General features: G+C 37.3%; 47 protein-coding genes (1 of these 47 running past the window's edge). 14 read left to right on the top strand and 33 right to left on the bottom strand.

Features of this window, described 5'->3' with window-relative positions; genetic code table 11:
• The 7 genes from ACGHIN_RS08715 to ACGHIN_RS08745 all read right to left on the bottom strand — a co-directional run.
• A partial coding sequence (locus tag ACGHIN_RS08715) for a primosomal protein N' family DNA-binding protein (protein WP_390452610.1) occupies positions 1–1,406 on the bottom strand: 1,406 nt, incomplete at its 3' end.
• A 203-nt stretch (positions 1,407–1,609) separates the two neighbouring features.
• A complete protein-coding gene (locus tag ACGHIN_RS08720; RefSeq protein WP_390452611.1) occupies positions 1,610–2,518 on the bottom strand; it encodes an AEC family transporter in 909 nt (302 codons plus the stop codon).
• A gap of 109 nt (positions 2,519–2,627) precedes the next feature.
• The gene (locus ACGHIN_RS08725) at positions 2,628–5,105 is read right to left on the bottom strand and encodes a beta-mannosidase (RefSeq protein ID WP_390452613.1); all 2,478 of its coding nucleotides are present in this window, start codon (positions 5,103–5,105) and stop codon (positions 2,628–2,630) included.
• Positions 5,098–5,487, bottom strand: coding sequence for a GxxExxY protein (locus tag ACGHIN_RS08730; RefSeq protein WP_390452614.1), 390 nt, complete (start codon positions 5,485–5,487; stop codon positions 5,098–5,100). The genes ACGHIN_RS08725 and ACGHIN_RS08730 overlap by 8 nt, the downstream gene beginning before the upstream one ends.
• Positions 5,488–5,663: 176 nt before the next feature.
• Positions 5,664–6,326, bottom strand: coding sequence for a copper homeostasis protein CutC (locus ACGHIN_RS08735; RefSeq protein ID WP_390452616.1), 663 nt, complete (start codon positions 6,324–6,326; stop codon positions 5,664–5,666).
• Between the two features lie 17 nt (positions 6,327–6,343).
• Positions 6,344–6,631: a hypothetical protein gene (locus ACGHIN_RS08740; RefSeq protein WP_390452617.1), complete on the bottom strand. Its 288-nt coding sequence runs from the start codon at positions 6,629–6,631 to the stop codon at positions 6,344–6,346.
• 23 nt (positions 6,632–6,654) lie between these two features.
• Complete coding sequence (locus ACGHIN_RS08745) at positions 6,655–7,650, bottom strand: isoaspartyl peptidase/L-asparaginase family protein (protein ID WP_390452619.1); 996 nt, start codon at positions 7,648–7,650, stop codon at positions 6,655–6,657.
• A gap of 113 nt (positions 7,651–7,763) precedes the next feature.
• Here ACGHIN_RS08745 and ACGHIN_RS08750 point away from each other — a divergent pair, with 113 nt between their 5' ends.
• The 4 genes from ACGHIN_RS08750 (at position 7,764) to ACGHIN_RS08765 (ending at position 11,513) form a co-directional block, all read left to right on the top strand.
• Entirely contained in the window at positions 7,764–8,363 is a 600-nt protein-coding gene (locus tag ACGHIN_RS08750) for a Crp/Fnr family transcriptional regulator (RefSeq protein ID WP_390452621.1), read from the top strand.
• A 216-nt stretch (positions 8,364–8,579) separates the two neighbouring features.
• A complete protein-coding gene (locus ACGHIN_RS08755) occupies positions 8,580–8,954 on the top strand; it encodes a DUF3302 domain-containing protein (RefSeq protein WP_390452622.1) in 375 nt (124 codons plus the stop codon).
• 2 nt (positions 8,955–8,956) lie between these two features.
• On the top strand, positions 8,957–10,111 hold the full coding sequence (locus ACGHIN_RS08760; RefSeq protein WP_390452623.1) for an HlyD family secretion protein: 1,155 nt from the start codon (positions 8,957–8,959) through the stop codon (positions 10,109–10,111).
• Between the two features lies 1 nt (position 10,112).
• Positions 10,113–11,513, top strand: a complete 1,401-nt coding sequence (locus ACGHIN_RS08765) for a TolC family protein (protein WP_390452624.1) — start codon at positions 10,113–10,115, stop codon at positions 11,511–11,513.
• A gap of 51 nt (positions 11,514–11,564) precedes the next feature.
• Here ACGHIN_RS08765 and ACGHIN_RS08770 read toward each other — a convergent pair whose 3' ends face one another.
• Entirely contained in the window at positions 11,565–13,823 is a 2,259-nt protein-coding gene (locus tag ACGHIN_RS08770; RefSeq protein ID WP_390452626.1) for a glycoside hydrolase family 20 protein, read from the bottom strand.
• A gap of 106 nt (positions 13,824–13,929) precedes the next feature.
• Between ACGHIN_RS08770 and ACGHIN_RS08775 the strand changes: the two genes are divergently transcribed.
• Positions 13,930–14,730, top strand: a complete 801-nt coding sequence (locus tag ACGHIN_RS08775) for a DUF4197 domain-containing protein (RefSeq protein WP_390452627.1) — start codon at positions 13,930–13,932, stop codon at positions 14,728–14,730.
• Between the two features lie 233 nt (positions 14,731–14,963).
• Here ACGHIN_RS08775 and ACGHIN_RS08780 read toward each other — a convergent pair whose 3' ends face one another.
• Positions 14,964–15,617, bottom strand: a complete 654-nt coding sequence (locus ACGHIN_RS08780) for a CoA transferase subunit B (RefSeq protein ID WP_390452629.1) — start codon at positions 15,615–15,617, stop codon at positions 14,964–14,966.
• A 123-nt stretch (positions 15,618–15,740) separates the two neighbouring features.
• Between ACGHIN_RS08780 and ACGHIN_RS08785 the strand changes: the two genes are divergently transcribed.
• Positions 15,741–17,549, top strand: coding sequence for an ABC transporter ATP-binding protein (locus ACGHIN_RS08785; RefSeq protein WP_390452630.1), 1,809 nt, complete (start codon positions 15,741–15,743; stop codon positions 17,547–17,549).
• A gap of 271 nt (positions 17,550–17,820) precedes the next feature.
• Here ACGHIN_RS08785 and ACGHIN_RS08790 read toward each other — a convergent pair whose 3' ends face one another.
• Both ACGHIN_RS08790 and ACGHIN_RS08795 read right to left on the bottom strand, forming a co-directional pair.
• The gene (locus tag ACGHIN_RS08790; protein WP_390452631.1) at positions 17,821–18,522 is read right to left on the bottom strand and encodes a CoA transferase subunit A; all 702 of its coding nucleotides are present in this window, start codon (positions 18,520–18,522) and stop codon (positions 17,821–17,823) included.
• 132 nt (positions 18,523–18,654) lie between these two features.
• Positions 18,655–21,402: a fibronectin type III domain-containing protein gene (locus ACGHIN_RS08795; RefSeq protein ID WP_390452633.1), complete on the bottom strand. Its 2,748-nt coding sequence runs from the start codon at positions 21,400–21,402 to the stop codon at positions 18,655–18,657.
• A gap of 273 nt (positions 21,403–21,675) precedes the next feature.
• Here ACGHIN_RS08795 and rplS point away from each other — a divergent pair, with 273 nt between their 5' ends.
• The gene (gene rplS / locus ACGHIN_RS08800; protein ID WP_089792393.1) at positions 21,676–22,029 is read left to right on the top strand and encodes a 50S ribosomal protein L19; all 354 of its coding nucleotides are present in this window, start codon (positions 21,676–21,678) and stop codon (positions 22,027–22,029) included.
• A gap of 64 nt (positions 22,030–22,093) precedes the next feature.
• Here the strand turns inward: rplS and ACGHIN_RS08805 are convergent, their stop codons facing one another.
• From ACGHIN_RS08805 to rpsA, 3 genes are all read right to left on the bottom strand, one after another.
• Positions 22,094–23,086: an alpha/beta fold hydrolase gene (locus ACGHIN_RS08805; protein WP_390452636.1), complete on the bottom strand. Its 993-nt coding sequence runs from the start codon at positions 23,084–23,086 to the stop codon at positions 22,094–22,096.
• A gap of 82 nt (positions 23,087–23,168) precedes the next feature.
• The gene (locus ACGHIN_RS08810) at positions 23,169–24,155 is read right to left on the bottom strand and encodes an EamA family transporter (RefSeq protein ID WP_390452637.1); all 987 of its coding nucleotides are present in this window, start codon (positions 24,153–24,155) and stop codon (positions 23,169–23,171) included.
• A gap of 164 nt (positions 24,156–24,319) precedes the next feature.
• Entirely contained in the window at positions 24,320–26,104 is a 1,785-nt protein-coding gene (gene rpsA, locus ACGHIN_RS08815) for a 30S ribosomal protein S1 (protein WP_390452639.1), read from the bottom strand.
• A 374-nt stretch (positions 26,105–26,478) separates the two neighbouring features.
• On the opposite strand from rpsA, the gene ACGHIN_RS08820 reads away from it, so the two are divergent.
• Together ACGHIN_RS08820 and ACGHIN_RS08825 are read left to right on the top strand one after the other, a co-directional pair.
• Positions 26,479–26,652, top strand: a complete 174-nt coding sequence (locus ACGHIN_RS08820; RefSeq protein ID WP_390452640.1) for a hypothetical protein — start codon at positions 26,479–26,481, stop codon at positions 26,650–26,652.
• A 55-nt stretch (positions 26,653–26,707) separates the two neighbouring features.
• Positions 26,708–28,015: a DEAD/DEAH box helicase gene (locus tag ACGHIN_RS08825; RefSeq protein WP_390452642.1), complete on the top strand. Its 1,308-nt coding sequence runs from the start codon at positions 26,708–26,710 to the stop codon at positions 28,013–28,015.
• A gap of 14 nt (positions 28,016–28,029) precedes the next feature.
• Here the strand turns inward: ACGHIN_RS08825 and ACGHIN_RS08830 are convergent, their stop codons facing one another.
• Together ACGHIN_RS08830 and ACGHIN_RS08835 are read right to left on the bottom strand one after the other, a co-directional pair.
• A complete protein-coding gene (locus ACGHIN_RS08830; protein WP_390452643.1) occupies positions 28,030–28,914 on the bottom strand; it encodes an SMP-30/gluconolactonase/LRE family protein in 885 nt (294 codons plus the stop codon).
• A gap of 93 nt (positions 28,915–29,007) precedes the next feature.
• Positions 29,008–31,674, bottom strand: coding sequence for a reprolysin-like metallopeptidase (locus ACGHIN_RS08835; protein WP_390452644.1), 2,667 nt, complete (start codon positions 31,672–31,674; stop codon positions 29,008–29,010).
• A 217-nt stretch (positions 31,675–31,891) separates the two neighbouring features.
• Between ACGHIN_RS08835 and ACGHIN_RS08840 the strand changes: the two genes are divergently transcribed.
• Both ACGHIN_RS08840 and ACGHIN_RS08845 read left to right on the top strand, forming a co-directional pair.
• A complete protein-coding gene (locus tag ACGHIN_RS08840; RefSeq protein ID WP_123263255.1) occupies positions 31,892–32,236 on the top strand; it encodes a MerR family transcriptional regulator in 345 nt (114 codons plus the stop codon).
• A gap of 252 nt (positions 32,237–32,488) precedes the next feature.
• Positions 32,489–33,742 (top strand): ComEA family DNA-binding protein, encoded by a 1,254-nt coding sequence (locus ACGHIN_RS08845; protein WP_390452645.1) that lies wholly within the window; start codon positions 32,489–32,491, stop codon positions 33,740–33,742.
• A gap of 33 nt (positions 33,743–33,775) precedes the next feature.
• Here the strand turns inward: ACGHIN_RS08845 and rluF are convergent, their stop codons facing one another.
• The 5 genes from rluF to ACGHIN_RS08870 all read right to left on the bottom strand — a co-directional run bounded on the left by rluF (position 33,776) and on the right by ACGHIN_RS08870 (position 37,433).
• Positions 33,776–34,501: a 23S rRNA pseudouridine(2604) synthase RluF gene (gene rluF / locus ACGHIN_RS08850; RefSeq protein WP_390452646.1), complete on the bottom strand. Its 726-nt coding sequence runs from the start codon at positions 34,499–34,501 to the stop codon at positions 33,776–33,778.
• Entirely contained in the window at positions 34,479–35,210 is a 732-nt protein-coding gene (truB, locus tag ACGHIN_RS08855; RefSeq protein WP_390452648.1) for a tRNA pseudouridine(55) synthase TruB, read from the bottom strand. The genes rluF and truB overlap by 23 nt, the downstream gene beginning before the upstream one ends.
• Positions 35,211–35,247: 37 nt before the next feature.
• Positions 35,248–36,066 (bottom strand): undecaprenyl-diphosphate phosphatase, encoded by an 819-nt coding sequence (locus ACGHIN_RS08860; RefSeq protein ID WP_390452650.1) that lies wholly within the window; start codon positions 36,064–36,066, stop codon positions 35,248–35,250.
• A gap of 167 nt (positions 36,067–36,233) precedes the next feature.
• Positions 36,234–36,530, bottom strand: a complete 297-nt coding sequence (locus tag ACGHIN_RS08865; protein WP_390452652.1) for a DUF3098 domain-containing protein — start codon at positions 36,528–36,530, stop codon at positions 36,234–36,236.
• A 3-nt stretch (positions 36,531–36,533) separates the two neighbouring features.
• On the bottom strand, positions 36,534–37,433 hold the full coding sequence (locus tag ACGHIN_RS08870; protein WP_390452653.1) for a cell division protein FtsX: 900 nt from the start codon (positions 37,431–37,433) through the stop codon (positions 36,534–36,536).
• A 91-nt stretch (positions 37,434–37,524) separates the two neighbouring features.
• On the opposite strand from ACGHIN_RS08870, the gene rsmA reads away from it, so the two are divergent.
• The gene (rsmA, locus tag ACGHIN_RS08875; RefSeq protein WP_390452654.1) at positions 37,525–38,295 is read left to right on the top strand and encodes a 16S rRNA (adenine(1518)-N(6)/adenine(1519)-N(6))-dimethyltransferase RsmA; all 771 of its coding nucleotides are present in this window, start codon (positions 37,525–37,527) and stop codon (positions 38,293–38,295) included.
• Positions 38,296–38,353: 58 nt separating this feature from the next.
• On the opposite strand, the gene ACGHIN_RS08880 is transcribed toward rsmA, so the two are convergent.
• From ACGHIN_RS08880 to ACGHIN_RS08920, 9 genes are all read right to left on the bottom strand, one after another.
• Positions 38,354–40,717: a choice-of-anchor L domain-containing protein gene (locus ACGHIN_RS08880; protein ID WP_390452656.1), complete on the bottom strand. Its 2,364-nt coding sequence runs from the start codon at positions 40,715–40,717 to the stop codon at positions 38,354–38,356.
• 112 nt (positions 40,718–40,829) lie between these two features.
• A complete protein-coding gene (locus tag ACGHIN_RS08885; RefSeq protein WP_390452657.1) occupies positions 40,830–44,417 on the bottom strand; it encodes a choice-of-anchor L domain-containing protein in 3,588 nt (1,195 codons plus the stop codon).
• A gap of 170 nt (positions 44,418–44,587) precedes the next feature.
• The gene (locus tag ACGHIN_RS08890) at positions 44,588–46,840 is read right to left on the bottom strand and encodes a choice-of-anchor L domain-containing protein (protein WP_390452659.1); all 2,253 of its coding nucleotides are present in this window, start codon (positions 46,838–46,840) and stop codon (positions 44,588–44,590) included.
• A gap of 342 nt (positions 46,841–47,182) precedes the next feature.
• A complete protein-coding gene (locus ACGHIN_RS08895; RefSeq protein WP_390452661.1) occupies positions 47,183–47,737 on the bottom strand; it encodes a DUF1003 domain-containing protein in 555 nt (184 codons plus the stop codon).
• A 9-nt stretch (positions 47,738–47,746) separates the two neighbouring features.
• Positions 47,747–48,517 (bottom strand): TIGR02757 family protein, encoded by a 771-nt coding sequence (locus tag ACGHIN_RS08900; RefSeq protein ID WP_390452684.1) that lies wholly within the window; start codon positions 48,515–48,517, stop codon positions 47,747–47,749.
• A 7-nt stretch (positions 48,518–48,524) separates the two neighbouring features.
• Positions 48,525–49,439, bottom strand: coding sequence for a ribonuclease Z (locus tag ACGHIN_RS08905; protein ID WP_390452663.1), 915 nt, complete (start codon positions 49,437–49,439; stop codon positions 48,525–48,527).
• A 55-nt stretch (positions 49,440–49,494) separates the two neighbouring features.
• Positions 49,495–50,082 (bottom strand): RdgB/HAM1 family non-canonical purine NTP pyrophosphatase, encoded by a 588-nt coding sequence (gene rdgB, locus ACGHIN_RS08910; RefSeq protein WP_390452665.1) that lies wholly within the window; start codon positions 50,080–50,082, stop codon positions 49,495–49,497.
• 13 nt (positions 50,083–50,095) lie between these two features.
• A complete protein-coding gene (locus ACGHIN_RS08915; protein ID WP_390452666.1) occupies positions 50,096–50,926 on the bottom strand; it encodes a CPBP family intramembrane glutamic endopeptidase in 831 nt (276 codons plus the stop codon).
• A gap of 46 nt (positions 50,927–50,972) precedes the next feature.
• Positions 50,973–51,566, bottom strand: a complete 594-nt coding sequence (locus ACGHIN_RS08920; protein WP_390452668.1) for a P-loop nucleotide/nucleoside kinase family protein — start codon at positions 51,564–51,566, stop codon at positions 50,973–50,975.
• 142 nt (positions 51,567–51,708) lie between these two features.
• On the opposite strand from ACGHIN_RS08920, the gene ACGHIN_RS08925 reads away from it, so the two are divergent.
• The gene (locus ACGHIN_RS08925) at positions 51,709–53,304 is read left to right on the top strand and encodes a peptide chain release factor 3 (protein ID WP_390452670.1); all 1,596 of its coding nucleotides are present in this window, start codon (positions 51,709–51,711) and stop codon (positions 53,302–53,304) included.
• A 71-nt stretch (positions 53,305–53,375) separates the two neighbouring features.
• Here ACGHIN_RS08925 and ACGHIN_RS08930 read toward each other — a convergent pair whose 3' ends face one another.
• Positions 53,376–55,694, bottom strand: coding sequence for a reprolysin-like metallopeptidase (locus tag ACGHIN_RS08930; RefSeq protein WP_390452672.1), 2,319 nt, complete (start codon positions 55,692–55,694; stop codon positions 53,376–53,378).
• Between the two features lie 13 nt (positions 55,695–55,707).
• Positions 55,708–56,202, bottom strand: coding sequence for a hypothetical protein (locus tag ACGHIN_RS08935; protein ID WP_390452674.1), 495 nt, complete (start codon positions 56,200–56,202; stop codon positions 55,708–55,710).
• A gap of 217 nt (positions 56,203–56,419) precedes the next feature.
• Between ACGHIN_RS08935 and ACGHIN_RS08940 the strand changes: the two genes are divergently transcribed.
• Entirely contained in the window at positions 56,420–57,367 is a 948-nt protein-coding gene (locus ACGHIN_RS08940) for a DUF4349 domain-containing protein (RefSeq protein WP_390452676.1), read from the top strand.
• 35 nt (positions 57,368–57,402) lie between these two features.
• On the opposite strand, the gene ACGHIN_RS08945 is transcribed toward ACGHIN_RS08940, so the two are convergent.
• A protein-coding gene (locus ACGHIN_RS08945) for a hypothetical protein (RefSeq protein WP_390452678.1) crosses the window boundary here: on the bottom strand, positions 57,403–57,671 show its 3' portion. 94 nt of this gene lie beyond the right edge of the window; only the last 269 of its 363 coding nucleotides appear in the window; the start codon falls outside the window, past its right edge — the gene reads right to left on this strand; the stop codon is at positions 57,403–57,405.

The raw sequence follows: 57,671 nt of genomic DNA on the forward strand, positions 1-57,671 counted from the left end.
GGTAATTTCACCTCCCCGAATCTTTCATTAAGGAAAACATACTGCAATTTATTTTTCTGAGCCAGGTAATAGCTTTCAACAGAAGGTGTTGCAGAACCTAAGATGACTTTTCCATCATAAAATCCGGCCAAAACCAATGCCGCATCTTTGGCATTGAAATAAGGGGAAACTTCTCTTGGCTTATAGGCGGAATCGTGTTCTTCATCCACGACAATCAACCCTAAATTCTGAAACGGAAGGAATAAAGAATTTCTTGTTCCTATTAAAATCTGAATATCGTTGTTCTTAATTCTTCTCCAGACTTCCACACGTTCAAAATCAGTGAGCTTTTGATGATAAAAGCCCAGCTTTTTCCCGTATTTTTTTTCCAGTCTTTGCGTGATTTGTTTGGTTAATGAAATTTCAGGCAGTAAGAAGAGAACATTGTTTCCCTGATTTACACATTCTTCAATTTTTTCAAGGTAAATATGGGTTTTCCCTGAGGATGTAACGCCGTGAAGCAATACATTTTTATTGTTGCTAAAAGCTTCGTCAATATTTTTATTGGCTTGTTTTTGAGACTCAGAAAGGCCTTCAATGCCTTCAATTTCCCCTTCATAACTTTCCAACCGGTCCTTTTGAAGATAATATTCTTCCACCAGATTTTTATCCGCCAACGCTTTGAAATGGGAATTTCCGAAATATCCATCCTCAAATAAGGCGGATTTTTTGATGAATCCTTCCGGATTTTCCGTCTGCTGATCTAAAATATGGAGGAAAAGGTCTTTTTGTTTAGGTGCTTTATTAAGTTTGGAAAGTATTTCCGTAAGTTCCTGATTATTTAAAAGCGCTTCGTTGATCTTTACATATGCAATTTCTTTCGCTTTATACTTTTCAGAGATCTTCTCATCAATTTCAATGTATTGAAGATCAATCAGTGAATTGATGGTTTTAATGATCTCTTTTTTAGGAATAAATGCTTCAATATCCGTTAAGTTGATAAGCTGTCTTATTTCTAGTGCCTGAATGAGATACATTTCGTTCACATCCAGGTTCTCGAAATCAACGGTTACATTGGGCTTTAATTTCAGGTAGGTTTCACTTTCCAGCTTCAAAGAGGATGGAAAAGCAAAACGATAAATTTCTCCCAAATTGCATAAATAATATGTTGAAAGCCAGTTCCAGAAGTTGATCTGTGCTTCAGGTAAAATCGGAAACTCATCCAGAATACTGATGATTTCACGGGGTACAAAATTTTCGGGGGCAACATCATGAATTTCAACCACAATTCCCGTATAAATCTTCTTTCCACGGAAAGGAACAAGAACTCTCATTCCCATCTGAATTGCAGGCATTAATTCTTCGGGAACTTTATAAGTAAAAGATCCTTTCAAATTCAGCGGTAAAACAATCTGGGCGTATTGCAAGAGAAATAATTAAAGGGTAAAGTTAGATTTTTCTTTAGAAAACTGCAATATTTTGTTGAGGATAAGATGAAGGTAAAGGTTGAGGATAAAATTAACACAATCCTTGTCATTCTGAATGGAACAAAATGGAATGAAGAATCCCTACCTTGTTTTTTGAGATTCTTCCTTCGTCAGAATGACAAAAGAAAATGATTTATAAGGTTTCAAAATATAAAATCAAGCACTTTATACCAAATTGCTGAAGTTAGAAAACCGACAATAATACTGAACCCAATGATTAAATTGGTCAGTTTGGTGTTCAGCCGGAATTGTTCTGCAATAATGCTTGACGTTACTACTGTAGGCATTGCCGCTTCAAAAATGGTGATTTTGGCAATATTGCCTTTTATTCCGAAGAGTAAAGCGGCTCCCAAAACAATAGCCGGAGCTACAATTAATTTGTATAACATGGAAGCAGACATCTGCGGGATCAGTTTTTTCCACCCATTGAACTTTAATTGTAATCCGACTGAAAATAATGCTAATGGACTTACAGTGGCAGCAAGCTTATCAAAAAAAGGTTCTGCAGTCGTAAAATCAATGAATTGAGATAATATTAATGCAGCAATACATCCTAAAAGCGGCGGAAATGTGATCAGTCTTTTCAGAATAAACGCGGCACTTACTTTTCCGGATTTGCTCCCTCCTTTCACTGCTGCAATAATTCCTAATGTGGAAAGGGCCAAAAACATGGTCTGATCACAAATGATGGCAATACTCAATAAGCTTTCCCCATAAAATGCACTGATCAAAGGAAATCCTATGAAAGAAGTATTACTGTATCCGCTTGTGAGCTCCAGGGTGCTTCTCGATCTTCTTGAGTAGCCTTTGCTTTTACTATAGAACATCATAAAAAAAAAGCAGAAAACTGCCACCAGAAAAGTAGCAGCAATAGGAAAAAGCATTTCCATATTCCAGTGAACTTTTGGAAGATATTTAAAGGAAACTGCCGGTAAAGCCAGATAAAGAATCCAGGTATTGATGCCTTTATGAGCATCGGGATGGATAGATTTTGTTGCCTTGAAAATCATTCCCGCCAGAATACATACTGCAATCAGAACAAAATTGACCATAATTTGAAAAAAATATGCTGCAAATTTACTGCTGAATTTTGAGTTATGGTCTTTTTTACAAGGTATATTGCATGAAAATTTAGATTCTTCGCTCCGCTCTGAATGACAATTACTTCTGAATGGTATCCCAAAGGCTCATTACTTCTATTTTTTCCAAAGGTTTTGAAAGCTGAATCCTTTTTGAGGATTTAGGAAGCAGATCAAAGAAGTTATCACTGAAATGAACATCTCCGATCAGGTAAACATCTTTTGCCAGAACATCTGTGGAAATTTCAATTTCAATCGGAGAGATCTTTTTGATTTGGATATTCGGCTTGGATAGTTTTAAATCTTTAGGTTTGGAAAAGTAATGGATGCTTTCATAGTTTGTTCCATCATCCCCTTTGAATCTTAACAACAGTGCATGTTTTTCGGGTTCAAAAGACGAATAAACTGTTTTATCAAACGTAAAGACAACTTTATTGGAATTAGGCTCCATGGTCACTACTCCGTAATTATTATGAACAGATCTGCCTCTGAAATCAATCAGGTCAATACTTTCATAACCTGATATTAGTTTCGGTCCATCATTAATAAAATGAATTTTATAATGCTCAGGGGTCTCATTTACCGCGATCAGTACATTTTCAAAGCTTCTTTTTACCTGATAATGGAGTGCTTTCCAATTTCCAAGATAATCTATTGAAGACCAAGAAACTACCGGCCAACAATCATTCAGCTGCCAATACAAAGTTCCCATATTATAGGGTTTTGCCCGGCGATGAGCTTCAATGGCAATCTGCATTCCTCTTGCCTGTACCAGTTGAGAAACGTAATTGTATTTTACAAAATCTGCAGGAAGATGATAATCTCTCTTGATATATTCATCGATAATCTGCCATCCTCTTGAATGCTTTTCGTGAGCTTTAATGGTCGGATTTTGGAGATTCAGATCCGGAATTCCTGAAAACATAGCTTTGGTAGTTTCTAGTGTTGGCATTCCCTGGAAACCATATTCAGACATGAATCGGCCTACTTTTTCATTGAAGATCTCAAAAGGTTGCTCTCCCCACCAAACGCCCCAATAATGAGAATCTCCTTCGGTCAGACTTTCCTTATGTCCCCACCCGATGGAAGGTGAGCTTGGCCAATAGATATTTTTTTCTGAGGTTACATTCTCTTTTAGAGTAGTTGGAATCAGTTCATGAAAAACTTTTTTATAATCTTTCCAAACCTGTAAAGAATCTTCTTTTGTGTATTTGAATTGCTTCTGATAGCCCCAGTTGACGATCGCTTCATCTACTTCATTATTTCCACACCATAACGCAATTGATGGATGGTTTTGTAAACGGTTAACCTGATCTTTTACTTCTTCCTTTACATTATTTAAAAAAGCTTCATCTGTAGGATAAAAGCTCCCGGCAAACATAAAATCCTGCCAAACCAGAATGCCGTTTTCGTCACAGGCTTTATAGAATTCATCGTCTTCGTAAATTCCGCCACCCCAGACTCTGATCATGTTCATATTGGCATCTTTAGCCTGCCTGATCAGATATTGATACTTTTCTTTGGTCATTCTGGGTGAAAAGCTGTCTCCCGGAATCCAGTTGGTTCCTTTGATGTATAAAGGGTTTCCATTGACTTTAAAATAGAATGATTTTCCCTTTTCATCTTTTTCCTGTATCAATTCTACTGTTCTCAAGCCAATTTTCAAATCTTTATCGGCAAGATGAATTGAGCTTTTTTGCAAAGAAATTTTGATGGGGTACAATTCCTGTTTTCCCCAACCATTCGGCTGCCATAACTTTGGATTGTTTATAGCAAAAGGTATCTGAATGATATTCTGTCCTTTTTTCAGTTGAAAATGAAAGGGTTTATTATTAATTAATACGGTGTACTTTCCTTCTTTTTCAGTAATAATTTCGGTATGAATACTAAGATCAGCTTTTTCTTTCGTCAGTTTTTTTTGTTCAACTTTTACATTTTCCAATCTGGCTGTATTCCAAAAACTCAACTTCACGTCTTTCCAGATTCCTGCTGTAACTAATCTCGGTCCCCAATCCCACCCGAACTGATACTGTGCTTTTCTCACAAAACTTCTCGGAGATTCCGGCATGGTAAACGGAACTTTTTCAGCTAACTCTTTTCCCGCATTGACAGCAGATTTGAATTTAACCTGTAATACATTATTCCCTGATTTCAGGTGTCTTTTAACGGGAATCACCCATTTCCTGAACATATTATCTGTCTTCGTCAATAATTTTCCATTGAGATAAATCTCTGAAAATGTATCCAATCCGTTAAAAACCAAATCGATATTTTGGGCTGCCGTCAGCTGCTTTGAAGAAACTGTAAAGCTGGTCTGATACTCCCAGTCTTCATTTTCCACCCATTGTACTTTCTTTTCATTTTCATCTTTAAAAGGATCCGGTATTATTTTATTATTTATCAGATCCAGATGAACGGTTCCCGGAACTTTTGCCGGAAGCCAATTATTGTCTTTAGCATTTTTAAACTGCCATTTTTCTACAGATAAATCATATTCTGTGAGCTGCGCAGAAACTATATTTTGAATGAAAAGGAAAGCAAGAAGGATTGTTTTATTCATCGATCAATTTATTTACAATTCTGTGAATACCATTTTTAAGAAGAGGGTTATTAAAATTAATAAGAAGTCCAAGTTGTATGTTCGTTAGTTTTAGATAAGTTAATACCTGAGAATAAAAAACAGGATTTATTTCCAAAACAGATTTTATTTCAATAATAACTTTATCTTCAACCATTAAGTCAATTTTATAGGCATTATCAATATTCACTTCCTTATATTTTAAAGGCAGATACACTTGTTGTTTTATATTAAAGCCGAGTTTATTTAATTCATATACAAGAGCCTGTTCATAAGCATTTTCCAATAATCCGACACCCAGGTTTTTGTGAACTTCTAAAGCAGCACCTATAATTTTATAGGATAGATCATTTTCGGTCATCATTTGTGTGTTTATATTTTTTAACGCAAAGAGTAAAAAAGCTATATTTTATAGTTAAGTTAGCAAAGATATAATCAATTAAAATTGATTGATTAAGCTGGCTTCTTAAGCGACTTTGTCGCTATTCTTTGCTTTCTTAAATAAACAAGAATCTCAAAAAACTTTGCGTTAAAATTATTTTATTTATTTTTCAAAGCAATGACTTCGTCAGGATTGGCAAAAGCACCACCATCTGTAATCGCAGAGGAATGGAAATATCCTGCTTTAGTAAAATCCCTGATCTCTTCAATATTGGTTGAACGAAGCCCGCCTCCAACTAAAATTTCAATTCTGCCGTTGGAAAGCTCTACCAGCTTTTTCAGATTTTCTTTACCCTCGGAAACATTGGGCTTTTGTCCGGAAGTTAGGATGGTTTTGAAACCACATTCAATCACTTTTTCCAAAGAGTTCTCCAAATCTTTTGCTCTGTCGAAAGCACGGTGAAATGTACACGGAAGTGGGTTTGCCAATTCAACTAAAATCTTGTTTTGCTCTACATTTACCCCATCATTTTCATCTAAAATTCCAAAAACAAAACCATCAACGTTTAATGTTTTTAGCTGAGACAATTCTTCTTTCATTTGATCAAATTCTGTATCTGAATACGTAAAATTACCACCACGGGGGCGGATCATCACAAAAATGGGGATATTGATTTTTTCACGGAGTGCTCTGGCTATTTCAAAATCGGGAGTTGTTCCTCCTTCACTGAGTCCGTCGCATAATTCTATTCTGTCTGCTCCATTTTCAAATGCAATCATTGCAGATTCCGGATTGAAGCATGCTATTTCTATTTTTGACATTTTTTCTTCTTTTACAATTAATTAGATACAGATACCTCCTGGAAGATATCTTCAATACGAAAAGAGCTCTGATTTTTTATAACGCTTACTGTAATTGGGTATCTTGCATCATACTTTTTGTCTGTAAGAATCATATCAAACAGAAAAGTATCATCGGATTCCGCAATTAAATCGCATTTTGATTCATTGGGCATATTGGCTGAAATTTCATCTACAGATGGAGGATGTATTTGAGGTATGGGTCCTTTCTTATCTTCCATACAGGAAAGAATGCAAAATAAAGAAACAATAATTGTTTTCTTCACAGAAGTCTTTTTAGCTACCGATATTATTTTAAAGCAAATTCAGGTTTTTCCAATCTGTTTCCTTTCTGATCATGAACGGCAAAGTTGAATCCGTCCTGGATACAGTAAGAACCGTATTCCCCTTTTTTATTTAGGGCAATAAATCCTACCTGAATATCTTTTAAATTTTTATTTCTTCTCCGGGCGATTTTCACGATTCTTTCCACCGCTTCTTTACAGGCTTGTTGTGGATTTCTTCCCTGTCTCATCAATTCTACTACAAGATGAGTTCCCACCGTTCGGATCACTTCTTCTCCATGACCGGTTGCTGTTGCAGCCCCAACTTCGTTATCAACGAATAATCCGGCTCCGATGATTGGAGAATCTCCTACTCTTCCATGCATTTTGAAAGCCATTCCGCTGGTGGTGCAGGCTCCGGAAAGATTTCCCTGTGCATCCAATGCGATCATTCCGATGGTATCATGATTTTCAATATTAACAACAGGTTTATACTGACTGGTTTTTAACCAATCTTTCCACTCTTTTTCGGACTCAGGGGTTAATAGATTTTCTTTTTTAAAGCCTTGAGAAATAGCAAACTGGAATGCTCCGTCTCCCACCAACATCACATGTGGTGTTTTTTCCATAACGGCTCTTGCTACTGAAATCGGATTTTTGATATTTTCCAGACAGGCTACGGAACCAATATTATAATTTTCATCCATAATGCAGGCGTCCAGTGTCACTCTACCGTCTCTATCCGGACGTCCACCGTATCCAACACTTCTTTCATTCGGATCCAATTCAACCAGTCGTACCCCTTTTTCAACAGCATCTAATGCTCTACCGTTTTTGCCCAGAATCGTCCATGCTTCCTCATTGGCTTTTAATCCGAAGTTCCATGTGGAAAGTACGATAGGTTTATTAATCACTTTATCAGATTCAGGCAAACTCATGCCCATTACGTCCAGCGGATTTACAGCAAGTGCTGTTGTTACAATTCCCAGTTTTTTGATAAAATTTCTCCGGTTATTATTCATTGTATCTCAAATTATATACTGCATGACAAATATCTAAAATTTTCGGTAAAATCTCCGGAATGATTTACTAAAGTTCACAGATTATTTTATCTATCTTTACTATCGTAATGGACATGTTTAAAATTTTCAAAAATATACCCTGCTTTCAGGAGTTAACTGATGAAGAAATCAATATTCTGATCAGCATCAGTACTCCCAAACTTCTTCATAAGAAAGAAAGGCTGATAAAACCGGGGCAATCTTTTGATCATTTGTTTATACTTTCGAATGGCTTATTGAGATTTTTCTTTGATGATGAAGACGGGACTGAGTATAATCTTTTTTTACCTTCAGAAAAAGAATCTGCTATTATGGAAAGCCCAGAATCCTATACAGCCGAAAATGAAAAAAAATATACTGTTGAAGCTGTTATCGAAACCAGCATTTTTCTTTTTAGCAGAGCTGAATTTGAAGAATCGGCATTTCAGTACAGGGGTATTTATAATATGTATGTGAAATCTTTAAAACAAATAATCGGCATACTAAAAGAACGTACGGAACAATTCTGTTCCACCTCTCCACATACGCGTTATGAAACTTTCCTGAAAAACCGCCCTTTCACCACTCAAAATGCCAGCAGAAAATATATTGCTAATTTCCTGGGGATTACGCCCAATTCACTTTCACGTATAACTGCACGGATCCATAAAAAAAGGAACGGCAGAAAAAAATAACTTAAGAATATTTTTTATCATTTTATTCATTTTATTTTTGCTTGCTCAAATAAACAAAAACAAAATGGAAAAATATGATTTTCAATATATTACATATTTACAAGAATACCTTTTAGTTTCATAAGATAGGAGCTAAATCTCCGGATATTCATTATTTCCCCGGTGTGATACCGTTTTATTCACACTTACAGTTTCATTATTATTTTATTAATTTTTATGCAAAGAATAACCTTATTTCTCTGTCTGCTATTATCCTGCAATTTTGTTCAGGCATCCTCGGGCAGTACTGAAGACAGCATAGCTGATGCCGCTTCATGGCTGATTTTATTCGTTTTACCGGTTGCCGGAATTTATCTTTTCTGGAAAGTCCACATTTATCCGGAAAAGGTAGCTGAAAAAAATAATCATCCTCAGTTGAAAGCGATCAAAAGTATGTGCCTGCTTTCTTTAATCTTTGGAGGGCTTTTATGGCCTGTAGCACTGATATGGGCTAACTATAATTACGATGATCCCAAAGAGAAAGAAGAAGAAGAAAAAGAAGATATAAACACAAATATTACGGAAGAAGAAATTAAAACAGAAAATCAATAAATATGCTGGAATTACTTGTTGCAATATATGCCGGGATATGCTGGCTGCTCATCAAAAAATTAAAACTTATTCCCTGGACATTTACCACACAGGTAATTGTCTACTCTCTGCCTATTTTCGGATCTATCGCATTAATATTAAGCCTTAATTATTATTGTCCTATTACCTCCGATGTTAAAGTAGGAAACAGAAGTGTGGATATAACCACTCAGGTTCTGGGAAAAGTAAAAAAGGTATATGTACGCACCAACCAGGAGGTGAAAAAAGGGGATACATTATTTGTGCTGGACAGGGAGTCTTATGTACAGGAAATTAAATCTTTGGAGGCTAAGTTAAGCAATATGAGAGCTACAGTAAGATCCTACAATTCTGACATTTATGCTTCCAGAAAAAATATTACAGGGCTACAGTCTCAACTGAACCTGGCTAATAAAAGAGTGGTTCAGTATCAGGAATTGGTGACTGCAGGGGCAGCCAACAAGTTTGACCTGGAACAGGCTATAGCTACTGCACAGGATCTGCAGTCACGTATTGGTGCGGCACAATCACAGCAGCAGTCGCTGGAAACAAAATATAATGCGACCTATAACGGGGAGAACTCATCTGTTTCCGAGATCCAGGCAAAATTGGATCAGGCAAAATGGGACCTTTCTCAAACTGTTGTTTTAGCGCCTACGGATGGTATTATTCCCAATGTACAGCTCAATGAAGGTGCTATTATGGCTCCTTTTAAGTCTGCGTTTGTATTGATTCAAAAACAGCAATCAGTGGTAGGCTTTTTTGCCCAGAACGAGCTTGAAGCAGTAAACAAGGGAGATGAAGTTGAGCTAGCCCTTAAAACAGAGCCTGGAAAGGTAGTTAAGGCCAGACTCGAATATGTTATTGACGCTACCAGTCAGGGTATCATGAACAACGCAGGAGGTATGCTGGGAGGAGCTTCCACCGCCGGTCTTCCGGATACCGCCAGAATGCTGCCAGAGACAGACGGGAAACTTATTGCCAAATTTGTATTAGAAGATAATCAAAAGCAACTTACTGTTGGAGCAAGAGGAACATCAGTAATCTATTCCGATCATATCAAGCCATTACATCTCATCCGAAAAGTAATGGTGCGTATAAACAGTAAAATCAACTTCCTGATTCCTAAACTTCATTAGAATGTATAAAAAAATAATTATACTGGGAACCCTTTCGATAGGACTGAGCTCTTGTATAGGGTACAAAGAAGCCACTAAGGAAAATATAAGCTCCTTAAAGGAAAAAAGTGAAATCGCTGCAGGTGTCGAAATTCCTGATGACTGGATCTTTGACAGAAATGTGAAATCCGGTTCATTTTCCTATGAGTGGATCAATGATCTTAAAGACCCGCAGTTACAAACACTGATCAATGAAGGTATGCTTCATAATGCGGATATCATTATTGCCAAAGAAAAGCTCAACCAGGTTGAATTGGCCATGGAAATGGCAGGAAGCAACCTTTACCCAAGTGTGAATGCCGTTGCCAATACATCCAATAATCTGGTTAGCGGAAGCCAGATCAGAAGCCTGGGGTTGAAAGCCAATTGGGAACTGGATATATGGGGTAAAAATAAGGCTTCACAAATGGCCGGTACAAGTGATTATTTTTCTGCCAGACATCAAAATATCCTGCTGCATAAATCCATCGCTGCCATGATTGCCAAAACGTATTTTCTGAATATTGCAGGAAATATCCAGGAAGATAAAATTGAAAGCTATATCCGGAAATCAAAAGACCTGGAAAAATTATACCTTATACAGAAAAAAGTAGGGACAGCCAACGCATTGGACCTGTCTAATATCTCCGCAGAAATCATATCCCTGGAAGGATACCTGGAAAAGGTTAAAAACGCAAATGCCCAGTCCAGAAGGACCCTTGAACTATTAACCGGAAAATATCCGGAGGGAAAATTGGCCACACAAACGTTTTTTAACTCCATAAAAAATGATATTCCTGAATCTTTCCCCTTGCAGCTTTTGGAAAACAGATCAGATATACAGGCCGATCATTTCAGAATAGAAAAAGCTTTTTACGAGGTACAAGAAGCCCATGCGGCAAGGCTTCCTTCTCTCAGCATTAGTACTTCTTTCGGAACAGCGGGCAGCAATGTGGCACCTATCAACTCTTTATTTTCCAATCCGCTGTTAAAAGTGGGTACCGGATTGGTCTCCCCATTATTCAATGGCGGGAAGCTTAAAAAAAATGTAGAGATAAAGAATTCTCAGCAGAAACAGGTGGTTGAAGAATATTCAAAAACAGTCCTGAATGCATTGAATGAAGTAGAGTCATCTTTAGCCAACCTGCATTCCGTGAAAAAGCAACTTATGTATAACCGTAGCGCCATAGATGAATTGAAGAATAATATTGAGCTGACCAGGAAACAGATACAGGTAGGAACCAGTAACAGCTTTATCCTGATCCGGAAGCAGCGGGATCTTCTTCGAAATGAAATGAACCTGATCAATCTGGAATTACAGGACAGGATAGAGCGTATTAATCTTTATATGGCTTTAGGGGCAGAAAACTTTATGTCGTTATGATTATTGTAAAAAAGACTGTAGAAATCTACAGTCTTTTAACTTATTGTCTTATCAATTTACTCCAATTTCATCTACAAAGAGCCATGCCTTGGAATCAGCTCCGGGATTTCCAGCCGGGATAATTCCGGCATTTTCTATTCTGATCTTGATATATTTTGTATTCTGATTTCCAACGCTCAACCTGATTTTTCCTTTTGTCTTCTGAATGTCTTCTTTTCCGATTTCTTTGATCATTTTGAAATTCTTATTATCATCGGAAACAAAAATCTGTGCAGATTTTGCCAGATGAATCCAGCTTCCTTTATTTTCCAGGGTGTTAAAATATACTTCGGTAAAGGTTGTTTTTTGTCCAAAATCAATGGTAGCCACTACATCTTTCCCTTGGAAACCTAACCAGGTTTTTCCTAACTGTTTTTGATTTCCGATAATTCCGTCAACCAGAGTAAAAGCGCCTCCAAAAGAATAGTTTTCGCTTGGCTGTTGTTCTAAAGTGATATTTTTCCCTGTAGCTTTTGAGATGGAAAATTCCTGTGAAGAAACAGCGCTTTTCAATTGCCCGTCTTCAAAATAAGCTGATTTGATCATTAATGATTTTGAAACCGAAACTGGATTTTGGTACACTGAGGAATTGGCTGTCGGTTCTGTTCCATCCAGCGTATATCGTATTCCTTTTGGATCCTGTGAGGTGGAAAGTTCATAGGCAATTCCATTATTACCTGGAATTACTTTTCCGGAAACATTATAAATGCTTTTGGCATAATTAACTTTCATTTTATCCAGCATTTTGAACTGGTTGATCACCCTGTTCTCGAACTCTTTATAATTTTTTGGATCCGAAGTTCCCCATGCGACTTCAGAAAGAGCCATCAATCTTGGGAAAATCATATATTGTACCTGCTTAAAGTCTGTAATATACTCTGTCCATAAATTCGCCTGAACCCCCAAAATATATTTTGCCTGTTCTGCATTGAGTTCCTCCGGAATCGGGTTATAAGAATATACTTTATCCAGTGGTGTATAACCTCCAAAAGCATTAGGCTCGGTTTGGGGGTCACCTTGGTAATGATCGAAGTAGCAATAAGATCCGGGGGTCATTACGGCAAAGTGTTTGGCTTTAGCGGCTTCAATTCCGCCTTTAATACCAGTCCAGCTCATTACAGCTGCATTTGGAGCCAATCCGCCTTCTAAGATCTCATCCCAGCCGATAATTTTTCTGCCTTTACTGTTAACGTATTTTTCAATTCTCTGGATGAAATAGCTTTGTAACCCATGTTCATCCTTCAGATTATTCTTTTTAATCAATTCCTGGCAATGGGCGCATTCTTTCCATCTTGTTTTCGGGCATTCATCACCGCCAATGTGAATATACTGTGACGGGAACAGCTGAATGACCTCATCTAAAACATTTTGTAAAAAGGTAAAAGTTTCGTCTTTCGGACAGAAAACATCATCAAAAACACCCCATTTCGTTGCCGGTTCAAAAGGCCCTTTTGTACAGGCCAGTTCAGGGTACGCTGTAAGTGCCGCCAACGCATGTCCCGGCATTTCAATTTCCGGAACCACAGTGATATGTCTTTCCTGGGCATATTTCACTACATCTTTGATTTGTTCCTGGGTATAGAAATACGGACCATAAGGTTTTCCGTCAAATTGATTATCTACATAAGCACCGACCATGGATTCTTTTCTTTTAGAACCCACCTGTGTCAGCTTCGGGTATTTTTTGATCTCAATTCTCCAACCCTGATCGTCTGTAAGATGCCAGTGAAAGGTGTTCATTTTGTACATCGCCAGATAATCGATGTATTGTTTTACTTCATCAACAGTGAAAAAGTGTCGGCAAACATCCAGATGCATTCCCCGCCATACAAACTTTGGCTGATCTTCGATTTTTAATGCAGGTATTTTTTTATCTGTTTTGTGTTCTTCAAACAACTGAATCAAGGTCTGAAGTGCCAGAAAATATCCTTGCCGGGTATAAGATTTTATGTGAATCTGCTTGGGTGAAATTTCTAAGGAATAATATTCTTTTTTCTGCCCGTCACCCTTTGGTAAGCCTGGAATGATGGAATTCTTCAAATGAATTCCCTCTTTTTGAGCATACTGGAATTTTAGCTGAGCGTTTAATCTTTTTTTGAAATAGTCTGTTTCTGCCTTCGGAAGATCTCCACTTAATAGGAGTGTTTCCGGAATGGTAAATTCTCCTTTTACCATTTCAACTTTTTGTGGTCTGGGAATCAGATTGAGTGTAGATTGAGCAAAAAACATATGGGAAGTCAGAATTAGAATGGTCAGAAAAAAACGCTGCATTTTATTAGATTAAGATTTAGGCGAATATACTTATTTTCTAAAAAAATTTCTTCATCAATTTTAACTTATTCAATAACAAAATATCTAATTTTGCAAAAATAGTACAATGAAAAAAAATTTTGTTTTAGTTTCCTTTTTGTTATTTTCAATTTCTACTCACGCACAAATCTTAGATGCTATCAAATCTACTGTTAAACAGAAAACAGGTATTGATCTTAATACTCCGGTAAAAACAACCAATTCTACAACATCTACATCAACTTCCACTACAACAACCAATAATACTTCTGTCAGTCTTGGAAGCCTTTCTTCTACTCAAATTTCATCAGGATTAAAAGAGGCTTTAAATCTTGGAGTGACTGAGGGAGTAAAAAAATTGGCCACCACCGATGGTTTTTATAAAAATGAAATGGTGAAAATCTTGATGCCCGAGAAGTTAAGAGTAATAGACACAAAACTTCGTGCAGTTGGATTAGGAAGCCTTGCAGATCAAGGGGTAAAGTTACTGAACAGAGCGGCTGAAGATGCGGTAACGGGATCTGCTCCTATTTTTGCCAATGCCATTACTTCAATGACCATCACAGATGCGAAAAACATCTTATTAGGATCGAATAATGCCGCAACGAGTTATTTACAGACCAAAACCCAAAGCCAGTTATTTACTGCTTTCCAGCCTAAAGTAAAGGCATCATTAGGAAAAGCAGGTGCTGATACGGTATGGAAAAACTTGATTTCAAAATATAATGTATTAACGGGGCAATCTGTAACGACCGATCTTAATGAATATGTAACGACGGAAACCATCAATGGCGTTTTCAAAATGATCGCAGAAAAAGAGAGTGGAATCCGTAATAACCCTGCGTTAAGAACCACTTCCCTTTTACAGAAGGTATTCGGAGCGAAATAATTTGATTAATAAGTTCAGGATAAGAGTTTTATAAACAATCCTCCGTCACTTCGAGTAGATTTTTGAAAAAAATCGTATCGAGAAGTGATGTCTGAACAAAGTTCTCGATACATTTTTCTCCATTTCATTTCGAAAAACACTCGAACTGACGAAAGTTGTTTTACCTCAAACTCAGGTTAGTTGATAAACATAAAAAAGGCTGTTTCAATAATGAAAACAGCCTTTTTTCTTTATTAGAATTGCATTTCAGGGATTTCTCCTTCGATGATCAAATCTGCTTCTGTAGATTGTATAATGTGTTCTACTGAAACTCCGGGTGCTCTTTCCACTAATTTAAAACCAGCCGGTGTTACATCCAGAACCGCTAATTCGGTAACGACTCTTTTCACACAGTTTACTCCTGTTAAAGGAAGAGTACATTTTTTAAGGATTTTACTTTCACCTGCCTTGTTTACATGCATCATGGCTACGATAATATTTTCAGCAGACGCCACCAAATCCATTGCTCCACCCATTCCTTTCACCATTTTCCCCGGAATTTTCCAGTTGGCAATATCTCCGTTTTCTGAAACTTCCATTGCTCCAAGAATGGTTAAATCCACTTTTTGGCTGCGTATCATTCCAAAACTGAATGCAGAATCAAAAAAAGATCCTCCCGGTAATATGGTGATAGTCTGTTTTCCGGCATTGATGATATCCGCATCTTCTTCACCTTCATAAGGAAACGGTCCCATTCCCAACACCCCATTTTCACTCTGAAATTCTACGGAAAGGTTTTCAGGGACATAATTGGCAACCAGTGTGGGAATCCCAATTCCCAGGTTTACATAATACCCGTCTTTTACTTCTTTGGAAATTCTCTTTGCAATTTGTTCTTTCGTTAGCATAGCATAATCTTATCCTGCCAAATTAATTAATTTTTCAGAACTACGAAAATACTTTTGTTCTTAACTTACGGTAATTTTTGCTTCGTAAATTGTTGTAAATTTGCGAACTTTCCCATTCTCAAAATGAAAACTTTATTACATTATTTAAAACCCTATCGCTGGTTAATTGTCGCTTCACTGATATTAGCTGCTGTAAATCAGGTTTTTTCACTATTTGCTCCTGCCATCACAGGAAATATACTGGATAAACTGGTTACTCATCCCAACTTTTTTGATAAGGAAAAACTGATTCCGAGAAATCTTAATGAATATCTTTATGGAAATGATATTTATCATGGCGTCTTGTATTTTTTAGGACTCCTTATCGGCACTGCAATGGTCAGCCGGATCGCAAAAGCCTTTCAGGATTATGTGGTGAATGTGATTATCCAGAAGTTTGGAGCCCGCATTTTCACAGATGGACTGAGACATTCCATGAGATTGCCTTTTCAGGAGTTTGAGGATCAGAGAAGTGGTGAAACGCTTTCTATTCTGACCAAAGTAAGGGAGGACTCAGTGAAATTCATTAACAATTTCATCAATGTGTTTTTTGGGATTTTGGTAAGTATCATCTTTGTTTCTGTATATGCGGTTCGTCTGCACTGGTCTATCATGCCGGTTTATGTAGTGGGAATCATCCTCATTGCCGTAGTTACCAATTTATTAAGCAAAAGAATAAAAACCATCCAGAAAAGCATTGTAAAGGAAACCACCAGTCTTGCAGGGAGCACCACAGAGAGTCTTAGAAACATTGAGCTTGTGAAAAGCATGGGACTCACCCATCAGGAAGTAGAACGTCTGAATAACAATACCTATAAAATTCTGGGGCTTGAATTAAGAAAAGTGAAAAGCATCCGCTCTCTGAGTTTTGTACAGGGAACTCTGGTGAATTTTTTACAGCAAATCATTACTTTCACGTTACTATTACTGATTTTTAAAAATATTGTGACTCCGGGGGAATACCTGTCCCTGATGTTCTATGGTTTCTTCATATTCGGACCTATGCAGGAAATCGGAAACATTATTATCTCTTATCGTGAAGCTCAGGCATCGCTCAATAATTTTGACGGATTGATGAAAAAATCGGTAGAGCCTAAACCTGAAAACCCTAAGCAAATCGGCGCCATTGAAGAATTAAAATTCCAGAATATATCTTTTCAACACCAGACGGCTCATTACAAAGCACTCAATTCCATTTCATTTGATGTGAAAAATGGGGAAACGATTGCTTTTGTAGGACCAAGCGGTTCCGGAAAAAGTACGCTGGTAAAATTGCTTGTCGGTTTATACAGACCACAGGAAGGAAGTATTTTTTACAATAAGATCGATGGGAAAGAGTTTGATTTTGATGAATTGAGAAACCAAATAGGTTTTGTCACTCAGGATACCCAGCTTTTTGCAGGGACGATAAAGGAAAATCTTTTATTTGTGAATCCTTCTGCCACTGAGGAAGATTTGCAACTGGCACTTAAAAAAGCGAGCTGCACTTCTCTTTTACAACGTGCTGAAAACGGAATAGAAACTATTATTGGTGAAGGCGGACTGAAATTAAGCGGGGGAGAAAAACAAAGAATAGCTATTGCAAGGGCATTATTAAGAAAGCCGCACTTACTTATCTTTGATGAAGCTACCTCTGCATTGGACAGTATTACGGAAGAGGAAATCACTTCCACAATTAAAGAAATTTCCAGACAAAAGGAGCAGATTACCGTTCTTATTGCTCACCGGTTAAGCACCATTATGCATGCTGACCGAATTTATGTATTGGAACGTGGACAAATTGTAGAAACAGGATCACATTTAGACCTTATTGAAGAAAAAGGATTGTATTATGCGATGTGGAGACAGCAGATCGGAGAACGCAAAGTTGAGTCTGCGGTTAAGGCTAATTAAGATTTAGCTTTATTATCTAAATAAAACTCCCTGAAATGTTTTCAGGGAGTTTTTTATTTTTAACCACAAAAGGCACAAAAGTTTTTTGAACACTTTAGTAACTTAAGTTTAAAATAATGCTGTCTTAGAGTTCACATAAGAAGAAAATCAAAGATTTTCAAAAAACTTAAGTGTTCTAAGTATACTTAGTTAGCTTTATAATAAGCTTAAGTGTTCAAAAAACTTTTGTGCCTTGTATGTTTTATTTGTTCGTTACTCAGAGAAATTTGAACTACTCTTTTGTCCTTACTGTTCTTTGCTCTATTCTTTTTTCAAATTTTTCTCCCTGGAAAATTCTCTGAATCATGATTCCCGGAATATGAACTTCGTTTGGATCTAACTGTCCCGGTTCAACAAGCTCCTCTACTTCAGCAATAGTAATTTTCCCAGCTCCTGCCATTGGGAAATTGAAGTTTCTTGCCGATCCTTTAAAGATCAGGTTTCCTGCATGATCACCTTTCCAGGCTTTTACAATAGAGAAATCTGCATTGTAAGCATGTTCCAAAATATGAGGTTTTCCATTGAAATCTTTTACTTCTTTACCTTCTGCTACTTCGGTTCCGAAACCTGCAGGGGTATAAAACGCAGGAATTCCAGCTTGTGCCGCTCTGCATTTTTCTGCAAGAGTTCCCTGTGGAGTAAGTTCTACTTCTAATTCTCCGGAAAGCATCTGTCTTTCAAATTCAGCATTTTCTCCTACATAAGAAGAGATCATTTTTTTGATTTGTCTTTTGTGAAGCAATAATCCCAATCCAAAATCATCAACACCTGCATTGTTTGAGATGCAAGTCAAATCTGTCACATTGCTTTCTACCAAAGCATTAATGGAGTTTTCAGGGATACCGCAAAGTCCGAATCCGCCTAACATTAACGTCATTCCATCTGTAATTCCTTCGATGGCTTCCTTTGCATTTTTTACTCTTTTATCTATCATGAAATATTAGATTTTCTGTCCGCTAAATTTAATACTTTTTCTCGTAACTGCGATATTCCGCGTCATGTTTGAACTGACAGGCAAAAAAATGCGGGAAAATTCCTGCATTTCAATTTATTATTATCCTGAATATTATTGGATAATCAATTTCAATGTAAATAGTTTTCTGGTATGAACTTTTACGAAATACACCCCTTTCGGAAGGTTTTCATTTACTAATGAGAATCGCTGATTATGAATATTTTTAGATTCGTATAAGAGTTCTCCGGAAGCAGAAACCAATTCGATCTTTTCAATCGGGTAATCACTTTTAATAAAGGTCGGTTCTCCCGGTTTTGAAGGATTCGGGTATAGGATTACATTTTTCTCCGTGGCATTTTTCACCTCATCTGTTCCCAAGGATGATGAAGTCACCTGAAACTGTACCCTGTTCGAAACCTCTGTATAAGAATCATTGGTAAACATCACCATGTAATAGTTACCTGGTGCAGTTGGTACACCGTTTACATTTCCTGTAATGGTTTTGGTCCCCTGTGTCACTCCATCGAAGTAAGTATAAGAGGTAAACTGATCATTAGGCGTCTGTACACTTTGAGGATAAATACCCAACCAGTCTTTGATGATTCCCGGAGAATCTGTCCAGGAAGCTGTAATGCTTTCACCTAAAGTATAGACAGGCTTATTGATCCATAATTCCGTTACGATATCTCCTACTTTGAAGAATATTTTATCACCAATTGGCGTGTAACCATCTTCAAGGTAATATTGTGCATAATAGTATCCTTTTGGAAGCCCCGTGAAATTTAGTGTTCCTGAAGCAGCATTGACGTAGCTCCATTTTATAGAAGTATTGGTTCCCGGAACCTGTCCCATTTTATAGATTCCAATCCAGTCTTTCACTAAATTCGGACCATTGCTATAATTGATGATCACTGTTCCGCCAACCGGATAAACATCTGCAGTTGCCTGCAATTGTACTTTCGGACCTACATAGAAGTTCTTTCTCGGAGTGATTTCCGTATACCCGTTATTGGCGAAGAAGCCTGCAAAATATTGGCCTTTATTGGCCAATCCATTATTGAAATTCACCGTTCCTGCTGTCTGCCCGTTGGTATAAGAATATACCTGAGAGGTTGTGGTTGCGGGAGTCTGTCCTTTTTTATAAATCCCAATCCAGTCCTGCTGATTTCCAGGCCCTCCTGTAAAAGTAGCTGTAATAGGTTCGTTTTGCAGATATTCTGTTTTATTTAAAGTAAAAGTAGGATTGGAAACCACGCTTCCTGTCACTTCAAACTGCTTCACATCACTCCAGTCGCTCCACTCCAAATTTCTGTCTCTGTAACGGACTTTTGCATAATAGGTTCCGTTTGAAATGGAATTGGCTGCGAAAATGGCTTTGGTGATATCAACACCGGCATTCAGGTTTTTGGTTAGATCGGGATTTCCGTTTCCGTCTTTCCCGAACCAGTTTTCATAATCGCGATAAAATTCTTTATCAATCACTGAAAAATCCGGAGCTTTACTGATCAGGAACTGAGTAGTGTTCAAAAGTTCTCCGTTTGAGGATGAAAATGTACTTCCGTCCAGCGTTAGCGGCAAGGTTACCGGCCCCGTGAAAGTATTGGTAATAGAGGGTTTTACGGGTTTTGGCTGATTTTTATATCGGTGGAAAGTATCTATCTGTTCATTATATTTTTTGGTATAAATTCCGCCGATAGAATAACTTTCTACATCTACTTTTCCATTGGTAACATCTACTTCCACAATCTGATAAGTCCAATCTGTCAATGTTTTCTGAACATCATCAAAATCCTGTTCATTAGACATTCCCCAATACTGATCCCAAGCCGTTCCTCCTGAAATGATCTGATAATTCGGAGTATTTTTCAATTGTCCTCTGTGATATAAATGGTGATGGGCTCCAACGTGCATTAAATATTTATTGGAAGTAATCAAAAGAGGAACAGCATTGTTTCTTACCCAAGGAGAAATATCTCCCACATATTGTTCTGCCTGATAAGGCCTATGGCTTAATGAAATAATCCAGTCTACGGTAGCATCATTATTAGCTTCGTTCAAAACCTGCTGTAACCAGGTTTGCTGTGCTGAACCGGTATGTTCAGAGCTCAAGCTGACAAATAATACATTTCCGGCTTGCTGAGCATAATAGTTTTCATTTCCTGATGTAATACCTTTATAGCTAATTTCATCAATATAAAAGTGAGCATAGTAAGAATTCATCCCCAAGCTTCCATAGGTCTCATGATTTCCCACCGTTGTCTGAATAGGTAAATATGGGGACAGTTTTGTATTCTTTTTAAAGTGAACGTTTTCATAATGGTCCAATGTTCCGACATCTACCTGATCTCCTACCATAAAAGTAAGGGCTACATTATCTGACGGATCGGAATTGGCTCCGAATTTCTGCTTTAATTTTTTGAAAGCATTTAACGTAAGGGTATCATATCTTGGTTCTGCCTTGATCTGGTTATCCCCCATGATCAGGAAACGGATTTTACCGTCTGCAGTAGCAGCCTGTCCCGGTAGAGGAAGCGTTCTGAAATTATAGACCGCAGATTCACTGGTTCCTGTTTTTATTTTGTAATAATATTTTGTGTTAGGCTGAAGGTTGGTGATTTTAGCGGTATGATAATAATAGTTGTTATTATATCCCGTATCTGAAAATATATTGGTGGTTCCGGTAACCGTAACGTTCAAATTCGTTGGGGAATTCCCGTACATCACGGTTGTTTCATTATTGGAAGCTGTTTTCCAGTTCACAATCATTGAATTGGGAGTCGGGTTTTGTAAATAGGGAAATAATGTCTGCCCAAAAGCGAGCTGGACGACAAAACAGAAAAAGAAAAGGAGAAGTCTCATAATAGAATAATTTAAGGGTGTATTAAGTATTTAATTATTTGAAAATGAAGGAATTTTATTCAGGCAAAAGTAGAATCCTTATGTAAACCTTATTTAATGAGAATTTAAAGGAAGTGTTAATTTTTGATCATGCTTGGCTCTAAAAAATTATAGTTTTTTACACACCAAATATTTGGCAGATTCAAAAACTAATTTGTATATTTGCAACCTGTTACTCAACCTCTGACGATCAACGTGTAAGTTGCTTAGCTTTAACATTTTATTTTATTAATAATGGATTTATTAAAGTACGTACAAGACAAGTACATTGCGAAAAAAGAATTCCCTGAATTCAAAGCAGGTGATACCATCACTGTGTATTACGAAATTAAAGAAGGACAAAAGACCAGAACTCAGTTCTTCAAAGGAACAGTTATCCAATTAAGAGGTACTGGTTCTACAAAAACTTTCACGATCAGAAAAATGAGTGGTGATGTAGGTGTAGAAAGAGTATTCCCAATCAACATGCCTGCTCTTCAAAAAATTGAAGTTGACAGAAGAGGTAAAGTTAGAAGATCTAGAATTTATTACTTCAGAGACCTTAGAGGTAAAAAAGCTAGAATCAAAGATGCTGCTTTCAAGAAATAGAAATTCAGACAACAATACATACAAAAAGAGGCTGTTCAAAATGAACAGCCTCTTTTTATTTTGCTTATTTAATAAAGTTATATAAAGCTTCAAAAAATTTCGGATATACTTCTATATGTGGAAGATGCCCTACATTTTCAAGTTCTACCAATTTTGAACCTGTAATTTCCCGTTGCGTTTTTTTCCCTAATTCCTGGTATTGCCCCATTAAAGGCTGAACTTCTTTAGGTGCTCTATCCTTTCCTATGGCTGTTCTGTCTCTGGTCCCGATGATCAATAACGTTGGAACTTTAATATTCTTAAATTCATAAACAACTGGTTGGTTGAATATGATATCACTGGTTAAAGCTGCATTCCATGCAACTTGTGGATAATCTTCACTTAACGTCCAGCCTGCAAGCAGATTCAGCCATTTATCGTATTCCGGTTTCCACTGATTGTCATAATAAAACTTTAACTGATAATTCTTATAAGATTCATAGGTGTTTTTCAATTCAGATTTGTAAGCTTCATCAATCGTCTGATATTTTGCCAATGCTTTGTAATCTTCTAACCCGATTGGGTTTTCCAGAATCAGTTTTTCAACCGCCTCAGGATACATTAACGTAAATCGTGTCGCTAACATTCCACCCATTGAATGTCCCAAAACAATCGTGGTATTAATTTTCAGCTCATCCAGAATCGCTTTTGTATTGGCTGCTAATTGTGCAAATGAGAATTGATAATTCCGGGGTTTAGAAGATTTTCCAAAACCGATCTGATCCGGAATAATGACTCTGAATCCTTTTGCTGACAGGTCTTTTGCCGTTTGTTCCCAATAAGCGCCGTTAAAATTTTTCCCGTGAAGCAGCATAATGGTCTTTCCGTTGGGTGTTTTGGGTTTCACATCCATATAAGCCATTTTCAGATCATTATTCTGGGATTTAAGATTGATGAAATGAACTTCATAAGGATACTGATAATTCGTAAGCATTGCATCTAAAGGTCTGAGTTGAGAGAACATCCAAACCGGCACCATCAATAAGATTGCCCACATTACATTTTTTACATATCTCATAAAACTTATTTTATATAAAATTAAAAAAACCACCTCAAAAGAAGCAGTTTTCATTATAATTTTTGATTTAATTATAGTATTCTTAAGAAAGTTCAGCCACTTCATATTCCTTTTCTTTCTTTGAAGGAAGGTTCATTAAAACAATGGCGAAAAGTATTAATACAATTCCTGCCCACTGAATTAAAAGAACTTTTTCTCCCAACAGAACAAAAGCCATCGTTACCGAAACAGGAAGCTCTAATGAAGAAACAATACTTCCTAAACCTAACCCTGCATTCGGAAAGCCTATATTAAATAAAATTGGCGGAATAACCGTTCCAAACAACGCCAGAATCAATCCATATTTCCAAAATATGGAGTAATTAAAAGAATGAATATGCTCGGTATTCTCGGTGAAGTTTAAATATACGGATTTCAATCCGTCAAAATAAAGTGGCCCGATCTGCGCAAAGAATAAAAATACAAACACCACAACAGCTCCTCCGGAAAGCATGACCATACTTTTCCTGAATACCGGCAAATGCGTTGCGAGAGTGTTTGATGTAAACATCGTTAAGGTATAAGATGCCGCCGCCAACAATCCCCAGAAAATACCTCTCCAATCCAGTTCCAATTCAACGTTTATAAGATTGGTTGCCAATACGGTTCCCAATAAAACAACCGCCGTAGCAAAAATTTTTCTGGCATTGGGCAATTTTTTCGCTAAAAATCTTTCCACCACTACACTGAACCATACGGACTGCATCAGCAAGACAATAGCGATAGAAACATTGATATACTGCACTGCGATGTAGTAAAATAAGCTTGTGCACCCCATTGAGGTTCCGGCCAACATCAATGTTCTGAATTCTTTTGGGCTTGGCGATGATAGTTTTTGTTTGGAAGTGATGGTTTGAACGAAATTAAGAATTAAAAGACCTATTAACCCTAATACAAATTGCGATGTCGTCACCTCTGAAGTCGTATACCCATGCTGGTACGCCATTTTCACGAATGTTGCTAACATCCCATATATACTTGCTCCTATTCCGACAAATAAAACTCCTTTTAGTATATTTTTCTTCTTCATACTCATTTTTCAGCCAGCAAAGGTACGATAACTAGCCAGATTATTCAAAGCTCATCAAAATAATAGATAAATAAAATCGGCTCAGGCTTTGCCTGAGCCGATTCTCATGATTTTCATAAAAAAAGCCACTCTGAAGAGTGGCTCAAATATTATATGGTGAAAGATTATTTACCTTCTTCCATTTTTCTTTTCAATTCTGCTAATGCATCGATATCTCCAAGAGTTGATCTTTCTTCGTTTGAAGAAGAAGTAACGTTCTTAGTAGCTTCTTTAGCATTTTTCTTCTCTTCATCTCTGAAGATACCTGTGTGAGATACTACTACTCTTTTGAATTCTTTGTTGAATTCAATTACTTTGAAATCAGCTTCTTCTCCTTTCTTGATTTTAGATCCATCTTCTTTCTCTAATAATCTTGAAGGGCAGAAAGCTTCAACCTCAGCATCTTCGAACTGTACAGAAGCTCCTTTATCATGAACTTCTACCGCTTTACCAGCGTGGATAGTTCCTTCAGCATATTTAGTTTCGAATGTATCCCATGGGTTTTCAGTCAATTGTTTGTGACCCAGAGATAATCTTCTAGCCTGGATATCCAATTCTAATACGATAACATCTAATTTATCACCTACTGCACAGAATTCAGACGGATGCTTGATTTTCTTAGTCCAAGAAAGATCAGAGATGTAGATTAATCCGTCGATACCTTCTTCTAACTCTACGAATACACCAAAGTTAGTGAAGTTTCTTACAGTTCCTACATGCTTAGATCCTACCGGATACTTAGCTTCGATGTTTTCCCATGGATCTTTAGATAATTGCTTGATACCAAGAGAAATTTTTCTTTCGTCTCTGTCTAAAGTTAATACTTCAGCTTCAACTTCATCACCTACTTTTACAAAATCACCGGCAGATCTTAAGTGAGTAGACCAAGACATTTCAGAAACGTGGATTAACCCTTCTACACCTGGAGCGATTTCTACAAATGCACCATAGTCAGCAAGAACTACTACTTTTCCTTTTACTTTATCTCCTACTTTTAAGTCAGCAGAAAGAGCATCCCATGGGTGCGGCTCTAATTGCTTCATACCCAATTGGATTCTTGTTTTCTCATCATCGAAATCAAGGATAACCACTTTCACAGTTTGTCCGTCCTCAAGGATTTCAGATGGGTGGTTCACTCTAGACCAAGAAAGATCTGTAATGTGGATCAATCCGTCTACACCACCTAAGTCGATGAACACACCGTAAGAAGTAATATTCTTAACAGTACCTTCAAGAACTTGTCCTTTCTCTAATTGAGAGATGATTTCTTTTTTCTGACCTTCGATATCTGCCTCGATCAATGCTTTGTGAGATACTACTACGTTTTTGAATTCAGGGTTGATTTTTACCACTTTGAACTCCATAGTTTTACCTACGAACTGATCGTAATCTTTAATTGGCTTAACGTCAATTTGAGAACCAGGTAAGAACGCTTCGATTCCGTGTACGTCAACGATCATACCTCCTTTAGTTCTTGATTTCACAAAACCGTTTACGATTTCACCTGTTTCGTGAAGCTCGTTTACTTTATCCCAAGCTTTAAGCGTTCTTGCTTTTTTGTGAGATAATTGTAACTGACCAGTTTTGTCTTCTCTTCTGTCTACCATTACTTCAACCTCATCACCTACTTTCAATCCTTGATTGTAACGGAATTCGTTAAGAGAAATAACACCTTCTGATTTGAAATTGATGTCTACGATAGCTTCTTTGTCAGTTAATCTTACCACTTTTCCAACTAAAACGTCGTTATCGTCCAGGTTGTTCAAAGATCCGTTGTAGATTTCTTCTAAATCGCTTTTTTCTTTTCTCGCATCTGCATCAAGACCAGATTCGAATGAATCCCAATCAAATTGTTCCGGTGCTACGTTTTGGTTTAATAAAACCTCTGCTGAATTTGTCTCTTTTGACATTTTCTAATAAAATTTGTATTCCTTCTTTTTTAACGGTTTGAATCAATGTGGATTAAAAAATACGGAAGTTATTAATAATTAAAGTTTTACTTCTTCAAACCTGTACCACAAAAGTGGGTGCAAAGATATGAATTTTATTTGAGATAAACAATAATTCCATTCATAGCCGTTTTTATTTAAAACACTATAAATCAAACCATAAAATCATTAGCTTTTTTCGTTCAATTTCAAATTGATTAAAAATGATTAACTTTAAAGTGCTGAAAAGAAAAAATAATTGTCATGGCTAAATCAATTACAGTATCCCAGTTAGAAGAGCTGAAACGGTTTAATAATAACCTTTCCCTTTATTCCTCACGGAGTATAAAGAGTATATGGCAGATAATGCATTGCAGATGTTGAATGATATTGAGTTTTTCGGAGCGTTTCACAGAAAGCTTCTGGTTGAACTGGGAATATATTATTTTCACAAAGACCAGTATGATTTCAGAATGATCAATTTTATTGTTTCTGATGCAGTGAGCCATTATGAAAAGCAGATCAATTAAAGCTTCTTATTAACCCAATTTCTGATTCCTGCTGCTTAATCATTACCTTTGCAAAATGGAATTAGAATCTATTTATCAAAAACTGCAGATTCAGGAGATGAATCAGATGCAGCAATCTACCTACAAAGCTTCTGAAAACAACCAGGATATTATTCTTCTTTCTCCTACCGGTTCAGGGAAAACACTTGCTTTTTTATTTCCTGTTCTCAGAAATCTTAAAAAGAACGTTTCAGGAATTCAGACCTTGGTTTTAGTTCCCGCAAGAGAGCTTGCTTTACAGATCGAGCAGGTTTTTAAAGCGATGGGAACAGATTTCAAAGTTTCGGTATGCTATGGCGGACATGATAAAAAGATTGAAATCAATAATCTGATCGAAGCTCCGGCTGTACTGATCGGAACTCCGGGAAGAGTGGTGTATCACCTTAGAAATAACAATTTTGACCCGAAAACAATTCAGACTCTGGTATTGGATGAGTTTGACAAAGCTCTTGAATTAGGATTCCAGGAAGATATGGAATTCATTATCAAATCATTGAAAAACACTTCTCAAAGAATCTTAACTTCCGCAACAGCCATGGATGAAATTCCGGCTTTCACAGGATTAAAGAATGAGAAAACCATCAATTTCCTGAAATTAAATGAAGCCAAACCGGATATTCAATTAAAAAAAGTGATGACGACTCCTGAAGAGAAGCTGGATACCCTTTTCAATTTGATCTGCAAAATCGGAAACAAAAGAACTTTGATATTCTGTAATCACCGTGATGCTGTTGACCGTATTTCTGAACTTTTGCGTCAAAAAGGGATCGACAGGGAAACATTCCACGGCGGGATGGAGCAGGATGAAAGAGAACGGGCTTTACTAAAATTCAGGAATGATTCCGCCAGAATTTTGATTACCACTGATCTGGCATCCCGCGGACTGGATGTTCCGGAAGTTGAATCTATTGTTCATTATCAATTGCCACCAAAAGAAGATGCTTTTATCCATCGAAATGGCCGTACTGCAAGAATGAATGCTAAAGGTTTTGCTTATTTAATCATGACCGAGGATGAACATTTTCCATTCATTAAAAATAATACCCCGGAAGAAAATGTTACCGGCTTTACTAAAGTTCCCGGAAAAACGCCTTTTCAAACGATCTACATCAGTGCAGGAAAGAAAGACAAGGTCAATAAGGTAGACATTGTAGGCTATCTCATAAAAAAAGGAGAACTACAAAAAGAAGATATTGGATTAATAGAAGTAAAAGATACTACTTCGTATGTGGCGGTTGCAAGAGGTAAAGTGAATTCCGTTATCAAGAAATTAAGCCATGAGAAACTGAAGGGTAAGAAAATAAAAATGGAAGTAGCATATTGATACTTCCATTATAGTTATTTTATACCTTTTACTTTGGTCGGTAAAATATAAACTGATTTTGAAGCCGTAATGAAAAGTATATCATGATGTTCACCTCCAAATGTTACATTCGAGGTCCATTCTTCAGGAATTGGAATATGATAAATTTTCTTTCCGCCACGATTAAAAACATGTACCCCATCACCCGTTAAATACAAATTTCCATGCATGTCCAGTGTCATTCCATCGGAACCCATTTCACAAAAAAGTCTTTTTCCGGAAAGTCTTCCTTCATCTAAAATATCATAGACATAAGTCTTTTTAGCATCTATATCCGAAACATAAAGCTTTTTAAATTGTTCACTGCCCACAATTCCATTGGGTTGGGTAAAAGTGTCGATCTTGCTTACTTTTCCTTCTTTACTTCTGTAATATAAACTTTTGTGTGGAATTTCCTGTTTAAAATTATCCCAATACTCTCTTTCATACAAAGGATCTGTAAAGTATAATCCGCCAAAAGAATCGTTCCAGACATCATTAGGACCATTCAACCGCTTGCCTTCAAAATCTTTTAACAGGACCTGAATTTTTTTGTCTTTTGATATTTGCCATATTTCACCCTGATCATCGGAACAGGTAATCAGATTTCCGTCCTTATCAAAATGGGTTCCATTCGCTCTTCCGGTTTTGTCTAAAAATTCAGTGATCTTGTTGGTCTTCCATTCCCAAACATAAATTTTATCATTGGGTTGGTCTGTAAAATATACATTTCCTTCCTGATCCGAAGAAGGGCCTTCGGTAAAGCTAAACTGACCCGAAATTTGTTTCGGTTTCACATCATCATAAAACATAGGGCTGTAATTTACTGATTGGCAATTTACCAATGCTAAAACCAAACCAATCATAGCTAACTTGTTCATAATTTTCATACCACATTCTTTATAAGCCTGCAATTTACAACAAAAAAGGAGGTCAATAAATATTGACCTCCTTTATCTTATTTTATAAAAATTTTACTTAACGATCAGTTTTTGGCTGAATACTCCCTTAGAAGAATTTAAGTTGATGATATAAACGCCTTTAGGCATGTTCAGATTAAATTCCTGAGTATGATCCCCAGCTCCCTTATATGAAGAAGAATGAATCAATCTACCGCTGGAATAAAACAAAGTTACCTTCACATCTCCTGATAAGTTTCTTGATTTAATAAAGAAATTACCATTGCTTGGGTTCGGATAGATCTTAATATCATTATTTACAGCAGGTGCTTCATTCACTCCTAATATAGCCTGAGTAGCACGGGTACATACCTCAAGAGACCATGAATTAATAGTTCCTGCGTCTCCCGGAAAATTATCCGAAGCAAATAACCTCCATTGCCCTTGCGGAGAACTGCCTTTAAATATTTCTAATGTTTCAGCCGATTTCCTTTCACCCTGAATCGGTGTGGCACAAGTAGTCACAGTTCCTGCATCACTGAAAGATGCTATAATATTATCCTGATTAGTACATGATCTGTTCCATATAAGAGCGGACGTTCCCAAAGGACCTTCTATTCCGACAGACACATCCTGTACATAAGTATGCGATATATTTGGAGTTACCTTAATTTTAGTAATAGTTCCTGTATTATTAACCGTTAACGGAGCAAAAACTCTTGGTGAGGAAATGGCATTTCCACCAGGACTGTCAGTAATCGTTACAGCAGGACCACTATAAGTATAGGTGTTGCACGTTTCTCCCGTTACCGAATAATCAATTACGAAACTTGGACTTACTGCATAATAGACATTATTTACAGGTTCAACCATAATATAAGCATTGGTAGCTGTGGAACCTGCAGGTATGGTAACTTGTTCACTACCATCATTAGGGGTATTGGCTACCAGAGTGGTAAATGTTTGTCCACCATTAGTGGAAAGTTTAATATTGACATTGGCGGTACTTACAGGTGCAGCTGTTGTCCCTGCAACATCCCAGGTTATGGTAGTGGCAGATCCTGAGTTTAATGACTGTCCGAATGCGGGAGCTGTTACCCGGAACGGACCGGAAGCTGCATTCACAGTAATCACCGTTCTGTCTCTGTTGGTTTGCGGATCTAACGGATTGTTGTTTCTGACTGTGATATCAAAATTAAGATTTCTTCCTACACTGGATACAGTTTCCCATTTTGTCGTTAAAACGCCTCCCAATACCTTATTAAAATCAGGGAAATATCTTGTTAGAGTACTTACCGGCTTTAAAGATCTGAATGTAGGACCGGAAGGTTTCGCTGCATAAGGAATAGAATTGGCAGCAAATTGGCCACCAGCCGGATCCATTTGTTCCCAGGCATAAGTATAAGATGAGCTACCGGCATCCGGTGTTGTTCCTTTCAATACAAAAGGCGTGGATTGGGGAATGGTATAATCTGCTCCGGCATTAACCATTGGAGCTGCTCCGGCAAAAGGAGTATTCGTTCCACAGGTAACGCTGTTTATTCTATTTTTTATTTCTGTAATATTGAAAGATTGGAAATAATCATCCGAATTAAACTGAACATCATAGCTATTTGTAATTCCCGTATAAGCCATAATGGTAGAGCCGCTACCAGGTTCAACTAAAGAATTGGGATTGGCGGACCCGTTTTGATAGCTGTAAGAGTGATTAGCTCCCAGCTGATGCCCCATTTCGTGAGCGACATAATCAATATCAAATGTATCTCCTTCAGGGAAATTACTCGCAGTCCAGCCCATGGCTTTCGAAGTATTGTCACATATATCTCCCGGAGCATAGCCACTTCCATTTTCTTTATCAAATATATGCCCCATATCATAATTAGCAGAACCTATTTCTGTATCAATTTCACTCTGAACATCCGAAATTTCATCTCCTTGTGTATAAGGATCGGTAGCCGCACTTGTATAAATAATCAAATCATTGTTGGCAACCAGGTTGAAGTGAAGAGATAAATCTCTTTCAAAAACTCCGTTCATACGTGTAACGGAAGCATTCATGGCAGCTAATACGGCTGCTTTTTTTTGAGCTTCGGTAGCTGTTCCGGGAAGACCCGCTGCGGTTATATGATATTCTGCATATTCATGGGTACAGGTTATAGCTAATCTGAAAGTATTAAAACCTGCAATTTTTTTATTTACAGCACTGCTTTTTTTTTCCGGAGATGCTCCCATATCTTCGGGAGTCTTACATTCAAAAGGATCTTTAGTTTGGTTTCTTCTGGCATTGGAATCAAAAACAGCATACACATTTCTGTCTTCTGTATATGCTTCTATATATTCTGAGTTCCCGGATCTGGAAAGCATGGATGAAAATCCGGTAGGCGACATACTGAACCTTAAATAAGCGCTAGGGTCATCTATTCCAATTCCTACATAAGATCTGATGTCCGGATATTTTGCCTGCAATTCAGGAGCCATATTGGAAAACTCCCAAACTTGAAATTTCTCTATCTCTCCATTGATTGTTGGAATGGAAACAATAATTCCTTTGCTGCCAGAAGATCGTTCCGGAGCGTTTTTTAATGTTTGCCTCAATTGATCTGCATTCAGTGAATACAATGCCGAATATTCCAGTTTTTGTTGAGATTCCTTGACTTTTTGGGACCGTAATTCCGTTTTTGACCACTGTGAAAACCCTAAAAATGGTGTTAACAGCAGCATAATAAATAAAGAACGTTTCATATTTGATATACTTTAGGTTGGTATTATATTGATTCTCAGAAGAGATTTCGTTCACAAGTTACAAAAAAACAGATTCTTTTAAGAAAATCATAATACAAAATTTATTATGTTAAATAATTCGCAAATTCCGAATCTTAAGGTGGAACTCAACAATAGTTAGCTCATATTTGTAACACATTTTAAAAAATTTTATCTTTGGAGTTTAGGATTAGTAAAAATGAAAATAAATTTACCTGATAAACTGTATTATTCGATAGGAGAAGTAGCCAAGGCTTTTGATGTAAACACCTCATTAATACGGTATTGGGAACAGGAATTCCCTATTATTAAACCTAAAAAGAATAAAAAGGGAAACCGATACTTCACTCCGGAAGATATCAAAAATCTCCAGATTATTTACCACCTGGTAAAAGAAAAAGGCTATACTTTGGATGGTGCCCGTATTGCATTGACGACTAACAGTAAAATCTCTGAAACGATTACTTTAATAGACCGGCTGGAATTCGTAAAAGCCGAACTTCTGAAACTTAAAGAATCATTAGTAGAAAAGGATACCGAATAAATAATTTTCATCATCAATAAACCCTCTAATTGGAGGGTTATTTTTTTTAAATCACAAAATATACACCGATACAAATTGATTCTCAATCAACCATTTATCAAACTTTAAAAGTCACTATCAATCATTAAAAAAATTCTAAATAAATAGAGTTTACTTTTATTTTAAAAACAAATTCAGATAAATTTTAATGATAAATATATGAATGCACCATAACTTATTGTTGAAATCTGTTTTTATCATTAAGTTTACTCCATGATGAAAAAAGATTATTACCAAAAGGTAGCATTTCTGGGAATGCTACTCATTATCCTATCCGGCTTTCAAAAATATACAGGCAAAAAGGAAAACTTTTCTGAGGTGTACTTTATTTCTGAAAATAAGGTTCCTTTATCTGAGTTTGATCCAAATGATCTTAATGCCCAACAATGGCAGGAGCTTGGTTTTTCAAAAAAACAAACCACTACCATTCTTCATTATAAGGAACTGATCGGAGGGAAATTTATCTCTAAAGCACAATTAAGGAGATGTTATGCCGTTAAGCCGGAAAAGTTTAAAGAATTAAGCCCCTATATTCTACTTCCTGAAACCAGTCAGGAAGCAGGGATATATATGCCCAAAAAGCATGAAAAGAAATTACTTATCCTTTCCGGAAAATTCAATCCAGACGATATTTCTGCGGAGCGTTGGGTTCAAATGGGCTTTTCCGAAAAGCAGGCAGACGCTATTCTTACCTATAAAAAACACCTGGGCGGAAGCTTTATCAGCAAAGAAAAATTCAGAGAATGTTTCATCATCAGTGAAGAGGACTACCGTCAATTAGAACCTCATCTCATTTTACCGGACACGGGTCCTGGTAATTTATCCGGTCAAGGAATACAATCTAAAAAACAGCATCATTCATTTGACCCTAATGCCCTTGATGTGGAGGGATGGAAATCTCTTGGCTTTTCACAAAACCAGGCTAAAGTTATTGTTAATTATCGGGACAGAAATTTGAAAGGAAGTTTTAAAAGCCTTGATGATATCCAGAAGTGTTTCGTTATTTCTACTGAAAAGTTTGAAGAATTGAAACCCTACATAAAGATAAACCCTTCCAGCTTTACCGTAAGTCAGGAGAAAACAGATTTCTCAAAAACAGATCTGAATAAAATTACTTTTAAGCAGCTTCTGGAATTCGGGCTTGATGAAAAAAGTGCAGCATCTATGATCGGATTCCGTAAAAAGCTCGGCGGATTTATTACAAAGGAACAGATCCTGGAAACATATAATATTGATAAGGAACTGGTAGGGAAACTCATCTCGATTTGTCAGCTCAACTCTTCGGATGTTTTAAAATATACACTCCTCGATGCTCCCGAAGAATGGATGAAAAATCATCCGTATTTTAAATATTCAGCAGACAAAATTATTTTCTATCGTATAAGCAATCCGGATGAAAAAAAGATCTGGAAACTGCTGAAACTGAAACCGGAATATGAAGCAAAAATGAAACTATACTTAAAATAGTATGAGTTTTTGAGTTTGAGTTAAAAATTTCCATTAATCCGCAGTTTTGCTGGAATCCTCTAAAAGGATATTCAGTGCAGAAAGTTCTTCATCGGTGAGATCTCTCCATTTTCCGATGGGAAGATCTAATTTGATGTTCATGATACGGATTCTTTTCAGTTTTTTCACCTCGTAACCCAGGTATTCGCACATTCTCCGGATCTGCCGGTTAAGACCTTGGGTGAGAACGATACGGAAATTCATTTCATCAATTTTTTCTACCTCGCATTTTCTGGTCACAGTGTCTAAAATAGGAACTCCATTCCGCATTTTTTCCAGAAATTTTGGTGTGATGGGTTTGTCTACCCGTACGAGATATTCTTTTTCGTGGTTATTTCTGGCTCTTAGAATTTTGTTCACGATATCTCCGTCACTTGTCAGCAGGATAAGGCCTTCACTGGGTTTATCCAGTCTTCCGATCGGGAAAATCCTTTTTGGGTGGCTGATATAATCTACAATATTGTTTTTCTCGCGTTTGGTATCTGTTGTACACACAATCCCCACAGGCTTATTAAAAGCAATATATACGGGTTTTTCCTGCAACTCACGAATAGGTTTTCCGTCTACTTCCACTATGTCTTCATCCGAGATTTTCGTACCCAGTTCAGGAATTTTTCCGTTCACTTTTATTCTCCCTTCTTCCAATAACTTATCTGCTGCTCTTCTGGAGCAGTACCCCACTTCTGAAAGGTATTTGTTAATGCGTGTTTTCTCCTGCATAATCTTCGTTGTTAAGGTTTTCAAACCTGAAATCATTATCCAGAAACTGGCTGGTGGCCTCCTCAATCCGATAATTCCCGATTTTGGTTCTTCTCAGTTGCGTCAGATATGCCCCTACGCCAAGTTCCTGCCCAATATCATGAGCAAGACTACGGATATAGGTTCCTTTTGAACATCCCACCATAAAATTTACATAAGGAAGATTGATCTTAATATCTTCCACATAAAAGATCGTGGTTTTCCTGGATTTCATTTCCACCTCCTCACCGGCTCTTGCTAAATTATAGGCTCTTTCGCCATCAATTTTTATAGCAGAAAACACGGGCGGCTTCTGCTCTATTTCTCCTACAAATTTCTTCAAAGTTTCCCTGATAAATTCCTCTGAAATATGGGAAATGTCCTGATGAAGAATTTCAGGTTTTTCCGTATCATAGCTCTCAGTCTGAACTCCTATTTTGATTTCCGTCCAGTATTCTTTAGGGGCATCCTGTATTTCCGGAATTTTCTTGGTAAATTTTCCACAGCACACAATGAGAAGCCCTGTCGCTCTGGGATCTAACGTTCCGGCGTGTCCAATTTTAAATTTTTTAGGAAGCTTAAACTCCCTTTTGAGTTTATACTTCATTTTATTGACCGCCTGAAAAGAAGTCCAATCCAACGGCTTGTCCAATAGAAATATCTGTCCTGACTGTAGTTCTTCGGCTGTCATTAAATTATGAGTAAAGGGTAATGAAATACGGTTGTTTTTACTTAAAAAAATAGAAATAGATCAACAAAGCTATCCCAACAAAAATACGGTACCATCCCCAAGGTTTGAAACCATATTTGTTCAGCATTCCTATAAATGCTTTAATAGCAATCAATGCCACGATAAAAGCCACTAAATTACCAACAAGGAATATGGTAATATGGTCCTGTGAAGACAGGATCATTTCATACCCTTTCTGAGGGTTTCCTGTTTCCTTACCCCAGGTTTTAAGGAATACCGAGTACACAGTAACGGCAAGCATGGTAGGAACAGCTAAAAAAAATGAAAACTCAGCGGCTGCTTTTCTGGTTAATCCCTGCGCCATACCTCCGATAATGGAAGCTGCGCTTCGGCTTGTTCCGGGCATCATCGCCAGGCATTGCCAAAGACCTATGGTGATTGCATTTCTTACTGTTATTCCTTTTTCGTCATCAATTTTTGCATTTTTAAACCATTTATCCGCAAACAACAAAATAATTCCTCCTATCACCAGCACCGAAGAGATTGCAATCTGATTTCCAAGGACCGCCTCTATTTTATCATCAAAAATATAGCCTAAAACCAAAGCAGGTATAACGGCAAAACCAAGCTTATAATAAAACTTGATATTGCTAAAATCAAAAAATTTTTTCCAGTAAGCCACCACTACAGAAAGGATGGCTCCAAACTGAATGGAAACCTGAAACATTTTTAGAAACTCATCATCCTCCAGTCCTAGCAAACTTGCTGTAAATCCCATATGTGCCGTAGAAGAGATAGGCAGATATTCAGTAAGTCCCTCTATAATGGCAATAATAATTGCTTTTATTAAATCCATATTCTTTCAAAAATTGAAATATTAAAAGATTAAAGAATTAAAAGATTTTCAGGCCTAAAACATAATCCTGAAAGATGAATCATTTATTTAATACTCTTTCAAATGAATGTTTCAGAGGGGTCTGATCTTTAATTCTTTAATCTTTTAATCCTTGTATCAAAAATTTATTATTTTCTTTTTAGAATCGCATATACCTCTATGGCAAAACCAATCACAACAAACAATGGTGCAATCCTGATCCGGCGAATAGAGAAAATATCATCATTCCATTGATTGGGATCTAATTTCCCGTCTACAGTATTGGCGTCCGGCCCCATCATCAAAAGAAATCCCACTACAATAAATGCTAAACCGATCAGCATCCATTTGAAATTTTGCTGTCCGAAGTAAAAGGGCGTTTCCTGTGGGGTTTCAGTATCCCTGCCAAAATCTGCAGCGGAAAACTTATTTGTTTTTTTGCTCATTATTTAAGAGTAATATAAATCGTCAACGTTTGATCTTAAGAATCTCCAGGTTGCTATAATGGTACTTAAAACCGTGATCAATATACCTACGCCAAGTACAAGCAAGATCAACCAGAAATACTGTTGATTATCCTGTACGAAAGCAGAACCAATCTGATTTGTGAAATAATACCAAACTCCAAATAAAACAAGCAACCCTATTACAGCACCAATAGCACCTAAAACGACAGCTTCAATGATAAACGGTTTTAGGATAAACCTTCTCTTGGCTCCCACCAGCTGCATGGTTTTGATAATAAATCTTTTGGAAAATATTTTAAGGCGGATAGAATTGTTAATTAAAACTACCGCTAAGATCAGGAATAAGATAGAAAATCCTAAAATCCACTTTAGAATTCTGCTCAGGTTATTATAAACTTCCACCATTAAGGTACTATCGTTTTTAACATCTGTAATTCCCGGAACGGATTTAATAATTTTGATGGCTTCATCAATTTTAGCCGGATCTACATATTCCGGCTTTAAAGCGACTTCTATAGATGATGGAAATATATTTTCTTCAAAAAGCGCATTCGCATCAATTCCCATACTTTTTTTAGCTTCCTGAGAGGCCATTTCTCTTGAAATATAAGTAGCTTTTTTAACGGGAGCCAAAGTCTGTACTTTTTTGAAAGTTTCTTCCTCCAGTTTGGCAATTTTCATTGAATCCTTAGCATCATAGTTTTCATCAAAGTAGGCGTTCACCACCAATTGTTCTTTGATATAGTCGGAATATTTCTGAGCATTTATTAAAATCAATCCCATTAATCCCAACAAAAATAACACTAAGGCAATACTTATTACTACAGTAATATTGCTGGACCGAAGCCTTTTCTTATTAAATTCATCTACAGATTTAGCCATTAATATTAAAATTTTTGGCTAAAATAGAAAAAAACTTCCGAAATTTGGGACGAAATTCGGAAAATCATTGTTAACAAAATCATAAAAAACATTGAGTGTAAAGGCAAAAAAGCATCTTGGTCAACACTTCTTGACAGATGAAAACATCGCTAAAAAAATTGTAGAAGGGTTAAGCTTCAACAACTATAAAAATGTAATGGAAGTGGGTCCCGGAATGGGCGTTCTTACGAAATATCTTTTAGAAAAAGATCAACACATTTACCTTGCTGAAATAGACAAGGAATCCATAGAGTACCTGAAGAACAACTATTCTTCCATTACTGAGGAGACTTTCGTAGGAGATTTTCTGAAGCAGGATTTTTCATTCGTAAATGGGAAACAAATTGCCATTATAGGAAACTTCCCATATAATATTTCTTCACAGATTTTATTTCAGATTATCGACTATTATGAACTGATTCCGGAAATGGTAGGAATGTTCCAGAAAGAAGTTGCCGAAAGAACAGCAGCTGTTCCGAGAACAAAAGATTATGGGATTTTATCGGTTTTGGTACAGGCTTATTATGATGTCTCCTATCTTTTCACTGTCCACGAAAATGTATTTAATCCACCCCCTAAAGTAAAATCAGGTGTTATCAGACTCACCAGGAGTCCAAAAGAGGGTCTTGCGGGCAATGAGGTTCTCTTTAAACAGATCGTAAAAGCGGGTTTTAACCAAAGGAGAAAAAAACTTTCCAACGCCTTGAAAGTCCTTACTATTCCGGAAGCATTAAAAACCCATGAGTTTATGGATAAAAGAGCTGAGGAACTGAGTGTAACTGATTTTATTGCGTTCACCACACTCTGGAAAACAAACCAATAAAAAAATAAAAAGCCTTTCAAACTCTGAAAGGCTTTTTTGTTGCATTATCTGTTTTTTATTATTCTCTGTTTTTCAACATGATCCATCCGGACCAGTGCATCTGAGCTTTTGATTTCGGATATTCAAAATTAAACTTGTACCAGTAAGTACCTGTCGGAAGTCTCTTACCCCCTACGGAACCATCCCAGATCGGCGTTTCTTTTGAGAACCTGAACATTTCCACTCCGTATCTGTCATAGATAGATCCAGTGAAATTATTAAAATCTCCAAATGCAGTAAGATCTAATACGTCGTTCACCCCATCCTGGTTAGGCGTAATCAGATTATTGATATGCAATGTATAGAATTCAATTTCCCCTGTACAATGGGTACCTTGTATTCTTACCTGAATATGATAGGTTGTGTTATTCAACAGGTTGTTGAAGACATTTGAATCCTGCCATGAAATACCACCGTCAACAGAATATTCAAGGTTTCCGTAAATATTATTGATTGAAGTATTCTGAGCAGTGATCGTTAATGTATTGTTTCCATACTGCAAATTGGTGATATATGGTTTTGCAGCTGCCATTACTTTCGATGTGAAAGTTTTTGTACAGTATCCGTTGTCAATAGTTACCGTATAAATTCCGATCTGGTCTACATTAATAGTCTGGGTAGTAGCACCTGTGCTCCATAAGTATTTATAGTTTGGTCCTGCACCCGCATCTAAAGTAATCCTGTCTCCGATACACATTTCGACATCTTTCAGAGGGGAAGTAATTTCCGGAGTAACTTCTACGGTTACAGTTGCCGGTTGCAGGGATTTACATCCCTTCGGTCCGATAGCATATACCGTGAATGTTGTCGTCTGATATAGTGTTACAGATTGGGTATTACCTGAACCGGGGAAGTTATTCCACAAATAAGTATTTCCTCCCGTTGCGGTAAAGTTTACCGTTTCTCCCGGACAAATTTTTAATCTAGAAGAAGTAAGGTGAGCTACAGGAGTTGCTTCTTTCAATAGTTTCAGTTCAACTAATTCACTACAGAAACCGCCATTGGATACAACAACGTATAAAATTTGCCCATCTGTACCGTTATAACTTAATATGTTTTGAATATAGTTTCCATTTTGAGCCTGAGCATCAGCCTGATTTTCATAGAAATAAAATACAGCGCCCGGTGTTGGGCTTATGGATGACATGGAATTAGTGAGATCAAACGTTGTTATATCCGGAGTCGTACAGAGCAGCAAGGTTGCATCCTGAGCTAATGGGGTTGTCCCACCATTAATCTTAATAGACGCAGTTCCCGGACAAGGATTCCCTGGAACACTTGCTTCAATAGTATAGGTTCCCGGCTGAACAGCTGTAACTGTATTGGTAGTTGCTCCCGGTATTGGAGTTCCGTTAAAGAACCACTGGAACGTCATAATAGGATCGTTAACAGAAGCGGTTAGTACCTGAGGAACGTTATCACAGACATTAATTTCTGCAGGTAAAGTAGCCCCGTTATTATCAAGAAGCTCTACACCTATGTTGAAAGAACCTCCTTCCAGAAATACCGCAGAGTCGTACGAACTGTCAATAGCATCAGCTAACACCATTTTAAAGTGATATGCCTGTCCAGGCACTACAGTTGCGGTTGCGGTAAGCGGAATAGTTCTTCCATTAAAGTTAGTCTCGATATTGGTTGTGTTATACCCTCCGAAGAATGTAGGGTTAGCAGCTCCGCAGCTAAGCGGTGCCCCGCTGAACTGAGTGGCCGGATGAATATTGGTCACACTCACAGGTCCTGCACCACTGGGTAATACAGCCATGTTAATATAAGGCCCACCTGCAACAGGTCTCAACAATAGTGCAAATGCATCAGAGAAGCTACAAGGAAAACTACCTGTATATTCTTCAGAAGCAAACAAATAATTAAACTTTACCTGACTGGAAGTCGGTACAAAGTCAAACTCTAAGATTACAGCATCATTTAATGTTCCTGTAGGATTAGTAGCCGCTACTAAATCTGGGTCACTTCCTGTTGGTAAATCATCACCCAATGTTCCAGCATTCAATGTATTCCCTCCTTTTACTACATATCCTGTAGACAATACGATCCCGTCTTTAAAAGGAAAATTAGTGGTTCCTTTGTGGAAATATCCCCATGATCTGTTGGCATTCCCTACCGGAAGGTTTGGACTTACCACTACATTGGAAACATTGGGAGTAACACAGGAATTGGTTCCTGAAGAGATTAAAACATCTTTTACTAATTGTGTAATGCTATAATTGGATTCATTATAGCCCGTAGCATTGATATCAATAAAAGCCCCTGCTTTCATGGATAATGCAGAAGCTTGTTCTTTCTGAGGCTTTCTGGGAAGATTCTGAGAAAAGAAAAAGGACGGTGCAATCAATAAAAAGAAAAAAAACAGTAGATTTCTATTCATAATATTTTTGTTTTAACAAATTTAATTTTTTTTTGAATATATCGTACTAATATTTAACTTTTTTTATGATTAAAAAAACAAGAAAGGCGCCCTGATAGAGGCGCCTTTATATTTAGTTTCTATTTTTCAGCAATATCCAGCCGGAGCGAAGTTCAAGCTTCTTACTGGCAGGATTTTCCCACTGAACCCGATACCAATAAGTTGCTGTTGGAAGATTTATTCCTTTAAGTGAGCCTCTCCATACCGGTTCAGATTTTGTAGCTTTAAATAATTCCGCCCCATATCTGTCAAAAATAGAAGCCGCAAAATTATTGTAGTTACTTATTCCCGAGAAATCAATTCCTTCATTAATACCGTCCTGGTTTGGAGTGATGGCATTACTGATCACAAAAGTATAATAGCTTATTGAAGTACTACATTTTGCATCTTTTACTCTGACCATCATATTGTAATTGGTATTATCCAATACATTATAGAAGATATTGGATGTTTGCCATGTGACTCCACCGTCTATAGAGTATTCTAACACACCCCCTGTAGGATTGGAAGCCGTAAGAGTCAGAACGTGGTTATCATATACGATATTCGTAAACTTCGGAAGATCCGGATTCAACAACTGAGCAGAGAACGTCTTAGAACATACTCCGTTACTGATTGTAACTGTATAAGTTCCCACAACATTAGTAGTAATGGTTTGTGTGGTTGCTCCTGTACTCCATAAGTAAGTATAATTAGGTCCAGCTCCGGCATCCAGAACTCCTGAATCACCCACACACACATATACGTCCTGTAAAGTAGAAGTAATAGCAGGCACCACTTCAATGGTAATGGTAGCAGGATTTACGGAACTACATCCGTTTCCTCCTAATGCATATACGGAATATGTAGTAGTTGTAGTAGGAGCAACAATCTGGGTATTCCCGTTTCCTGTTAATCCAACCCAATTGTATGTAATACCACCGGAAGCCGTTAATGTAACAGATTCCCCGGCACATATTTTAGTTTTTGAAGCGGCTACAGTTGCCGTTGGCGGACCCACTATTACTGTTACAGTAGCAGGATTCGCAGAAACACAGCCATTGGCTCCTACTGCAAATACAGTATACGTTGTGGTTACCGTAGGAGATACTACCTGTGTACTTCCCGTACCAGGTAAGCCACCACCCCAGTTATAGGTAACTCCTCCAGTAGCTGTTAGTGTCACTGATTCTCCAACACAGATTTGTGGTTGTGATGATGTAAGACCGGCAACCGGAAGAACTTTATCTTCATTCACTGTTACGTTTGCCGTATAGGTACAGGTTAAATTTCCTGGCTGAGTGGTATTCTGCACGGTTAAAGTATATGTTCCTCCTGCGTTCACAACCGGAGTAAGTGTATTAGCTCCTGAAACAATATTTCCTCCCGTAGTCGTCCAGGCGATAGTGGATCCCGCAGGAATTACAGAGGCAGAAGCATTCAACGTAATCTGAGTGGTGGTACATGTAATCGTTTGCGGAGGCGTTATTGTTAAAGTAGTTTCAGCTGTCTTTTGTAACTGCAGGGATACCACATAGCTACAGCCTCCGTTTTTAACCAACACATAAACTGTCTGCCCTCCCGGACTTGAATAAGCCGTTGGAGTAGCAATTGTATTTCCATTTTGAGCCTGAGCATCGGCCAGATTCACATAGTACGTAAACGTTACTCCTGTTGCCGTGGTAATTTGAGGTTGAGCTGAAGTTAAATCGTAAGTGATATTTCCCGGCTCATAACATTTAAGCAGTGATGCATTTTGGACTGTAATGGGTTGAGAAACTTCTATAGTAATGGTTGCCGGATTTTGAGAAACACAGCCATTGGCTCCTACTGCTGTTACAGTATAGGTCGTAGTAGTGGTAGGAGTAACAGCCTGGGTATTTCCCGTACCTGGTAATGATGCCCAGTTATAGGTCGCACCGCCAGATGCCGTTAATGTTACAGTTTCCCCTGCACAAATAAGAACTTTCGTAGCGGTAAGTCCTGTTGTAGGAGGTGCACTGTCTCCTACAACCGTTACGGTAGAGGTTGCAGTACAGGTGGTATTTCCCGGCTGATAAGTAGTAGAAATAGTTAATGTATAAGTACCGGCTGCATTCACTACCGGATTAAGAGTATTTCCACCAGAAACAATATTTCCCCCTGTTGTAGTCCAGTTGAATGTTGAACCTGCGGGATATACTGAAGCAGAAGCATCTAAAGTTATCTGAGAATTAGTACAGGTTAATGGAGTTGGTGCCGCAATAGTAGCCGTCATCTGAGGTGCTTTCACCAGATGAAGCTGAGCTATTTTGGAGCAAAACCCGTTTTTAACGAGAACATATACCGTTTGGCCTCCCGGACTTGAATAAGCAGTAGGCGTTGCAATAGTATTTCCATTCTGAGCCTGAGCGTCAGCCTGATTCACATAGTAAGCAAACGTTGCTCCCGGCGTTGTACTGATTGAAGTTTGTGCTGAAGTTAAATTAAATGTAGCATTTCCCGCAACATAACAGCTGGTGAGAGTTGCATCCTGCACTGTCGGGGAAGTTCCACCTACAATGGTTACACTCGCCGTTCCGGGACATGTATTTCCCGGAATGAAAACTTGAACGGTATATAACCCTGGTTGTGTAGCGGTATAGCTTATTGTGTTTGCTCCCGTAATAGGAACATTATTGAATAACCACTGATAAGTAGCATTAGGAATCTGCGCAGATGCCGTAAAAGTCTGAGGCTGATTATCACATACATTGATAGATGGCGGAAGTGCCACACCTGCAGAATTTAAAATCTGAACTCCTATATCGAATGATCCGGCTTCCAAAAAAACTCCGGAATCATAATTGGAGTCATCATAATCCGCCAAAACCATTTTAAAATGATAAGTCTGCCCCGGGATTACCGTAGCTTGCGCTGTTAAAGGAATAGTTCGTCCACTAAAATTGGTTTCTATATTGGCCGTGTTCTGTCCACCAAAGTAGGCTGCATTCTTAGGTCCGCAGGCATAGGTTGCCGGAACTATATTGGTTACGCTCACGGGTCCCGCTCCACCGGGAAGTACTGCCAGATTGGTATAAGTAGGATCACCTACTTTTTTCAATAGCAATGCAAATCCGTCTGTAATAGTACAAGGGAAGTTTCCTTCATATTCCTCTGAAGCGAATAAATATCTGAATTTAACCTCTGTAGAAGTGGGAACAAAATCGAATTCTATATAGGTAGCATCATTCAAGGAATTATTATTAACACCTAAAGCTGCTGCTAAATCAGGATCTCCTATATGTCCGAAAACATCTCCCAGCTGAGGAGACTGAAAAGTATTCCCTGCTTTTCTGGCATGCCCTGTAGTAAGGACAATACCTTTGGCAAACGGAAAATTGGTTGTACCTCTGTTGAAATATCCCCAGGTGCGGTTTTGATCGCTCGGAGACAGATTGGGAGACACTACCACATTAGTTACATTAGCAGTAGAACAGGTGGAACCACCATTGATTAAAACATCTTTTATTAATTGGGTGATACCATAGCTTGATTCAGGATAACCAGGAGTATTAACGTCTATAAAAGCTCCCGCTTTCATAGTCTGAGCACTCGCTTTTTGCTTGCTTACAGTTTTACCTCTACTTTGAGAAAAAGTAAAGTTACCTATAAGAATTAAAAACAAAGCCAAAAATAAACTTCTTGCCCTACAATTTAACATTTTATATTATTTTAAACAAAAATACTATTTTTTTTGATTGAAATTCAATTCCAGACAAATTGTATTATAAGTCATATAAACTTATCCTTCCTGAAATATCAATTCTATTTTATGAAAGCCTAAAAAAGGCTAACAAATTGCTAGCCTTTTTAATATAGTTGTTTTAACTTTTATTCAATGTTTTTCAATAAAATCCAGCCTGTTTTCACCGCTGTTGTCTTATTGGCAGGATCTTCATATGAGATCTGATACCAGTAAGAAGCCGTTGGAAGACGTTTCCCCTGGAAATAACCATCCCAATATGGTCTCACTTTTTCTGCTTTATAAACTGCTTTTCCGTAACGGTCAAATATAATTGCGTTAAATCCTTTATAATTAATCACTTCTCTGAAGTCAATGATATCATTAACGTTATCTCCGTTAGGCGTAATTACATTTTTCACAACAAACGTAAAGTAATCTAAAACACCTACACAAGTTGTCGTTTTCACTCTTACTCTGATAGGGATAAACTTATTTTTCGGAATGTTTGTGAATACATTAGAATCCTGCCATGTTAAGCCATTATCTACTGAATATTCCATTGGCCCATTACTTACTGCTGTAATGGTAAGAGTACCATTTTCGTTATAATCTACGTTTGTAATTTCTGGAACAATAGCCCGGATTACCTGAGTAGTAAAGTCTTTGCTACAAACACCGTTGCTGATTGTAACCGTATAAGGCCCGTCGTCATCTACTGTAATGGTCTGTGTTGTCTCTCCTGTATTCCACAAATAAGTATAATTAGGTCCTGCTCCTGCATCCAAAGTAATTCTATCCCCAAGACAGATCATTCCGCCTTTAAGTCCTGAAGTAATTGCCGGAACAACTTCAACTGTTATGGTTGCAGGTTGTAACGATTTGCATCCTTTTGCTCCGATTGCATACACCGTATATGTTGTAGTCTGAGTTGGGCTCAATGTTTGTGTAGCCCCTGATGATGTAGTATTATTCCACTGGTATGTTGAACCTCCCGAAGCAGTTAAAATTACAGATTCCCCCAGACAGATTTTCATTTTGGAAGCAGCAACCTGTGCAACAGGAGTAGCTTCTTTTATTAAAGTCAGGGTAACTATTTTACTACAGAATCCGCCATTAGAAACCACTACATAAAGTACCTGACCGTCGTTTCCATTATAACTTGTCGGATTGACAATAAAGTTATTATTCTGCGCTGTAGCATCAGCCTGATTTTGATAAAACTTGATCACCGCTCCTTGTGTTGTCGTAATAGAAGGGATGGCATCATTCAGGTTAAAATTGCTAACCGTTGGAGTGGTACAGAGTTTTAATGAAGCGTTTTGTGCTGCAGGTGTAGTTCCACCAATTATGGTAATTTTAGCCGTTCCCGGACATTGGTTCCCAGGAACCATTACTTTTACCTCATACACACCAGGTTGTGTAGCCGTGTAGGTTACATTGGTAGCTCCCGGAATAATAACTCCGTCTTTGTACCATTGGAAGGTCATTCCTGCAACAGTTCCCACCTGAGCTTTTAATACTTTAGGGGCATTATCACACATGTTAATCGTATCAGGTAGCTGAGCACCATTTTCATCTACAATCTGAATGCCTATGTCAAAAGAACCTCCCTCTAAAAATACTGCAGTATCATAAATACTATCCGGACCAAAAGGCCCATAATCTGCTACTACCATTTTGAAATGATACGCCTGTCCGGGAACTACGGTTGCAATTGCAGTAAGAGGAACTGTTCTTCCATTAAAGTTTGTTTCAATATTGGCCGTGTTATATCCCCCGAAATAAATTTCGTTCACCGCCCCACAGCTACTACCGATAGCCGGATGGATGTTGGTTATACTTACGGGGCCCGCTCCACCAGGCAATACCGCCATATTTACATATGGACCTCCCGAAACAGGCTTTAATAGTAAAGCGAAAGCATCAGCAAAATCACATGGAAAACTTGAAGTATATTCTTCTGAGGCAAGTAAATAATTGAATTTAACCTGAGTACTGTTGGGAACAAAATCGAACTCTAATAGAACAGCATCACTTAAAGTTCCCGTTCCACCTATTACTTGAGCAAGGTCGGCATCTCCTCCAGATCCCAATTGATCGCTTAAAGTACCTGCAACAGGATTATTCCCGGCATTTCTTGCATAACCGGTTGATAATACAATCCCATCTTTAAATGGAAAATTTGTTGTTCCTCTATGGAAATATCCCCAAGATCTGTTATTATCTGTCGCCGGAAGATTAGGAGATACCGTCACATTGGTAACATTAGGTGTTGTACAATTACTGCCCCCTGTAATTAATATATCTCTTACAAGTTGGGTAGGCGTGTAAGCTGAGGGAGCATAAGAAGCGGCATTTACATCTATAAATGCTCCTGCCTTCATACTCTCAGCGCTCATCTTCTCTCTTTGTGGTTTCCTTGGCTTAGTTTGAGAAAACACAGATATTGAAACGAATACTAATACTAAAAATAAAAAGTATTTTTCTAACCTATAATGTAACATTTTATGATTGTTTATTCAAAAATAGCAAAAATAAACATATGATGTTATATTTTTTAGAAACGAGACAATAGGATAAAATCAGATAAAACATCGTGATTTTTGGAGATTACAATGAATTAAATTAAACAATACTTTATTTTATCCAATAAAATATTTAAAATATCCCTCAAAATCAGAATATTTTCCCAATATTAATTTTTTGAAAAAAGTATAAAACACTGAATTTCAGCACAAAAACTAATCTTTTTTCAATTCATCAATTTTATCCTGAAGCTCCTGAATTTTATCTTTTAAGGCCTTAATCTCATTCTTATTAGAACTTACATTGCTTTTCAACATCACATTTCTGGCTCTTTCATTATGGTTTTCGTCTTCCTCTTCTTCATTAATCTCTTCAATGTCTTCCTGGATATCTTCAATATCTTCATTAATTTCTTCGATATCTTCACTGATCTCCTCAATATCCTCACTGATTTCCTCAATGTCTTCCTGAATATCTTCTATGTCTTCACTAATCTCTTCGATATCCTCCTGAATATCTTCAATTTTTTCATGACTTCTGTTCACCGACATCTGGATGAAGATTGCCAGGTAAATTGCTTCCAGTGAAACTACCGTTGTAAGGATAAGAAGCATCTTATCGAATTCCACTATTCCGAGCAAAGGAAGCAGAAACGAAATGATAAAAAATAAAGTATGGGCAATAAGTGAAGGAATAGACCCGATCCACCAGGTTATTCCATTAGCAATTCTTTCTAAAGTTTCTGTTTTTTCATTGTCTATTTTCATCATTCAATTTTTTTATAGCAGTTCTTTAGTTACTCCCAATCCAAACAGGGCAAAATCATATTTTGCAGGATCTTTATCGTCAAATTTTCTTATCGCTTCATCCAATTCCTCAACGGTTTTCCAGTCATTCTGCGTTCTTGAAATCAGCCCGAGCTTTCGCGAAATATTTCCGGTATGCACATCCAGAGGAATAGATAAATATTTCTGATCTATATTTTTCCAGATTCCAAAATCTACGCCACGCTGATCTTTACGAATCATCCAACGCAAGAACATGATAATTCTTTTGGCGGAAGAATTTTTATATGGTGAACTTATATGTTTATGGCTCCGATGTTTATCCGTTTCTAAAAATTGTTTCCTGAACCTTTCTATAGCATGGTAAAAATTGATTTCAGGATTTTCAACCTTAAATAAATCCTCCAGGCTTTCATAGTGGGTATAAATCCTGTTGAATTGCCTGATAAAATAAGAAAAATCCTGACCATTAAAGGTTCTGTGGATGCTTTTATCCTGAATAAAAACCAAATCTTTCTCAGAATAATTCAACACAAAGTCGTAAGGTGAATTTCCCATCAGATCCAGCATTTTTTCCGCTGATCTTATAATTGACTTTCTGTTTCCCCAGGAAATTGTCGCAGCCAGAAAACCGGCAATTTCTATATCCTGCTGTAGAGAAAAGCGATGCGGAATCTGCACCGGATCGTTCTCAATAAAATCTGTATTATTGTACTGATCAGCCTTTTCATTTAAAAAGCTTTTCAATTCTTCGAAATTCAACATCATTTCTTTAAATTTTCACACATTCCAACGCTTTCGGAAGAAATGTATTCGGGAAAACATTCCTTGCTTCATCCGTAAATACGGTAAGATCCGCATAACGATTAGAAAAATGCCCTAAAATCAGCTTTCCCACATCAGCTTTCTGTGCAATTTTGGCTGCTTCCAAAGCGGTTGAATGTCCTGTATAATCTGCCATTTCCTTCAGATCATGTAAAAATGTGGATTCATGATACAGCACGGTTGCATTTTTAATAATCGGAATCACACTTTCAAGATATCTTGTATCACTGCAAAATGCATACGAAACCGAAGGAGCAGGTTCAACGGTAAGTACTTCATTTTTGAGCACATATCCATCACTTAATACAAAATCCTTTCCGGCTTTAAGATTGTGATAATCGCAGATTTCAATTTCATTGTACTTTGCAATCTCCTTCATATTCAGGTGTCTGTCTTTTGGTTTTTCCTTAAACAGATAACCATTACAGTAAATCCTGTGATCCAACGGAATCGTATATACTTCTACCCTGTTGTCCTCATAGATCTTTTCGGAATAATCCTTGTCCAGTTCATGATATATCACTTCAAAACCACGATGGGTTTCGGTAATGGTGAAGATGGTTTCCAACATGTTCCTGATTCCTTTCGGCCCATAAACATGTAAAGGGTTTTCTCTTCCCAGCAGCCTGAAGGAGGCAATAAGCCCCGGAAGCCCGAAACAATGGTCTCCGTGAAGATGGGAAATAAATATATGATTGATTTTTGAAAACCTTGCTTTTGCTTTTCTCAGCTGTACCTGTGTTCCTTCTCCGCAATCGATCAAAAAATGTCTTTCCTCCATTTCCAGGAGCTGTGACGTAGGAGATGAATTGATCGTTGGTATCGCTGAATTAAAACCTAATATCGTTAAATAAGTACTCAAATCAATAGTTTATGATAACAAATGTACAACAGAAAAACCTAAAACCCCGAATTTATTATTGCTGGTCAGCGACTTTAAGATAATTCAGAAATAAATCCAGCGCTCTTTTGCGATGGCTGATTTTATTTTTGTCTTCAGGATTCATTTCGGCAAAGGTTCTGTCATAATTCTCAGGTACAAAAACAGGATCATATCCGAATCCTTTGAAACCCTTATTTTCTGTCAGCAGATTTCCGTGAACTCTTCCTTCAAAGTATTTCGCCCCGTTTTCGTCGTAATAGCATAAAACAGTAATGAAATAAGCTTTTCTGTTTTTCTCACCCTCCATTTCGCCCAACACTTTTTCAATATTTTTAGCAAAGTCATGATCCCCCGCATAACGGGCGGAAAAAATTCCCGGTCTCCCGTCCAGTACTTCAACAACCAATCCACTATCGTCTCCTAAACTTGGAATTCCGGTTTTTTCAAAGCAATACTTGGCTTTAATTAATGCATTTGCGTTGAAAGAATCTCCATCTTCTATAATTTCTTCATGAATCTCATAATCCGTAAGGCTTTTAACAATAAAATTGTTTCCTAAAATCTGCTGGATTTCCTCTTTTTTGTGTTCGTTGTGCGTGGCAACCAATAATTCCATATCCATTTTCATTTTTTATTTAAATTTCAGCATAATGCACTTTATATTTCTTCATAAACAGGTAATAGAAAAGTGAAAAAATTACAATTCCGATTCCTAATATGATCCATTCGGAAACTTTGAATGCATCCGCAAAGCTTTCGTTTTTGGTATATACAATGAGTAATGATGAGCATAAATTGTTAAAGCCATGCAGTAACATCGGCAATAGCAGGGATTTAGTCTTATAATAGACCAATCCTAAAACACAGCCCAGTAAAACAGCCCCTACAAATTGCCACGGATTGGCGTGAACCACCCCAAAAATAATGGAAGCATATACTATTGCCTTCCAGGGTTTCACCCCTTTATTAATCAATCCCTTTTGTATAATCCCTCTGAATATGATCTCTTCAAAAATGGGGGCCATAATAACGGCTGTAATAATCATTACTGCTTTATCATCCGTCAGCTGATTCATAAGATCAGAGAAAAACTCATAAAACTTTCCAAAGAAAGGCCCCGTTATCGGAATCTGAGCAGTGATAAATTCAGCAATAAACATCATTCCCAGCATTAGGGGGAAAATTAAGAGATAGGTATAAAAATTTGTGGGAGAAAAATTGAAGTTCAGTTTTTTCTTTGTACTTGACCTTACGATAAAGAAATCAAAAAATGCAATGGCTGTAAGAAATCCGGCGGCATTCGAAAGCATAAGAAACCAGTCTCTGTATTGCAGGTTTTCTTTAAAGACAAACATCCAAAAAACATTCAAAAAGGAAACCACTATGGTTCCTGTCAACAATCCGCCCAATAGAACAAGCCCTCCGATCCATGTAAAAGTAAACTTCGGATATCTGCTGTTTTCCATGAATTTCTAATTTTTGTCAAAAATAAAGTAATTACTTATAAAATGGTTATTCATTTTCCAATAATGAAATAATTCTTTCCATAGATTCGGTGTATTCTTCCTCTGAAGAGTTATAAAATTCCAGAAAATCAAGATCATCATTCTTGTCATCAATAGTCGAAGGAATGGAAAAATCAACCTCTGCAATATATTGATCCCAATTTTCCAGCTTCCAGGTATCGCGATCCGAATTGCGCTTAATCATACGCTGATGAATGACTTCAGGCTTTGTGATGACCCAAATGACGGTAAGTTTTGCATGGTAATCTTTCAGTCTTTCCTTAAGGTTATTCATATATTCCGGTGAACGGATTTCTCTTGTAAATGGCGCATTAATCAACGCTTTGTCATCATATTGCAAAGCCTCTAACGCAAGATCTACAATGGCAGTATATTCATAATCGCGGATATATTTTTCAAAAAAATCTGAACTCCGGTCATATTCTTGTCCCGCAACCACGAATATCTGCTTACTAAGCGGGATCAGCGTGTCTTTATCAAGATAGACGATATGCTTAAGTTTTTCCGAAATTTTCTTTGAAATATACGTTTTTCCTGAAGCAGGTGGTGAAGTGACAAGAATTAATCTTTTAGTCTTCATGAAAGAAATTTAAAACAAATATAATCGTTAAAAACATTTTGTCAAACAAAAATCAGAGTTTATCATAATGATGAAATTCGAATGTACGGAAAGTTTTTATTTTCAATAAAAAATCACGATTTTTGCAACCTCAAAATACACTATGTCAGACTTAATCAAAGAAATACAGAAAAGAAAAACCTTCGGGATTATTTCCCACCCCGATGCCGGAAAAACCACTCTTACGGAGAAGCTACTCCTTTTCGGAGGCGCTATTCAGGAAGCAGGGGCGGTAAAATCCAACAAAATAAAAAAAGGAGCCACTTCTGACTTTATGGAAATCGAAAGACAGAGAGGAATCTCGGTAGCGACTTCAGTATTGGCTTTTGAATATAAAGATCACAAAATCAACATCCTGGATACTCCGGGTCACAAAGATTTCGCGGAAGATACGTACAGGACATTAACGGCTGTTGATTCTGTAATTGTTGTGATCGACGTGGCAAAAGGGGTTGAGGAGCAGACCGAAAAGCTTGTTCAGGTATGCCGAATGAGAAATATTCCGATGCTTGTTTTCATCAATAAGCTTGACCGTGAAGGTAAGGATGCTTTCGATCTTCTGGATGAAGTGGAACAAAAATTAGGACTTCGTGTCGTTCCATTGTCTCTTCCTATCGGAATGGGAAGCGATTTTCAGGGAATTTATAATATCTGGGAAAACAATATTCAGCTGTTCCTGGAAGAAAAGAAACAAAAGGTAGGAGAATCCATTACATTTGATGATATTAATGATTCTTCGATAGATGAAGCTATTGGTGAAAAAGCTGCTGCTACTTTAAGAGAAGAACTTGATCTGATACAATCTGTTTACCCGGAATTTAACCGCGAAGATTATATGAAAGGTGAATTACAGCCTGTTTTCTTCGGATCCGCTTTGAATAACTTCGGGGTCCGCGAATTGCTGGATGCTTTCATTGAAATTGCACCAATGCCGCAGGCTAAGGAAAGTGATCTTCGTATTGTAAGACCGGAAGAAAACCAGTTTACAGGATTTGTGTTTAAGATCCACGCCAATATGGATCCCAAGCACAGAGACCGTCTGGCTTTCGTAAAAATTGTTTCGGGAACTTTTAAAAGAAATGAGAATTATCTTTTGGTGAGAGAAGGCAAAAAAATGAAATTTTCCTCTCCAAATGCTTTCTTCGCTGATAAAAAAGAAGTGGTGGATGAAAGTTTTCCGGGAGATATTGTAGGGCTTCACGATACAGGAAACTTCAGAATCGGAGATACCTTAACAGGTGGTGAAAAGCTAAGCTTCAAAGGTGTTCCGAGCTTCTCCCCTGAACATTTCCGCTATATTAATAATAGTGATCCGTTAAAGGCTAAGCAACTGGCAAAAGGTATTGACCAGCTGATGGATGAAGGTGTTGCCCAGTTATTTACCCTTGAAATGAACGGAAGAAAAATCATCGGAACGGTAGGAGCACTTCAGTATGAGGTTATCCAGTACCGTCTTGAACATGAATATGGTGCTAAATGTACTTATGAACCTCTTGCCATGCATAAAGCCTGCTGGGTGGAAGCCGATGAAAAGTCTGAAGAGTTTAAAGAGTTTGCAAGATTGAAGCAAAGATTTTTGGCCAGAGATAAATACAACCAATTGGTATTTTTAGCGGATTCTTCATTCACCATTCACATGACGCAGGAAAAATTCCCGAATGTAAAGCTTCATTTTATCAGTGAATTCAATAACGCCTAAAGCATTAATTTTAAAAAATAAAAAACCGTTCATTTCCTGAACGGTTTTTTTATAGATCTACATTGAGAGATTTAGTTGTTTAGCATCTGTAATTTTTTAACAATTTTTTCTCCATTGATGGTAACATGTATCATATATGTTTCCGTAGGAAGATGTCGTAAATCAATTCTTTCCAAATGTTGCTCAAACATGTAAACGGTTTTTTTGGGAACCACCAGTTTTCCATCCATTGCATATATTTCATACGTCACTACATAAGGACGCAACGGAATTTGTCTTTGAAAATCTGCTTTAATATAAACAAAACCATCGCTTGAAGGAACCGGATAAATCATTAAGCCCTGGTATATTTTCGCAGGACTTGTTCCCGGGGTTCCTCCCGCCGGAGGCACTACTATCGATGAATTGATGGTGAAGTTTTGAGAGTTAACATTTAAAAACACGTTATCCACAGCTTTCACCATTATTCTGGCGTTATTGGTAATTGTTCCCAGACCACCCGGAACTGTATAATTGTAAGTACCGGTATTAGGAGTGCTTGCCACCAAAACAGTTGAGAAAGTAAGCCCCCCGTCTTTTGATAATAAGATGGACACATTAGGAGTGCTTACAGGTGCCGCAGTTGTATTGGCAACATCCCATGTAATAGCATATGACTGCCCTTCATTCCAAACAACTCCCGCTGTATTTTGTGAAGTAACCACAAACGGTCCTGCTGAGTTTACAACAGTAAGCTTCACATCATCACGTGCTGTTTGCCCTCCTACGGAATTATTATCCCTTACAAGAACTGAAAAGTTAAGATCTCTTGCTACAGAAGAAAGTTTTTCCCATGTTCTTACGTCTGTGGGTGTCGTAACGGTGGGATCATACCCTGAAACAATTGTTGACAGCCTTGGAAAATACCTTGAAGGGGATGCTGTTGGGATTACAGATCTGAAAAGCGGTCCTACTGTATTGGTTGGTTGAGGAGGCATTGTAGCAACCCCTGCATCAATTTGTTCCCAAGTATAGGTAAGTGGATCATTGTTAGGATCTGTTGCCACTGCTGTTAACATAAAGGGTGTACTTTTCGGGATGCTTTTATCTGATCCGGCATTAACCACCGGTTCTGTATTGGTAGTAGGGGTTTTAACACCACAGGTAGAAGTTGAGCCCGATGTCAGTCTTGTATACATTTCAGCTATACTCACAGCATGAAAGTAAGCATCACTATTCATCTGTACATTGGGAGGGCAGATTCCCGCATAGCCCATAATAGAACTTGCACTTCCAGGTTCTACGGATGTGGGTATATTTCTATTACAGCCATTATTTTGTGTATGTTTTGCCCCAAACTGGTGTCCCATTTCATGGGCTACAAAGTCAATTACAAAAGGATCTCCTACCGGAACTGCTGAACCGGTAACTCCACCGGCTTTACTACTTCCACAAATAGAAGGTGTGGCTGCCAAGCCATTATCATTTCCTGCATTAGCCCGGAAAAATAAGTGCCCGATATCATAATTGGCAGAACCTATGATATTATCGGTAACCGTAATGTTTTCGCTAAGCATTTGTCCTGCATCCAAAGTATTGAAAGTATCTGTACTGATAAAGAAAAGGGCATCCGTATTGGCAATAAGCTGTAACCTTACAGAAATATCCCTTTCAAAAACTTCATTCAGCCTTGCTACAGCTAAATTAACCGCTGCAAGAACTGCTGCTTTCTTCTGAGCATCCGTTCCTGAGCCTACTCCTGCTTGTGTTGCAATATAACCGGTGTATTCTATGGTTGTTGTAATGGAAAGCCTGTATTTTCTATTCAACCCGTCCACAACTGTTTTTTGAGTACTCAGAGCAGATTCCTTCAGCTCACTCTCACCATTGAAAAGACACTCAAACTGATTAAGAGAGGATGCTTTTTTCCGGTCATAGACTTTGTAGACCTTATTATCTTTTGTATAAGAATCAATATAATAAATACCTGTATTATTTCTGATCATCCCATTAAATCCGAAATAAGGATCTATGGTAAATTTTAAAACGGATGATTTGTCACCTTTTTTAAACCCTGTGTAAGATCTGATTTCAGAATATCTGCTCTGAAGATCGGGATGCATGGTTGATGATTCGAAAACCTCATATGTATCAAAACCACCTTCCAGGTTGGGAAAATGTAATAATACGCCTTTCTGAGATTGATGAAAGTCAACGTCCGGTAAATTTTTGAGCTGATTTTGAATATTATTAACATTAAGCGTTAACAGAGCGAAATCAGTGATTCTCACATTGCTTTCCCGAATTTCACCATTGATCTTCGAATCAAGCTTTTTCCAATGGTTTTGCTGAGCAAACCCTGCTGCAGAAAACATAAGCAAAGTCCCCAGAATTAATAATTTTTTCTTCATGTAATTTTATTTTTTATGAATTAATAGGCATTAGTTTAATCCGAGAAGGAATTTTCCCTTCTACAATAAGGATCAGGATAGGATTTTTTTGTTTGTTTGCTGAATATTCTTCGTTATCAATTTCTTTATAATACACATTGAGAACAGATTGACTTTCTTCTATTTTCACAACTTCAATATCTCCGTACTGTTTTATTTTAAGCTCAGGCTTTAGCAGAAGAATGAATTCATTTTCAGCAAGTGTAGGAATTGGTTCTGATCGGGAAAACCTCTTATCTTCCAACAAACGGTATAATTTTACCGTTTCCTCAAAAGACCGTATAATCATGTACTCTTGCAACGATACATCTTTATTCAGCCTCCTTACTTCTGAAAATTTTACTTCATTATTGTTTTTAACTCTTATTGATTCTGTCTCCACAGGGTTCTTTGTTGCAGAAAGAGGTTTACAACCCGATGCAAATACAAATAAAACCAACATAAACATCAATAAAAGTGCTTTTTTCATTATTAAAATATTAATAAGCAAATGTAAATATTAAAATATTCATAATTAGCATTTTAAATATTTTTTCTTTTATTTTTTAAGAAATTTGTAAAATCGTTGTAAATGAATTACAAAACATTGAATTTCAACAAGATAAAATTTTACCAAAATCATACATTTCATTTACAAATTTTTCTGTCAATCTCTATTTAGCTTTACTTCATCAAAAATTAATGTTATGAAAAAATTCATATTGCTAGCTGCTGTATCAGGCACTTTCATCATGTGTAAAAAGGGAGAAGTAAGCCAGTCTCAAATTGAAGATGCCATCAAATCGGCAGACAGTGTGGCTGCGGTTGCTAACGAAACAGTAAATTCCGTTCAAAATTCTGCTGACAAGATTTTAGATTCCGCCAGTGTAAAGATCAAAGAGTATGAGGAAACGAAGCAAGATATAAAAGAAAAAATAGAATCAACAACCAAAAGTATAGATTCTCTGTCTGATAAAATTGCTGCTGTAAAGCTGGAATCCGATCCGAAAAAGAAAAATGATTCCGCTGGGAAAAAGTCTGAAAAAATTGTGGTGAATGTACCGGCTCCGAAGGTGATCAAAGAGACTAAAATCGTTTATAAAGATCAGCCTAAAAATGACAGTTATGAGCTCAGCATGCCTAAAAACAAGATGATCAAAACCGGAACCTTGGAATTATCCGTAAACGATGCTGAGTCGGCGAAAGAAATTGTAAAAGAAGGAGTCCGAAAATATGACGGCTATATTAAAAGCGAGAATATTTCTTTAAACAGCGATGATAAGAAAACTGCATATCTGAAAGTAAAAGTACCTATTCAAAAGTTTGAATATTTAATGGATGATATTGATAATGTAGGACAAATTGAAAATAAAGGCATTGAGATTTCCGGACAGGATTTTTCCGAGAACACCATGTGTGACCTCGATATTACCCTTTATGGAACTACGGAAGAAAGCTATGCAGCAAAAAAAGAACCTGAAACTTTTAGTGAAAAATCTTTCGCAGCCATTTCTTCAGGGTGGAACGTGATTACCTCTATTTTTCTTTTCTTGCTTCCTCTCTGGCCTCTTTTTTTAATTGTTGGGATTGGATACTATTTATATAAAAAAAGAAAATCGCAGGATGCTCCGGATCATTCTGATCAAAAAAAATAATGAAAACGCCTTTCAGAAATCTGAAAGGCGTTTTTTTATTTCATATTGACTATTTTATCTACGACGTACTTGGTATTGCCTCGCCATGGTAAAGCTCCGTTATACTCTTTATAATGAAGATCAAAAGTTTTACCGCTGTTCATTTCCAGCTGTTGGAAGATCTTGGCATCTTCTACGGAAAATTCAAACTCATAGCTTGTTACCGTACCTGCTTTTCCTCTTCCGAACCCTTCCTGGATCAGTTTACCTTCATAGGTTTTAAAGATATACCCCTTTTTCATGGCATAGTTCAGATAGCCGGATT

The sequence above is a fragment of the Chryseobacterium barbadense genome, assembly GCF_042849955.1.
GTDB lineage: Bacteria > Bacteroidota > Bacteroidia > Flavobacteriales > Weeksellaceae > Chryseobacterium.

What these genes read in the sequence shown, in the direction of transcription:
- ACGHIN_RS08720 (WP_390452611.1), bottom strand. Translation starts at nt 2,518, where the DNA reads ATGGTCAATTTTGTTCTGATTGCAGTATGTATTCTGGCGGGAATGATT.
- ACGHIN_RS08725 (WP_390452613.1), bottom strand. Translation starts at nt 5,105, where the DNA reads ATGAATAAAACAATCCTTCTTGCTTTCCTTTTCATTCAAAATATAGTT.
- ACGHIN_RS08730 (WP_390452614.1), bottom strand. Translation starts at nt 5,487, where the DNA reads ATGATGACCGAAAATGATCTATCCTATAAAATTATAGGTGCTGCTTTA.
- ACGHIN_RS08735 (WP_390452616.1), bottom strand. Translation starts at nt 6,326, where the DNA reads ATGTCAAAAATAGAAATAGCATGCTTCAATCCGGAATCTGCAATGATT.
- ACGHIN_RS08745 (WP_390452619.1), bottom strand. Translation starts at nt 7,650, where the DNA reads ATGAATAATAACCGGAGAAATTTTATCAAAAAACTGGGAATTGTAACA.
- ACGHIN_RS08750 (WP_390452621.1), top strand. Translation starts at nt 7,764, where the DNA reads ATGTTTAAAATTTTCAAAAATATACCCTGCTTTCAGGAGTTAACTGAT.
- ACGHIN_RS08755 (WP_390452622.1), top strand. Translation starts at nt 8,580, where the DNA reads ATGCAAAGAATAACCTTATTTCTCTGTCTGCTATTATCCTGCAATTTT.
- ACGHIN_RS08760 (WP_390452623.1), top strand. Translation starts at nt 8,957, where the DNA reads ATGCTGGAATTACTTGTTGCAATATATGCCGGGATATGCTGGCTGCTC.
- ACGHIN_RS08765 (WP_390452624.1), top strand. Translation starts at nt 10,113, where the DNA reads ATGTATAAAAAAATAATTATACTGGGAACCCTTTCGATAGGACTGAGC.
- ACGHIN_RS08770 (WP_390452626.1), bottom strand. Translation starts at nt 13,823, where the DNA reads ATGCAGCGTTTTTTTCTGACCATTCTAATTCTGACTTCCCATATGTTT.
- ACGHIN_RS08775 (WP_390452627.1), top strand. Translation starts at nt 13,930, where the DNA reads ATGAAAAAAAATTTTGTTTTAGTTTCCTTTTTGTTATTTTCAATTTCT.
- ACGHIN_RS08780 (WP_390452629.1), bottom strand. Translation starts at nt 15,617, where the DNA reads ATGCTAACGAAAGAACAAATTGCAAAGAGAATTTCCAAAGAAGTAAAA.
- ACGHIN_RS08785 (WP_390452630.1), top strand. Translation starts at nt 15,741, where the DNA reads ATGAAAACTTTATTACATTATTTAAAACCCTATCGCTGGTTAATTGTC.
- ACGHIN_RS08790 (WP_390452631.1), bottom strand. Translation starts at nt 18,522, where the DNA reads ATGATAGATAAAAGAGTAAAAAATGCAAAGGAAGCCATCGAAGGAATT.
- ACGHIN_RS08795 (WP_390452633.1), bottom strand. Translation starts at nt 21,402, where the DNA reads ATGAGACTTCTCCTTTTCTTTTTCTGTTTTGTCGTCCAGCTCGCTTTT.
- rplS (WP_089792393.1), top strand. Translation starts at nt 21,676, where the DNA reads ATGGATTTATTAAAGTACGTACAAGACAAGTACATTGCGAAAAAAGAA.
- ACGHIN_RS08805 (WP_390452636.1), bottom strand. Translation starts at nt 23,086, where the DNA reads ATGAGATATGTAAAAAATGTAATGTGGGCAATCTTATTGATGGTGCCG.
- ACGHIN_RS08810 (WP_390452637.1), bottom strand. Translation starts at nt 24,155, where the DNA reads ATGAAGAAGAAAAATATACTAAAAGGAGTTTTATTTGTCGGAATAGGA.
- rpsA (WP_390452639.1), bottom strand. Translation starts at nt 26,104, where the DNA reads ATGTCAAAAGAGACAAATTCAGCAGAGGTTTTATTAAACCAAAACGTA.
- ACGHIN_RS08820 (WP_390452640.1), top strand. Translation starts at nt 26,479, where the DNA reads ATGGCAGATAATGCATTGCAGATGTTGAATGATATTGAGTTTTTCGGA.
- ACGHIN_RS08825 (WP_390452642.1), top strand. Translation starts at nt 26,708, where the DNA reads ATGGAATTAGAATCTATTTATCAAAAACTGCAGATTCAGGAGATGAAT.
- ACGHIN_RS08830 (WP_390452643.1), bottom strand. Translation starts at nt 28,914, where the DNA reads ATGAACAAGTTAGCTATGATTGGTTTGGTTTTAGCATTGGTAAATTGC.
- ACGHIN_RS08835 (WP_390452644.1), bottom strand. Translation starts at nt 31,674, where the DNA reads ATGAAACGTTCTTTATTTATTATGCTGCTGTTAACACCATTTTTAGGG.
- ACGHIN_RS08840 (WP_123263255.1), top strand. Translation starts at nt 31,892, where the DNA reads ATGAAAATAAATTTACCTGATAAACTGTATTATTCGATAGGAGAAGTA.
- ACGHIN_RS08845 (WP_390452645.1), top strand. Translation starts at nt 32,489, where the DNA reads ATGATGAAAAAAGATTATTACCAAAAGGTAGCATTTCTGGGAATGCTA.
- rluF (WP_390452646.1), bottom strand. Translation starts at nt 34,501, where the DNA reads ATGCAGGAGAAAACACGCATTAACAAATACCTTTCAGAAGTGGGGTAC.
- truB (WP_390452648.1), bottom strand. Translation starts at nt 35,210, where the DNA reads ATGACAGCCGAAGAACTACAGTCAGGACAGATATTTCTATTGGACAAG.
- ACGHIN_RS08860 (WP_390452650.1), bottom strand. Translation starts at nt 36,066, where the DNA reads ATGGATTTAATAAAAGCAATTATTATTGCCATTATAGAGGGACTTACT.
- ACGHIN_RS08865 (WP_390452652.1), bottom strand. Translation starts at nt 36,530, where the DNA reads ATGAGCAAAAAAACAAATAAGTTTTCCGCTGCAGATTTTGGCAGGGAT.
- ACGHIN_RS08870 (WP_390452653.1), bottom strand. Translation starts at nt 37,433, where the DNA reads ATGGCTAAATCTGTAGATGAATTTAATAAGAAAAGGCTTCGGTCCAGC.
- ACGHIN_RS08880 (WP_390452656.1), bottom strand. Translation starts at nt 40,717, where the DNA reads ATGAATAGAAATCTACTGTTTTTTTTCTTTTTATTGATTGCACCGTCC.
- ACGHIN_RS08885 (WP_390452657.1), bottom strand. Translation starts at nt 44,417, where the DNA reads ATGTTAAATTGTAGGGCAAGAAGTTTATTTTTGGCTTTGTTTTTAATT.
- ACGHIN_RS08890 (WP_390452659.1), bottom strand. Translation starts at nt 46,840, where the DNA reads ATGAGCGCTGAGAGTATGAAGGCAGGAGCATTTATAGATGTAAATGCC.
- ACGHIN_RS08895 (WP_390452661.1), bottom strand. Translation starts at nt 47,737, where the DNA reads ATGATGAAAATAGACAATGAAAAAACAGAAACTTTAGAAAGAATTGCT.
- ACGHIN_RS08900 (WP_390452684.1), bottom strand. Translation starts at nt 48,517, where the DNA reads ATGTTGAATTTCGAAGAATTGAAAAGCTTTTTAAATGAAAAGGCTGAT.
- rdgB (WP_390452665.1), bottom strand. Translation starts at nt 50,082, where the DNA reads ATGGATATGGAATTATTGGTTGCCACGCACAACGAACACAAAAAAGAG.
- ACGHIN_RS08915 (WP_390452666.1), bottom strand. Translation starts at nt 50,926, where the DNA reads ATGGAAAACAGCAGATATCCGAAGTTTACTTTTACATGGATCGGAGGG.
- ACGHIN_RS08920 (WP_390452668.1), bottom strand. Translation starts at nt 51,566, where the DNA reads ATGAAGACTAAAAGATTAATTCTTGTCACTTCACCACCTGCTTCAGGA.
- ACGHIN_RS08925 (WP_390452670.1), top strand. Translation starts at nt 51,709, where the DNA reads ATGTCAGACTTAATCAAAGAAATACAGAAAAGAAAAACCTTCGGGATT.
- ACGHIN_RS08930 (WP_390452672.1), bottom strand. Translation starts at nt 55,694, where the DNA reads ATGAAGAAAAAATTATTAATTCTGGGGACTTTGCTTATGTTTTCTGCA.
- ACGHIN_RS08935 (WP_390452674.1), bottom strand. Translation starts at nt 56,202, where the DNA reads ATGAAAAAAGCACTTTTATTGATGTTTATGTTGGTTTTATTTGTATTT.
- ACGHIN_RS08940 (WP_390452676.1), top strand. Translation starts at nt 56,420, where the DNA reads ATGAAAAAATTCATATTGCTAGCTGCTGTATCAGGCACTTTCATCATG.